Annotated in this window: 61 protein-coding genes (1 of these 61 cut by a window edge); 30 read left to right on the forward strand and 31 right to left on the reverse strand. The window is 40.0% G+C overall.

All coding sequences use genetic code 11. The features are described 5' to 3' along the window. Positions 1–3 precede the first annotated feature (3 nt). The 4 genes from L1068_RS06890 (at position 4) to L1068_RS06905 (ending at position 2,980) form a co-directional block, all read left to right on the forward strand. Complete coding sequence (locus tag L1068_RS06890) at positions 4–1,233, forward strand: TMEM143 family protein (RefSeq protein ID WP_237129805.1); 1,230 nt, start codon at positions 4–6, stop codon at positions 1,231–1,233. A 70-nt stretch (positions 1,234–1,303) separates the two neighbouring features. Beyond that, positions 1,304–1,657 carry a TerB family tellurite resistance protein gene (locus L1068_RS06895; protein ID WP_343221881.1) on the forward strand — a complete coding sequence of 118 codons (354 nt, stop codon included), beginning with the start codon at positions 1,304–1,306 and terminating at the stop codon, positions 1,655–1,657. 199 nt (positions 1,658–1,856) lie between these two features. Beyond that, a complete protein-coding gene (locus tag L1068_RS06900) occupies positions 1,857–2,651 on the forward strand; it encodes a hypothetical protein (RefSeq protein WP_237129624.1) in 795 nt (264 codons plus the stop codon). A gap of 83 nt (positions 2,652–2,734) precedes the next feature. Then, entirely contained in the window at positions 2,735–2,980 is a 246-nt protein-coding gene (locus L1068_RS06905) for a hypothetical protein (RefSeq protein WP_237129625.1), read from the forward strand. Here the strand turns inward: L1068_RS06905 and L1068_RS06910 are convergent, their stop codons facing one another. Together L1068_RS06910 and L1068_RS06915 are read right to left on the reverse strand one after the other, a co-directional pair. Next, a complete protein-coding gene (locus tag L1068_RS06910) occupies positions 2,981–4,693 on the reverse strand; it encodes an alkaline phosphatase D family protein (protein WP_237129626.1) in 1,713 nt (570 codons plus the stop codon). Positions 4,694–4,900: 207 nt separating this feature from the next. After that, a complete protein-coding gene (locus tag L1068_RS06915; protein ID WP_237129627.1) occupies positions 4,901–5,557 on the reverse strand; it encodes a nitroreductase family protein in 657 nt (218 codons plus the stop codon). A gap of 111 nt (positions 5,558–5,668) precedes the next feature. Between L1068_RS06915 and L1068_RS06920 the strand changes: the two genes are divergently transcribed. Together L1068_RS06920 and L1068_RS06925 are read left to right on the forward strand one after the other, a co-directional pair. Further along, positions 5,669–6,604, forward strand: a complete 936-nt coding sequence (locus L1068_RS06920) for a LysR family transcriptional regulator (RefSeq protein ID WP_237129806.1) — start codon at positions 5,669–5,671, stop codon at positions 6,602–6,604. Between the two features lie 81 nt (positions 6,605–6,685). Further along, positions 6,686–7,285, forward strand: a complete 600-nt coding sequence (locus tag L1068_RS06925; protein WP_237129628.1) for a M23 family metallopeptidase — start codon at positions 6,686–6,688, stop codon at positions 7,283–7,285. Positions 7,286–7,351: 66 nt separating this feature from the next. Here the strand turns inward: L1068_RS06925 and L1068_RS06930 are convergent, their stop codons facing one another. Continuing rightward, a complete protein-coding gene (locus L1068_RS06930) occupies positions 7,352–7,705 on the reverse strand; it encodes a RidA family protein (protein ID WP_010559088.1) in 354 nt (117 codons plus the stop codon). 154 nt (positions 7,706–7,859) lie between these two features. Here L1068_RS06930 and L1068_RS06935 point away from each other — a divergent pair, with 154 nt between their 5' ends. Continuing rightward, complete coding sequence (locus L1068_RS06935; protein ID WP_237129629.1) at positions 7,860–8,753, forward strand: tetratricopeptide repeat protein; 894 nt, start codon at positions 7,860–7,862, stop codon at positions 8,751–8,753. Between the two features lie 122 nt (positions 8,754–8,875). Here L1068_RS06935 and L1068_RS06940 read toward each other — a convergent pair whose 3' ends face one another. The 3 genes from L1068_RS06940 to L1068_RS06950 all read right to left on the reverse strand — a co-directional run bounded on the left by L1068_RS06940 (position 8,876) and on the right by L1068_RS06950 (position 10,277). Continuing rightward, on the reverse strand, positions 8,876–9,268 hold the full coding sequence (locus L1068_RS06940; protein ID WP_237129630.1) for an MAPEG family protein: 393 nt from the start codon (positions 9,266–9,268) through the stop codon (positions 8,876–8,878). Between the two features lie 2 nt (positions 9,269–9,270). Next, positions 9,271–9,510, reverse strand: coding sequence for a DUF2960 family protein (locus L1068_RS06945; protein WP_237129631.1), 240 nt, complete (start codon positions 9,508–9,510; stop codon positions 9,271–9,273). Between the two features lie 80 nt (positions 9,511–9,590). Further along, positions 9,591–10,277 carry a tRNA (adenine(22)-N(1))-methyltransferase TrmK gene (locus L1068_RS06950; RefSeq protein ID WP_237129632.1) on the reverse strand — a complete coding sequence of 229 codons (687 nt, stop codon included), beginning with the start codon at positions 10,275–10,277 and terminating at the stop codon, positions 9,591–9,593. Positions 10,278–10,388: 111 nt separating this feature from the next. Here L1068_RS06950 and L1068_RS06955 point away from each other — a divergent pair, with 111 nt between their 5' ends. Further along, entirely contained in the window at positions 10,389–10,892 is a 504-nt protein-coding gene (locus L1068_RS06955; protein WP_237129633.1) for an NAD(P)H-dependent oxidoreductase, read from the forward strand. A gap of 12 nt (positions 10,893–10,904) precedes the next feature. Here L1068_RS06955 and L1068_RS06960 read toward each other — a convergent pair whose 3' ends face one another. From L1068_RS06960 to L1068_RS06970, 3 genes are all read right to left on the reverse strand, one after another. Continuing rightward, positions 10,905–11,789 carry an SDR family oxidoreductase gene (locus tag L1068_RS06960; protein WP_237129634.1) on the reverse strand — a complete coding sequence of 295 codons (885 nt, stop codon included), beginning with the start codon at positions 11,787–11,789 and terminating at the stop codon, positions 10,905–10,907. Between the two features lie 100 nt (positions 11,790–11,889). Further along, positions 11,890–12,987, reverse strand: coding sequence for a DUF481 domain-containing protein (locus L1068_RS06965; RefSeq protein WP_237129635.1), 1,098 nt, complete (start codon positions 12,985–12,987; stop codon positions 11,890–11,892). Positions 12,988–13,061: 74 nt separating this feature from the next. Next, the gene (locus L1068_RS06970) at positions 13,062–13,529 is read right to left on the reverse strand and encodes a GNAT family N-acetyltransferase (RefSeq protein WP_237129636.1); all 468 of its coding nucleotides are present in this window, start codon (positions 13,527–13,529) and stop codon (positions 13,062–13,064) included. A gap of 161 nt (positions 13,530–13,690) precedes the next feature. Between L1068_RS06970 and yeiP the strand changes: the two genes are divergently transcribed. The 3 genes from yeiP to L1068_RS06985 all read left to right on the forward strand — a co-directional run bounded on the left by yeiP (position 13,691) and on the right by L1068_RS06985 (position 16,327). After that, a complete protein-coding gene (gene yeiP, locus L1068_RS06975) occupies positions 13,691–14,260 on the forward strand; it encodes an elongation factor P-like protein YeiP (protein WP_010559097.1) in 570 nt (189 codons plus the stop codon). A gap of 201 nt (positions 14,261–14,461) precedes the next feature. Beyond that, positions 14,462–15,628: a nucleotide sugar dehydrogenase gene (locus L1068_RS06980; RefSeq protein ID WP_237129637.1), complete on the forward strand. Its 1,167-nt coding sequence runs from the start codon at positions 14,462–14,464 to the stop codon at positions 15,626–15,628. Between the two features lie 102 nt (positions 15,629–15,730). Beyond that, a complete protein-coding gene (locus L1068_RS06985; protein ID WP_237129638.1) occupies positions 15,731–16,327 on the forward strand; it encodes a thymidine kinase in 597 nt (198 codons plus the stop codon). A 76-nt stretch (positions 16,328–16,403) separates the two neighbouring features. Here the strand turns inward: L1068_RS06985 and rlmF are convergent, their stop codons facing one another. Beyond that, positions 16,404–17,291 (reverse strand): 23S rRNA (adenine(1618)-N(6))-methyltransferase RlmF, encoded by an 888-nt coding sequence (rlmF, locus tag L1068_RS06990; RefSeq protein ID WP_237129639.1) that lies wholly within the window; start codon positions 17,289–17,291, stop codon positions 16,404–16,406. Positions 17,292–17,415: 124 nt separating this feature from the next. Between rlmF and L1068_RS06995 the strand changes: the two genes are divergently transcribed. The 3 genes from L1068_RS06995 (at position 17,416) to L1068_RS07005 (ending at position 20,320) form a co-directional block, all read left to right on the forward strand. Further along, positions 17,416–18,312 carry an alpha/beta fold hydrolase gene (locus tag L1068_RS06995; protein WP_237129640.1) on the forward strand — a complete coding sequence of 299 codons (897 nt, stop codon included), beginning with the start codon at positions 17,416–17,418 and terminating at the stop codon, positions 18,310–18,312. A 160-nt stretch (positions 18,313–18,472) separates the two neighbouring features. Then, entirely contained in the window at positions 18,473–18,829 is a 357-nt protein-coding gene (locus L1068_RS07000; protein ID WP_237129641.1) for a hypothetical protein, read from the forward strand. A 129-nt stretch (positions 18,830–18,958) separates the two neighbouring features. After that, on the forward strand, positions 18,959–20,320 hold the full coding sequence (locus L1068_RS07005; protein ID WP_237129642.1) for a leucyl aminopeptidase family protein: 1,362 nt from the start codon (positions 18,959–18,961) through the stop codon (positions 20,318–20,320). A gap of 7 nt (positions 20,321–20,327) precedes the next feature. On the opposite strand, the gene L1068_RS07010 is transcribed toward L1068_RS07005, so the two are convergent. From L1068_RS07010 to L1068_RS07025, 4 genes are all read right to left on the reverse strand, one after another. Further along, positions 20,328–20,645 carry a replication protein RepA gene (locus tag L1068_RS07010; RefSeq protein WP_237129643.1) on the reverse strand — a complete coding sequence of 106 codons (318 nt, stop codon included), beginning with the start codon at positions 20,643–20,645 and terminating at the stop codon, positions 20,328–20,330. Beyond that, positions 20,632–21,297, reverse strand: coding sequence for an AAA family ATPase (locus L1068_RS07015; RefSeq protein WP_237129644.1), 666 nt, complete (start codon positions 21,295–21,297; stop codon positions 20,632–20,634). The genes L1068_RS07010 and L1068_RS07015 overlap by 14 nt, the downstream gene beginning before the upstream one ends. Continuing rightward, on the reverse strand, positions 21,294–21,665 hold the full coding sequence (locus L1068_RS07020) for a PilZ domain-containing protein (protein ID WP_237129645.1): 372 nt from the start codon (positions 21,663–21,665) through the stop codon (positions 21,294–21,296). The genes L1068_RS07015 and L1068_RS07020 overlap by 4 nt, the downstream gene beginning before the upstream one ends. A gap of 79 nt (positions 21,666–21,744) precedes the next feature. After that, a complete protein-coding gene (locus L1068_RS07025; RefSeq protein ID WP_237129646.1) occupies positions 21,745–22,812 on the reverse strand; it encodes a ketoacyl-ACP synthase III in 1,068 nt (355 codons plus the stop codon). An 85-nt stretch (positions 22,813–22,897) separates the two neighbouring features. Between L1068_RS07025 and L1068_RS07030 the strand changes: the two genes are divergently transcribed. The 5 genes from L1068_RS07030 (at position 22,898) to L1068_RS07050 (ending at position 26,330) form a co-directional block, all read left to right on the forward strand. Continuing rightward, complete coding sequence (locus tag L1068_RS07030) at positions 22,898–24,148, forward strand: HAMP domain-containing sensor histidine kinase (protein WP_237129647.1); 1,251 nt, start codon at positions 22,898–22,900, stop codon at positions 24,146–24,148. After that, entirely contained in the window at positions 24,145–24,681 is a 537-nt protein-coding gene (locus L1068_RS07035; protein WP_237129648.1) for a response regulator, read from the forward strand. The genes L1068_RS07030 and L1068_RS07035 overlap by 4 nt, the downstream gene beginning before the upstream one ends. Next, positions 24,674–24,925: a hypothetical protein gene (locus tag L1068_RS07040; protein WP_237129649.1), complete on the forward strand. Its 252-nt coding sequence runs from the start codon at positions 24,674–24,676 to the stop codon at positions 24,923–24,925. Before L1068_RS07035 ends, L1068_RS07040 begins: the two co-directional genes overlap by 8 nt. 167 nt (positions 24,926–25,092) lie before the next feature. Then, positions 25,093–25,353, forward strand: coding sequence for a hypothetical protein (locus L1068_RS07045; RefSeq protein WP_054978850.1), 261 nt, complete (start codon positions 25,093–25,095; stop codon positions 25,351–25,353). A 20-nt stretch (positions 25,354–25,373) separates the two neighbouring features. Continuing rightward, positions 25,374–26,330 carry a hypothetical protein gene (locus L1068_RS07050; protein ID WP_237129650.1) on the forward strand — a complete coding sequence of 319 codons (957 nt, stop codon included), beginning with the start codon at positions 25,374–25,376 and terminating at the stop codon, positions 26,328–26,330. A 29-nt stretch (positions 26,331–26,359) separates the two neighbouring features. On the opposite strand, the gene L1068_RS07055 is transcribed toward L1068_RS07050, so the two are convergent. The 3 genes from L1068_RS07055 to L1068_RS07065 are packed head-to-tail and all read right to left on the reverse strand — an operon-like array spanning position 26,360 to position 29,564. Then, positions 26,360–26,833 carry an FKBP-type peptidyl-prolyl cis-trans isomerase gene (locus L1068_RS07055; protein ID WP_237129651.1) on the reverse strand — a complete coding sequence of 158 codons (474 nt, stop codon included), beginning with the start codon at positions 26,831–26,833 and terminating at the stop codon, positions 26,360–26,362. A gap of 49 nt (positions 26,834–26,882) precedes the next feature. Continuing rightward, on the reverse strand, positions 26,883–27,602 hold the full coding sequence (locus L1068_RS07060) for a tetratricopeptide repeat protein (RefSeq protein ID WP_237129652.1): 720 nt from the start codon (positions 27,600–27,602) through the stop codon (positions 26,883–26,885). A 12-nt stretch (positions 27,603–27,614) separates the two neighbouring features. Continuing rightward, positions 27,615–29,564: an EAL domain-containing protein gene (locus tag L1068_RS07065; protein ID WP_237129653.1), complete on the reverse strand. Its 1,950-nt coding sequence runs from the start codon at positions 29,562–29,564 to the stop codon at positions 27,615–27,617. Positions 29,565–29,898: 334 nt separating this feature from the next. On the opposite strand from L1068_RS07065, the gene cdd reads away from it, so the two are divergent. After that, positions 29,899–30,726, forward strand: a complete 828-nt coding sequence (gene cdd, locus L1068_RS07070; protein ID WP_237129654.1) for a cytidine deaminase — start codon at positions 29,899–29,901, stop codon at positions 30,724–30,726. A 35-nt stretch (positions 30,727–30,761) separates the two neighbouring features. On the opposite strand, the gene udp is transcribed toward cdd, so the two are convergent. Continuing rightward, on the reverse strand, positions 30,762–31,514 hold the full coding sequence (udp, locus tag L1068_RS07075) for a uridine phosphorylase (protein ID WP_237129655.1): 753 nt from the start codon (positions 31,512–31,514) through the stop codon (positions 30,762–30,764). Positions 31,515–31,629: 115 nt separating this feature from the next. Here udp and L1068_RS07080 point away from each other — a divergent pair, with 115 nt between their 5' ends. After that, the gene (locus L1068_RS07080) at positions 31,630–33,093 is read left to right on the forward strand and encodes a cobyric acid synthase (RefSeq protein ID WP_237129656.1); all 1,464 of its coding nucleotides are present in this window, start codon (positions 31,630–31,632) and stop codon (positions 33,091–33,093) included. 32 nt (positions 33,094–33,125) lie between these two features. On the opposite strand, the gene L1068_RS07085 is transcribed toward L1068_RS07080, so the two are convergent. After that, on the reverse strand, positions 33,126–33,431 hold the full coding sequence (locus L1068_RS07085; RefSeq protein ID WP_237129657.1) for a DUF962 domain-containing protein: 306 nt from the start codon (positions 33,429–33,431) through the stop codon (positions 33,126–33,128). Positions 33,432–33,508: 77 nt separating this feature from the next. Between L1068_RS07085 and L1068_RS07090 the strand changes: the two genes are divergently transcribed. Further along, the gene (locus L1068_RS07090; RefSeq protein ID WP_237129658.1) at positions 33,509–33,955 is read left to right on the forward strand and encodes a hypothetical protein; all 447 of its coding nucleotides are present in this window, start codon (positions 33,509–33,511) and stop codon (positions 33,953–33,955) included. 321 nt (positions 33,956–34,276) lie between these two features. On the opposite strand, the gene L1068_RS07095 is transcribed toward L1068_RS07090, so the two are convergent. Together L1068_RS07095 and L1068_RS07100 are read right to left on the reverse strand one after the other, a co-directional pair. Continuing rightward, on the reverse strand, positions 34,277–35,293 hold the full coding sequence (locus tag L1068_RS07095; protein WP_237129659.1) for a M48 family metallopeptidase: 1,017 nt from the start codon (positions 35,291–35,293) through the stop codon (positions 34,277–34,279). Continuing rightward, positions 35,293–36,372, reverse strand: coding sequence for a YjgN family protein (locus L1068_RS07100; RefSeq protein ID WP_237129660.1), 1,080 nt, complete (start codon positions 36,370–36,372; stop codon positions 35,293–35,295). Before L1068_RS07100 ends, L1068_RS07095 begins: the two co-directional genes overlap by 1 nt. Before the next feature lie 373 nt (positions 36,373–36,745). On the opposite strand from L1068_RS07100, the gene L1068_RS07105 reads away from it, so the two are divergent. Then, positions 36,746–37,858 carry an arginase family protein gene (locus L1068_RS07105; RefSeq protein ID WP_237129661.1) on the forward strand — a complete coding sequence of 371 codons (1,113 nt, stop codon included), beginning with the start codon at positions 36,746–36,748 and terminating at the stop codon, positions 37,856–37,858. Between the two features lie 108 nt (positions 37,859–37,966). Then, positions 37,967–38,668: an amino acid ABC transporter substrate-binding protein gene (locus tag L1068_RS07110; RefSeq protein WP_237129662.1), complete on the forward strand. Its 702-nt coding sequence runs from the start codon at positions 37,967–37,969 to the stop codon at positions 38,666–38,668. Positions 38,669–38,794: 126 nt separating this feature from the next. On the opposite strand, the gene L1068_RS07115 is transcribed toward L1068_RS07110, so the two are convergent. Next, a complete protein-coding gene (locus L1068_RS07115; RefSeq protein ID WP_237129663.1) occupies positions 38,795–39,583 on the reverse strand; it encodes a thioesterase family protein in 789 nt (262 codons plus the stop codon). Between the two features lie 218 nt (positions 39,584–39,801). Between L1068_RS07115 and dnaK the strand changes: the two genes are divergently transcribed. Both dnaK and dnaJ read left to right on the forward strand, forming a co-directional pair. Further along, the gene (dnaK, locus tag L1068_RS07120; protein ID WP_237129664.1) at positions 39,802–41,724 is read left to right on the forward strand and encodes a molecular chaperone DnaK; all 1,923 of its coding nucleotides are present in this window, start codon (positions 39,802–39,804) and stop codon (positions 41,722–41,724) included. Positions 41,725–41,861: 137 nt separating this feature from the next. Further along, complete coding sequence (gene dnaJ / locus L1068_RS07125) at positions 41,862–43,001, forward strand: molecular chaperone DnaJ (protein WP_237129665.1); 1,140 nt, start codon at positions 41,862–41,864, stop codon at positions 42,999–43,001. Positions 43,002–43,115: 114 nt separating this feature from the next. On the opposite strand, the gene L1068_RS07130 is transcribed toward dnaJ, so the two are convergent. Next, on the reverse strand, positions 43,116–43,628 hold the full coding sequence (locus tag L1068_RS07130; RefSeq protein WP_237129666.1) for a hypothetical protein: 513 nt from the start codon (positions 43,626–43,628) through the stop codon (positions 43,116–43,118). Between the two features lie 264 nt (positions 43,629–43,892). Here L1068_RS07130 and L1068_RS07135 point away from each other — a divergent pair, with 264 nt between their 5' ends. Continuing rightward, positions 43,893–45,371, forward strand: coding sequence for a methyl-accepting chemotaxis protein (locus tag L1068_RS07135; RefSeq protein WP_237129667.1), 1,479 nt, complete (start codon positions 43,893–43,895; stop codon positions 45,369–45,371). Next, complete coding sequence (locus L1068_RS07140) at positions 45,361–45,885, forward strand: DUF6436 domain-containing protein (protein ID WP_237129668.1); 525 nt, start codon at positions 45,361–45,363, stop codon at positions 45,883–45,885. The genes L1068_RS07135 and L1068_RS07140 overlap by 11 nt, the downstream gene beginning before the upstream one ends. 10 nt (positions 45,886–45,895) lie before the next feature. Here the strand turns inward: L1068_RS07140 and hisIE are convergent, their stop codons facing one another. The 8 genes from hisIE to hisG are packed head-to-tail and all read right to left on the reverse strand — an operon-like array spanning position 45,896 to position 52,897. Next, on the reverse strand, positions 45,896–46,507 hold the full coding sequence (gene hisIE, locus L1068_RS07145; protein ID WP_237129669.1) for a bifunctional phosphoribosyl-AMP cyclohydrolase/phosphoribosyl-ATP diphosphatase HisIE: 612 nt from the start codon (positions 46,505–46,507) through the stop codon (positions 45,896–45,898). After that, positions 46,504–47,277 (reverse strand): imidazole glycerol phosphate synthase subunit HisF, encoded by a 774-nt coding sequence (hisF, locus tag L1068_RS07150; protein ID WP_237129670.1) that lies wholly within the window; start codon positions 47,275–47,277, stop codon positions 46,504–46,506. Before hisF ends, hisIE begins: the two co-directional genes overlap by 4 nt. Beyond that, entirely contained in the window at positions 47,259–47,993 is a 735-nt protein-coding gene (gene hisA / locus L1068_RS07155) for a 1-(5-phosphoribosyl)-5-[(5-phosphoribosylamino)methylideneamino]imidazole-4-carboxamide isomerase (RefSeq protein WP_237129671.1), read from the reverse strand. Before hisA ends, hisF begins: the two co-directional genes overlap by 19 nt. A gap of 8 nt (positions 47,994–48,001) precedes the next feature. Then, positions 48,002–48,586: an imidazole glycerol phosphate synthase subunit HisH gene (gene hisH, locus L1068_RS07160; RefSeq protein ID WP_237129672.1), complete on the reverse strand. Its 585-nt coding sequence runs from the start codon at positions 48,584–48,586 to the stop codon at positions 48,002–48,004. Next, on the reverse strand, positions 48,583–49,644 hold the full coding sequence (hisB, locus tag L1068_RS07165) for a bifunctional histidinol-phosphatase/imidazoleglycerol-phosphate dehydratase HisB (RefSeq protein ID WP_237129673.1): 1,062 nt from the start codon (positions 49,642–49,644) through the stop codon (positions 48,583–48,585). The genes hisH and hisB overlap by 4 nt, the downstream gene beginning before the upstream one ends. Positions 49,645–49,649: 5 nt before the next feature. Continuing rightward, positions 49,650–50,702, reverse strand: a complete 1,053-nt coding sequence (gene hisC, locus L1068_RS07170; RefSeq protein WP_237129674.1) for a histidinol-phosphate transaminase — start codon at positions 50,700–50,702, stop codon at positions 49,650–49,652. Beyond that, on the reverse strand, positions 50,699–51,994 hold the full coding sequence (hisD, locus tag L1068_RS07175; RefSeq protein WP_237129675.1) for a histidinol dehydrogenase: 1,296 nt from the start codon (positions 51,992–51,994) through the stop codon (positions 50,699–50,701). The genes hisC and hisD overlap by 4 nt, the downstream gene beginning before the upstream one ends. A gap of 3 nt (positions 51,995–51,997) precedes the next feature. Then, on the reverse strand, positions 51,998–52,897 hold the full coding sequence (gene hisG, locus L1068_RS07180; RefSeq protein ID WP_237129676.1) for an ATP phosphoribosyltransferase: 900 nt from the start codon (positions 52,895–52,897) through the stop codon (positions 51,998–52,000). Positions 52,898–53,963: 1,066 nt separating this feature from the next. On the opposite strand from hisG, the gene ppk1 reads away from it, so the two are divergent. Both ppk1 and L1068_RS07190 read left to right on the forward strand, forming a co-directional pair. Further along, positions 53,964–56,033, forward strand: coding sequence for a polyphosphate kinase 1 (gene ppk1 / locus L1068_RS07185; RefSeq protein WP_237129677.1), 2,070 nt, complete (start codon positions 53,964–53,966; stop codon positions 56,031–56,033). Further along, positions 56,033–57,226 carry the 5' portion of a Ppx/GppA phosphatase family protein gene (locus tag L1068_RS07190; RefSeq protein WP_237129678.1) on the forward strand. The gene runs 306 nt beyond the window's last position, so only the first 1,194 of its 1,500 coding nucleotides appear in the window; it begins with the start codon at positions 56,033–56,035; its stop codon lies off the right edge, out of view. Before ppk1 ends, L1068_RS07190 begins: the two co-directional genes overlap by 1 nt.

The raw sequence follows: 57,226 nt of genomic DNA on the forward strand, positions 1-57,226 counted from the left end.
ACCATGTCATTAGAGCGTTATATACCGTTTCGTAAGTCTGATGTTGTGAGCATGTGTCAAACACTGCTACCAAATGATAAACACGCATCATTTAACGAGTTTACAGAACTCTTTTCTAGCATTATTCATTTTGAATACCATAAATGTTTGGAATTATTGAAAGATAATTATGCGCCGTTTGACCCGAACGCAGATACGCGTTCTTTAGCGCCGTTATCTGAAAACGATAAACACACGTGCCAAAAACGTTTTGCGCAGGCCTTTAGCGATATTCTAAACGCGGCTAATTTTAAGCGGATCACCGACCAAGATTTAAAAGACGCGTTAAGCGAAGAATCACTTTTTAAAGTAAGGCTTGAGGTAGCGTTTGATGATTTTGCTGAAGTGGTGTTTTACCGCCGCGGCGCCTCTCAAAAAGACGAAACATTACGCACTTGGTTTGGGCTTAAGAAACAAGCTATTCGCTTTACCAATTATGAGCGAGTAGCGGTGTTTATCCGTTTTAAAGACGAGGCGTACTTTCAACACGCTAAAAAAACGCCGTTAGGCTTTGAGCCCGGTTCAACCATTATTAAGCTGTTTCAAAACGTGCCAAAGGCTGATTTAGAAATGTTGTTTCCTAATAGCGAAGTACGCATGAGGCCAATAGATAAAGTGATTATAAGCGCATCAGCCGCTGTTGGAGGCGCCGTTGTCTTGGTAACCAAATTGGGCGCATCGATTATTTTGCTGGTTGCGCTGTTATCGTATTGGTTAGGATTACGAAGTGAAGGCGTGGAGTTTAGTCAGCAACATTTAATCAGTCTTGGACTTGGTTTAGGAGTATTTGGCAGCTTTATTTTTAAAGAATGGACTAAATTTAAAAATCGAAAAATTAAGTTTATGAAAGCGTTATCAGATAACCTTTATTTTAAAAACTTAGACAACAATGCAGGTGTGTTTCATACACTAGTCGACGCGGCAGAAGAAGAAGACTGTAAAGAAGCGATTATCGCATATAGCTTTTTACTTAACGCTGGCAAACCGCAAAGCGCAGATGAATTAGACAACGCAATTGAAAGCTGGTTTGAACGCAATTACCAATGTACCTTAGATTTTGAAATTAGCGATGCGTTAGCTAAGTTAGAGCGTTTTAAACTCGTTTCAAAACAAAAAGACGGGTATACCGCATTGTCTCTCAAAAATGCCAAAAAGCAATTAGATAATTTATGGGATAACTTTTTCCAATATTAAGTGTCAAAACACATAATGTCTTTTAGTGTTTGTAATATCGCTTTATAAAACTGGTTTAGGAGTATGTACAGTGATAGCCCATTTAAAATCTTTACTATCTAAATTTAACGACACCTCGGTAGAGCGCGCTGCAATTGACTTTGAAACGGGCTTGGCGGCTTTACTTGTAGAGGTGATGCGTGCAGATGGCAAAGTGCTCACTGAAGAGTTAAAAAATATTCAAAATACATTGATTCACTACTGTGAGTTAGAACTGGATGCTTCAAGCCGCTTATTAACAAAAGCAAAGCAATTGGTTGAACAAGCCATTGATCTATATTCGTTTGTTAACGTAGTGAACGAACATACTAGCGATATTGAACGCATTGAGATTATTGAATTGCTTTGGCAAGTGGCATTTGCTGATGGTCAAGTTGATGGGTAAGAAGATCACGTTATTCGTAAAATCGCCGGTCTAATGTATGTTACCCACGCTGACTTTATTCAGGCCAAGATTAATGTCGATGAGAGCAGAAAACAGTAAATTTGCGCGAACTATAAACTTATACAAAGCGGTTTTATGCATTTTTGCCTTTAGTGCACACAGCGCAGAAACTGTCACGCTCCATAACTCAGATACAGAGGTGACGTATAAAAATTTGTCATCACTCTCTGTGTCTCACCAAGCAAAGGTAAAAACGTGGTTAAACTTTGGCATTAATGCCAATAAGCGTGTGTTGGGTTTACCGAGGCAAGCGCATTACTATTTTGATTTAAATCCCCGTTATTTTGCCACCGAACCCGTACCTTGGGCGCGTATTCATAGAGGCGTTTTTGATACCATTGAGCTTCACTTTTATCGTTATGCGTCGCTTACAAGCTTAAAACGTGATTGGACCTTGTATCATGAACTCTCTCATCTTTATCATCCGCTATTTGATTATAAAGACTTTTGGCTTGCCGAGGGATTGGCGACTTACTTACAAAATCGCGTTATGTTGCACAATCAACTGATCAGTCGTGATGAATTTATCCATCGCATCAGTGCGGGATTACAGCGCGGTAAACTTAATACTAAACAAAATAAAGGCCAATTAAATAGCGTAAGTGAAAACATGTGGCAACGTAATGCGTATCAGCGAGTTTATTGGACCGGTGTTGCGTTTTTTATTGAAGCTGAATCTCAGTTGAAAGCGCAAGATAAACCTGACTTAGTGTCACTAATCAAGCAGTATCAAATGTGCTGTCGTGAAAACGAGCAATATGCAAGTAAGCAGCAAGCCAAACAGTTTTTGCAATCGCTCGATAGATTATCTCGCTCAGGTATTTTTTCGTCGCTTTACCGCCGTTATCAAACACGGGAAGATTTTCCGGTAATTTCAAAATCGCAAATAGCCTCGCTAATTACGCCTTTTACACCTAAATCGCAATTGCAATAAGTAAGTTCATTTAAGGTTAACTTTTAACCTGCTAATTTTTCTTTTGAAAGTGTGTAAATATAAAGCGTTTTAGGAAAACTAAGGTGAATATGCAATTAAGCCGTGAAGAATTAACCATGTTATTAGGTTATAACAATCATGTTGATACTGTGAATGTTGAGCAAAATGACGAACTGTCATCCCTTATCTCACGCTTTGAAGGGTTACAGTTGGAGTTACACAATCTATTGTGTTGCAACGTTGAAAAAGGCGATAAAGCTGCATTGTTACAACAACTTAATCGCCTAACAACATTAAATGATGAGTTTATAAATGAACTTAATCACTAACTATTTAGCGAGTACTTCAGTCATTTGTGAACTCATTTGATAGTCACTTTGATGTACGCTTGATAGTAAATGCCATTCGCTATGCGCTTTTTCAGCGGTAAATGTTACTGTCATAAAACCACGCTGATGGATATTGGCATATTCAAGGTCGTCTACTAACAGTTTAAGCGCTTCCGCAAATTGTAATGCCATTTGCTCAGGTAATTGTAGGTAGTATTCAAGTCCTGGCGAGCTTACAGAGCTTGTTGCAAACTCATAGCCACACACATTACCTTTCCCATCTTTTAGCTGTCCACCCCACGCGTTGTGAGTATCACCTGCAAGCGCAATTAAATTCTTATTAAATTCATTGGCCGTTTGTAAAATTAACTCGCGTTCTACTGGGTAGCCATCCCACGCATCAAGATTGTATGGCGCCAAAGTGGTAACGCGGGCTTTTTCCATTTCTGTTAGGGTAGGATCGCCTGCAAGTAATCGACCTTTAATTTGCGCAAGTTCTGTTAGTGTTTGTGCTGTTTGTGCACTCGGGTTAGCCAGTTCAGCGAGTAACTCTGCTGGAATATGCATACGATTCATTAATACTTGCTGGCCAAGTACTTGCCATGTTGCGTTTGAGTTAATCATGCCATCTTGTAGCCAAATTAATTGGTCAGTTCCAATTAGCTTTTGCGTCGGCTCGATTAAATCTAAGATAAAGCGGTTACTATCAATTTGACCTGTTACTGGATCAATGTAGTTTGCATAATCTAACGGTTTTGCGCGACTTTCATGACGAGTATCTAGCATATAAAGCGATAACAGATCACCATATTCAAATTGGCGATACAAACTTTCAGTTTGTCCCTTTACGTAAGGACGAATTGGCATCCATTCAAAATAGGCTTGTAATGCGGCAAGCTTACGTGCCGTAAAATCACCTTCACCATCGTTGTGGTTTTCCGCACCGCTTTTAAATGAATCGTTGGCAACTTCATGGTCATCCCATACCGCAATAAATGGGCTATTGGCATGAAGCTGTTGTAATGATGTATCACTGCGATAAAGTGCGTAACGTTTACGGTAGTCTTCTAGGGTGATAATTTCGACCGCATTATCGTCAGCTAGTTGACGGCCAAGTTCTTGTGCATTTTCTGTCGCATAGCCGCCCATACCGTATTCGTAAATGTAGTCGCCAAGGTGTAATACTGCGTCAATATCTGTTAACTTGGCCGCTTCTGCGTAAGCGTGAAAATAACCTGCAGGGTAGTTTGCACATGACATTACAGCAAATTTAACTGAATCAACCGAACCTTGTGGTAGGGTTTTGAATTGACCTGTTGGTGATACTTCATTTTCGGTGACAAAACGATAATAGTATTTGCTACCTGCGTTAAGGCCTGCAAAGTCAATTTTTACTGTGTAGTCGTTTGATGCTAATGCAACAACGCTTTGTTGCACTCGGTTAATGTCAAAATTTTCGTCATCAGCGATTTGCAGCGTTAAATTAACCCCTTGTGGTGCGCCACTTGGGGTAACGCGTGTCCAGAGGATTATTGCATCACTAAGTGGGTCGCCACTGGCAACACCATGATTAAAATTAATCGCAAAATCGTTTTCAGCAAGCTTGTTATCGTCGTCGCTATTACAACCAGTAAGTGACATCGCAATTGTCGCGGCGCCAAGACCATACATTGAGGCTTTTAAAAAATTTCGGCGTGAGAAGTTGTGACTCATAAGGTGACCTTTTGTTTTTTTTATTATCATAACTACCATATATGACAAAATTAGGTCTGGTCAAACCTCCAACCACCTCATTGTTAATGGATGTAACAATTTTATTATAAAATTCCTTAGCTTATAAGGATTACGAGCTCAAAACTACAAAAAGCGCACGTATTATACAAGTGCGCTTTTATTGATAACGTTACGACGATTATTCGATTACAAGATCGTAATTACTTGGTCTTTTGCTAAACGTGATTTTGGTAAGGTAGCGTTGTAATCTTCGCTTTCTTCATGGTAACCAATCGCAAGCGCAACTTCACATACGTAACCGTCTAACTCATCAGCAAATAATTCGCTGATCATGTCTTTATCAACGCCTTCCATTGGTGTTGAATCAATACCTAAACGCGCTACTGTGTGCATTGTATTACCCAGTGCAATGTAAGTTTGCGCTTTAGTCCAATGTGCGTTGTTACCATGTTCATCCGTATTTAAATCAACAAATGCGAACGCACCGAACGCTTGTTCTTTATTTTCAGCTAATGTACGGCCATTTTTTATATCAGTATCAATCACCTTTTCATAATCGCTGCGGGCATATTTAGGGTTATAAGCGAATAGTAACGTATGAGATGCTGCCTTGATGTGCGGCTGATTAAACTGGAACTTGTTAACAAATGTTTGATGCATGCGCTGTTTCGCTTGATCAGAACTAATCACAATAATTTTCCAAGGTTGTGAGTTAATTGACGATGGAGATAAGCGAATAGCTTCTAAAATGATATCTAAATCTGATTGTGAAATTTTTTTACTCGCATCGTAACGTTTACTTGTATAACGACGATTTAGGTCAGTAATAATTGGATGTGTCATTGATTGCTCCTAACAAACAAGGTGCTGTTAAACTTGAGCCTATTGTAAAACTTGATTATTTAAATAAAAACACGGTAATGTTTGAATCATTATCAAAAACTATTAGTTAATATGTTAATAGCCGATTTAAAACTCATTTTAAAAATTGCTGAACTTAACAGTATTTCTGCTGCGGCAGTATCCCTTGATATGCAGGCGGCAACAGCCAGTGCCGCGTTAAAACGTGTTGAGGCTGAGCTTGGTGTGGAACTGTTTGTTCGTACTACCCGTCATTTGAGGCTGTCAAACGCCGGTGAGCGCTTTTTACCGCAATGTCAAGAAGCAATAAATTTACTCTCTATCGCCAAACAAAATATTAAAGCTGATAATAAAGACATTGAGGGCGAATTACGCGTTGCTTTATCGTCCGATTTAGGGCGAAACATTGTAATACCCTGGCTAGATGAGCTACTTGATAGTTACCCAAATTTACGTTTGCGCAGTCATATAAGTGACAGCAATATCGACTTTTATCGTGACTCAGTTGATCTGGCGCTTCGTTATGGCAAGCCAAGCGATACAAACTTATATGGTTTTAAAATTTGTAATATTCCAAAGCTACTGTGCGCAACGCCCGAATATTTAAGCCAAAATGGCGAACCAATTAAACCGTCTGATTTACAAACGCATCAAGGGCTTTTTTATCAGCTACAAGATCGCATCAACGACACTTGGGAGTTTTTAGATAACGACAAGGTAATAAAAGTAAAAATGAAAGGTCGACGTGCGGCTAACGACGGAGATTTGGTGAGACGATGGTGTTTAAAAAGCAAAGGCCTTGCCGTTAAATCAGCGATAGATATTGCCGACGATCTGATTGAGGGCAGAGCGGTGACATTAATGCCTAAATTCCCCCATAAAAGTACCGAGTTGTGGCTTATTTGCCCAAGTAGACAATCGATCACCCCTGCGGTGCGATTAGTGCGAGATGAGTGCAGAAAACGCACTAAAGCGCTGCTGCAAAAACTGATAGATAAAGGAATATTGACGAAAAGCGTACTTGATTAGTTATTTGCGTTAAAAAGAACATTACGTTTAAACCTTTTTGATGGTGTGCTGCGACAAATAAAGTCAAAAGGGAGAATTACAATGAACAAATTAGTACACGCAATTTTTTTAACGTTATCTTTGTCGGCATGTGCAGAACAAGCCGTAGACTGTTCGGTATTTGACGAACAAGCAAAATCGAAATACATCTTGCCATTTCAAAAAGGGGAATCCTATAAAGTGGAAGTTGCGACCGGCCATTACCGAGCAAGTAATGGTGGCGTAGGGTTGTATGCAGTTGATTTTAATATGCCTATAGGTACAACAATTGTTGCAGCCAGAGCGGGTGAGGTTGTAGCCGTTCGCGAGCAATTTGAAGATTGGAACGGGAAAGATTTAGCTGAGAATTTTGTCTTTATTAAGCATGCTGATGGCACTGTTGCGCGTTATTTTCACCTAACTCATCTAGGCGCTTTGGTAGAAGAAGGTGAGCAGGTAAAACAAGGTCAGATCATTGCTAAAAGTGGTAACACTGGGCAATCGGGGGGGCCACATTTACATTTTGATGTGCAAACATGCGGGCCAAATTTACCACCACACTATAACCAAAAACCATGTGGACAAACGTTACCCGTCGTTTTTAAAAATACTAAGCCCCATCAATGCGGTATTGAAGCTGGAAACGTATACAAAGCGATATAGTACGTAATAAAAATGAATAACCACGACCCTGAGGCTGTGGTTATTCAAAAGTGGAATTTAGTTTAATTAGTCTTTTTGTGCCGCGATAACAGATACTTCCACTAATAACTCAGGGCGCGCCATTGCAGCTTCAACACACGCTCTTGCGGGTGCATGACCTTCTGGCACCCATGCATCCCATACTTCGTTCATTTCTTTGAAATACTGCATGTCTTTAATGTATACAGTTGCGCTTAACATATGTTCGCGACTGCTACCTGACTCAATAAGTAATTCATCAACTTTATCGAGCATGGTTTGCGTTTGTTCTTTAATGCCTTTAGTGGCATCTGCGCATACCTGACCACATAAATAGACAGTTTTATTGTGAATTACGATGCGGCTCATACGCTGTTTTGTTTGCATGCGTTGAATGGTCATATTGGTTCCTAAACCTTGGTGATATAAATTGGCAAAACTGTAGCAAAACAAACAGCTAATTAGTATTGAAAACGCAATGAAAGTTATAAAACATGGGTGTAGCTTATAACTGAATTGTTGTATATTAGTGGCTCAAATTAATAAGGCCAACTTAATGAAATTAAAATTTATCTTACTGTTTATTTTTACAACTTTGTGCTTTGGGGCTTTTGCAAATGAATCAAAACCAATGACAGAGCAACAGCAAGAAAAGGCAATAAAAGAACTTAACGAACCGCTGTATCGTCCGCTTTTGGAGCGTTACGTATTAGACGAGCTTAAATCGTTACGACAAGACCAGCAAAAGCTGCGTGAAGACACAACCAAACAAATTACCCATACGGAATTAAGTGCAGCAGACAGAGCGCTTGATTACACCAATGACACCATAAACAATGTGATGTTTATTATCACTGCAACCGCGACAATTTTGATTTTGGTTGGTTGGAACTCGCTGCGCGATGTGAAAAACAAAGTTGAAGGCATTGTTAACGAGCGGGTAAAAAGTATTACCGAAGAGTATGAAAGCCGTTTAGGTGTGCTTGAAAGTGAATTAAAAGAACGCTCAGAAGAGATCATAAATAACCATCGGAAAATTACCATTACCAACGAAGTACATTCGTTATGGATGCGTGCAACACTAGAAAGCGATGTTAATTCGAAAATTGAAATCTACGATGAAATTTTAAAACGCAAACCTGATGATGTAGAAGCGATTACCTACAAAGCCGATGCATTATTAGAGCAAGGTAAAACGGTTAAAGCAATAGCGCTTTGTAATCAAGCGATTGAAGAAGAAGAAGATTATGGTTATGCCTATTGGCAGCGTGCATGTGCCTATGCACAAGAAAATCGTTTAAGTGATTCAATGGATGATTTGCATATGGCGCTTAAGCTATCACCAAATTTAAAGAACGAGCTAGTAAACGAAGTCGCGTTTGAAAACCTACAAGTGTTACCTGCATTCTTGAAATTATTGGACGAAGCCGGTGTAAAACTGGGTGAATAATCGCAATTAGCATTCGCTTAGTTACGCGACATTACGCGATATCAGTTTAGCAAATTTTCAATCTGATATCGCGTTAGCCGATAAAACTACTCCAAAATCTGAGCCTAGGTTATCTCACTTTGTTAGCTTGGTTGAATACTCACGACCATCATTGCAATTGGGCAAATTAGGCCAATAAGCCATACGCTTGAACGTAAAACATGCCAATTTACGTAGTAACACACACAATATAAAACCCGAGCAATCAAATAAATAATTGCCAGCGTTTCAGTTTTAGCCGTGATGGTGTTTGAGGCAAAAACAACAACTAATGCAATAGTAAAAATTAGTAATGACTCAAAGCTGTTCTGATGCGCGGCCAATGCGCGAGCACCAAATCCGGTAAGTTTACTTTGTTGTGCGCGCGGATGGCGGTTGTCATAGCCATCGAGCTTGTTCATTGCAATTGCGACAGGGGCCTTTGCTAAATAGGGAAGTAACGCTGCAATAATGGCGCAAACGACGAGTGTATTCATAGTTACTCTTTAATAAATGTGATGTTAGTGACACCCAGCTTTCTAAAGTATTCATCTCTGAAGTTACGAATTGCCGCTTTGTCTTTTGCGTACAACGTTACTTGATGCTCCATTTCGGAATACTCCGCAATATCGAATCCTTCTGCCGCGGCGATTGCCTCAAACATAGAATTATATTTGTCTTGTGCGAAGTTAATTAACTTTTGCTGCTGGTTATACGTGTATTGAATTTTCTTAGCCATGTTAAACCTAAGGAATAAATTTACCTGCATTGTACTTAACAGGTAAACGGGTTGATATACGTACGCGCTAATTTAATCGATTAATCGCATTTAAGTTTATTTGCTAACGCTTGATATGCATGTAACGCGACTAGTGCGTCTTGATTGTTTCGGCTTACGTTTTGATAGTGCGTTATCAAGCGAATGAGGTACTGCGCTTTTTCGCATTGTTCAGCGCGATGCCATAGCTTGTCGCCAATAGGGGATATTGCTACACCTTGGCGCTTATTGCGCGTTACGTGTATAATTTCGTAAAATCGTTTGTTTTCAGAAATAAGCGATTCATCTATCAATGAGTAGTTTAATGCAATTAATTGCTGGCGAAGTGTAAAAGTATGATGCACTGGGCAAATGATAAATTCGAGCGCTACATCACCAAAGCGCGCCGTTAATTGTTGAATAAACTCCGCCGCTAAATCACCGCCCACGCCCGCAATAATTACAAGGTGACGACCTTGGTATTGATCAAGTGGGAGATCGTTAACACTGATTGTATGGCACTGCCAATTTTTATAAGGCAACTGCTGAGAGTCAGCCTGCGTACTTAGCCCATTTTCCACGCCTTTCATAATGTGCGCAGAAATATCAACAAAATGTATGGTGCTAGATGGGCAAGTCGAAAGTAAAGACATGCCCAAGTAACCGTGATCACAACATGTATCCCAAATATGGTGATACGGATTTTTGATTGTGTTGGCGATGGATTGCAGGCGGTACGATAACGGCATAACTAAATTAGGCGAAAATAATAAATTTAAACAGCTGCATTTTAACAAGTTCTCATTTATAAATCTCAACCCTGTATGTATATTGTATTCATTTTGGGTGTTGGAGTTAATATGAAAATAGTGATTGTTAGTGGAAGCGGTCGACCAAATTCAAATAGTTTGGCGTTAGCAACCAAGATAAGCAAACACCTTGTACTATTAGACATTGAATGTGATTTAGTCGATTTAAGTGAAATGACGCGACTACTGCATCATTACGAAACGCATAATGATGCAGTACTTAACAAGCAAAAAGCGCTACTTCTTGAAAAATTATATTCAAGTGATGGCATTGTGATTGTAGCACCGGAGTGGGGCGGTATGTTGCCGCCGGTGCTACATAATTTTCTTCTGCTCAGTGCTTATGGCTTTCCACTCGGTCATAAGCCTGCGTTAGTTATTGGAATATCAACGTCAGGCGGTGGGCACAATCCAGTTAGTTTATTAAAAGGCTATAGTGCTTTGCAGCAGGCAAAAAACCATATTTTCGCGTTTAGAAGTTGGCTTACACGCGCTAGTAATCTATGCAAAACAGCTCGCCCCAATTCGAAACCAGCTCACTCAGCTTTCGATTAAACACCCATTTGGTCAATGAGTTAATAAGGGTTGTATACACGCAATAAATGCTTGTTCAAATGGTCGGCTGTGACAGGTCTTGAGTTGTTTTAGTCGACTATCTTGCAGTGCACAGTTATGTGGCCTGCTTGCAACTTGACTTGGCTCGTTTATTGGCGAAAGTGTCGTTTCATCAATTTCAAGTTGCTTTGCTGCAATACATGCTATCTGATACTTGGTGTATGCTTGATTATCTGAAACGTGGAATATGCCGCCAATGTTTGTGTTGGTTACTTGGCATAAATCAACAAGGGTTAAGGCAATGTCGTCAACATGGGTGGGATAACGAATAGCCCAATTGTCATGTGCATTGTTTGATTGTTGTTTAACTTGGTGTGCGATAACCGTAATTGCCGACTCGCTCAAGGTTTCAACTTGGCCATAAAGCACAGGCACACGAATAACGCTATGTGTTTTAGATGTGTTTAAAACGATTTGTTCCCCTTGTGCTTTAGTTTCACCATAAAAATTAAGCGGGTTTAGCGTATCACTTTCACTGTATGGCGGCGTTTTTCCGTCAAATACGTAGTCAGTACTGACAAAAAAGAATTGTGCGTTTAAACGAGCAGCTTCTCGCGATAGATGTTCGGTTACTGAAAGGTTAAGGGCTTTGGTATGGGCATGGTTATTTTCACATACATCTGGTTTTCGCTCAGCTGCTGCGTGAATAATAATATCGGGTTTAGTTTCATCAAGAAATTGCGTTACCGTTATATGCTGCGTTAAATCTAACTTAACAATTGGGCTTTTTGCGCGACTAAACCCTGTGCCGATTACGTCAAAGCCGTGTTCATTAAATATACGCACCAGTGCTCTACCAAGTAGGCCAGTTGCACCTGTTATCAATACTTTTTTCATGAATTTCCTAACACTCTTTTGGGGCAGCTAGTGTAAAACAAAGCACAGTTTAACCCCATTTATTAAGCAAAACTTAATGTATTATTTTGTTAAAAGGCAGCTAAAATTCGTAACCTAGGCTAACAACAAATCGATAGTCATTTTTATCTGGGGTTGATGTGTCGGTCGGTTTCGGATTTTCGATTCGATCTAAATAGAATGTGAGGTCTAAATCAAAGTCGCCAATCAGATCTACTTCAAAGCCAGCTTTAAGGCGATGAATATATTCACCGGCTTCTTCACTTACAATTTTAACTTGGTAATCTGCGTCAAACTCAATGTCTTTGGTTATATCCCACTGAACGGCGGTACCTAAGTTTAATACACCAGATGTTTCTGTATCGTCTTCACCAGCTTCAACTGTAATGTAATTAGTTGATTGATAGCTGGGGCCTGCACTGATTTCCCAAACAAAATTACCAATATCAAGTACCTCATAACCTAAACCGAAACCTAATGTATGACGATTGTCTATGTTGCCAAGTTCATCAGCGAAATATTCATAATCGGCGACGCGAATGAAGGTTTTGGGAGAGAAGAACCAATCGAAACTACTTGAGAGTCTTTGGTCGTTAGTGGTTTGTTCTTTTTTACCGGTATCTTGACTTACTCTTTCGCTAAAATTACTAACAAACTCGCCAGATAAACGCGTTGTAGCGGTACGTCTTTGGGCTTCACCGCTTAATGTGTAGTCAGATTGTTCAGAATTACCTCGGCGAAAATTAGTGCCAAAGTTAATCTCGCCGTCCCAATAATCAAGCTCATTACCATCTGCAGAAGCGATTGATAAAAGATTATTTACTGCAATTTGTTGCTTTTTCTGACCATTGGTTATCGTTAGCTGTTTGTCTTGAATTACAAGCTTGCCAGTTAACACCGTGCCATCGTTTAAACGAATACTTTGCTTGCCTTTAGTATAAAGCTCAGCAACATCATCGATATCGATTGTTTGTATGCCGAATTCAACAGAATCAAATTCGATTTCTTCATCATATAGGGTAATTAAGTCGCCTTTTATCCACTCGCCTGAGGCGGTTTTAAGCCAATCATACTTTTGCTTAAAGTCGCTGTTAGTAGGTCTCCAAATAGGGGGGTGATTAGCTGACGAGACAATCGGGAATAAAAGCGATGTGGTTAATAAAAGCGAAATAGATTTCATAAAAACATCCTGTTAAATTTCGTCCATATCATGAATACAGTTACATGTTGCTGTGAATAATCATAGACATGTACTTAGCTTTCTGTCGATAACGGTAATTCCATAAAAACACTGAGTGGGTTATCACGATAACGCCCAAAGCATTCGCAACGCTCAAAACCAAGGCTTTCATATAGGTTGATTGATTCTGTTTGCTTACTACCCGTTTCCAAACGAAGTAATGGGATCTGCGCTTGGCCGGCCCAGTACATTAAGTTTTGCATAATGCGACGAGATAAGCCTTTACCACGGTGCGTTGGTTTAACATAAACACGCTTAATTTCGCCATACAGGCTTGATTCAAACTTCTTTACAATCGCACCACAGGCGATAATACCTTCGTCTGTTAACAAACCAATCGCGTGTACATTGGGTTGGTTTAATTCAGATAAATCTAAAGATTGGTCACTTGCAATTGGGTAGAGTGAATTCATAAGGCGGTCTATTTCAGCAAATAGACTAATTACATGTGAGTCGTTGGCATCTAACGAAACTAACTGCATAGTGTCCTCTAACAACTTTATTATTGTGCTTTAGATACTTTGGGGCAAATAATTAAAAATCAAGTTAACAAAAAATACAAGTTTGATTTTCATCATTATGTATTTACTAACAGACCATATTTTTGTAGGGTCTGCATAAATTGACACAATGAGAATTAGAAATGCCTAAAGCAAGTGAAATTAAAAAGCATGCAGCCATTGATTATAACGGTCGAGTGATGATTGTACGTGACATTGAACGCTCAGTACCTCAGGGGCGCGCAGGCGGCAGTTTATACCGTATGCGTATGTACGATGTTGTAAATGGCGGTAAAGTTGATGAAACATTTAAAGCAGATGAAATGTTAAACTTTGCTGATTTAAATCGTCGCCCAGCGGTATTTTCGTACGTTGATGGTGACGAATACGTGTTTATGGATGAAGAAGATTACACGCCATACAACTTAAACAAAGAGTCAATTGCAGAACAACTTTTGTTTATCGATGAAAATACTAAAGGTTTATTAGTTGTAGTGGTTGAAGGCAGCCCAGTATCGATTGATTTACCGTCAAGTGTTGAACTGGTGATTGAAGACACATCCCCTTCTATTAAAGGTGCTTCAGCAAGTGCTCGTACAAAACCTGCAACAATGACAACGGGTTTAATTATTCAAGTGCCAGAGCATATTTCAGCCGGTGATAAAGTAAAAATTAACACCTCTGAGCAAAAATTTATGGGCCGCGCTGAATAATTCGGTTTGTTTATTAAAAAAGGCTTAGCAAGATTGTTAAGCCTTTTTTAATTTCAGTTACTCATCACATTTTAATTTTAGATTTACGGAATATATTTGCGTAGATACGTAACGGCATTTAAAATGTAGCAATCTCTTAAATAACCCGCACGCTCACCAACATAACATCTTTCAAAAGAGCTTTGATTAACAAGGATAACAATGAATATTACGATCGCAGGTACTGGCTACGTTGGACTATCAAACGCGGTTTTATTAGCGCAACATAACTCAGTAATCGCTTATGATATTATCGATACGAAAGTTGACCTGATCAATCAAAAGCAATCTCCCATTGCAGATCCTGAAATAGAGCATTTCCTTGCAAATGAAAAATTAGATTTAGTTGCGACAAGCGACAGTAACAAGGCGTTTGAAAATGCAGATTACGTTATTATCGCAACACCTACGGATTATGATGAGGTTACAAACAAATTTAATACTTCGTCGGTAGAGGCGGTTATTCATGAAGTTAACAAAGTTAATCCTTCAGCAATAATGGTAATAAAGTCAACTGTGCCGGTTGGATTTACTAAACGCATTAAGCAAAAGTTATGTACTAGCAATATTATATTTTCGCCTGAATTCTTACGTGAAGGTAAAGCATTATTTGATAATTTACACCCGTCACGCATTATTGTTGGTGAAAAATCAGAACGGGCACAAAAATTCGCTGAGTTATTGGCGCAGGGCGCGTTTAAAGAGGACATTGATATTCTTTTAACGGGTTCTACAGAAGCAGAGGCAGTTAAGCTGTTCTCTAATACTTACTTAGCAATGCGTGTGTCTTATTTTAATGAACTTGATACTTACGCTGAAAGTCACGGATTAGATACGAGGGAAATTATTGAAGGCGTAAGTTTAGACCCTCGAATAGGCAACCATTATAACAACCCATCGTTTGGTTATGGCGGTTACTGTTTACCAAAGGACACCAAGCAGCTTCGCGCAAATTTTGAAGATGTACCAAATACACTGATTAATTCAATCGTTGAATCTAACACTGTACGAAAAGACCACATCGCATTTTCAATTATTAACAAGCAACCAAAAGTAGTCGGTATTCACCGTCTTATTATGAAAAGCGGTTCCGATAATTTCAGGGCGTCTTCGGTACAAGGCATTATGAAACGCATTAAAGCCAAAGGAATCGAAGTTGTGGTGTATGAACCTGTGATGCAAGAAGACTCCTTTTTTAACTCACGTGTCATTAAAGACCTGGAAGAGTTTAAAAGAATATCGGATGTAATCGTATCAAATAGAATGGAGCCATGTTTGAAGGATGTTGCTGAGAAAGTCTATACACGGGATCTATTCGGTAGCGATTAAGCTTTAAATAGTAACTCTTTAAAAGCAGTCATTTATGATTTTGAACTAGCGAAATAATGCTAGTTCAGATAGCATTAGCGTTTTTGCTCACTTGGATAATTCATGGCTCAGCTGTACTTTTATTACTCTGCAATGAACGCAGGTAAATCAACCACGTTATTACAATCGGCATTTAACTACAAAGAACGTGGAATGGAGCCATTAATTTACACCGCAGCAATTGATACACGCTATGGTGAAGGGAAAGTGAGTTCGCGTATCGGCTTAGCCGCAGATGCATCTTTGTTCTCGCCTGAATCTAATTTATCCGACGAAATTGCTACGCGGCATGCAGTTAAAAAAGTTGATTGTGTACTTATTGATGAGGCGCAGTTTTTAACTAAAAAACAAGTAGAGGAACTGTGTATTGTTGTTGATAGGCTAAATATTCCAGTCTTGTGTTATGGATTACGCACCGACTTTCTCGGCGAATTATTTGTTGGAGCCCAGTATTTACTGGCCTGGGCAGATAAGTTAATTGAATTAAAAACTGTGTGTCATTGTGGGCGAAAAGCCAATATGGTGCTTCGTACCAATGAACAGGGTGTACCGATCACCCAAGGTGAGCAGGTTGAAATTGGTGGTAACGACCGATATGTATCTGTGTGCAGAAAGCACTATTTTGAAGGGCTTGAAAACCAGGTCGCAATCCCGAATTAGCATCAATTATCTTAAGTTAGTAAACCAAAAGGCTTGTGAATGTATCGCAAGCCTTTTTTGTTTTACACCAATACGTTTAGGTAGGTGAGTTATTAAAACGCCAGCACAACACGTGCATTACTTTTTGGCCGTGGGCTAACTGCATTACTTTAACCTCAGAATTAGTAAAGCGTGTTAATTGCGATTTAAGCTTTGGCAAGTTCTCTTTTTTTGATACAAGCGATGTAAACCAACCTACTTGGTCTTGATAGTCAACGCTTTCGTCAATCATTGTCGTAAGAAACGCGATTTCGCCGCCTTCACACCACAATTCAGCTTTTTGACCTGAGAAATTAAACCCTTTGTTCACGTGTGAGAGGTTTTTCCACTTTCGTTGGTTAGCTTTTTCAGCGTTATCTAATGAACTATGAAATGGTGGGTTGCAGCAGGTGATATCAAAAAAGTCGTTTGCGTTAATCACACCGTGGAATATGTTGTCTGACGATTTTTGCTGGCGTAATTTTACGGGCAACTTATTAAACTGTGCTAGGTTCTTAGCTTGTTTAATGGAGTTTAAATCGATATCGGTCGCTACCGCTTTCCAACCATAAATCTTGTTGGCTAAAATCGGGTAGATAAGTGATGCCCCCGTACCAATATCAAGTAACTGCGTGTTTTTTCCAGTTGGTACATCGCCGTTATTTTGTTCGGCGAGTAAATCTGCCAGCGTGTGAATTAAATCAGCACGACCGGGGACGGCAGGACATAAGTTTGTGTCTGGAATATCCCATACAAGTAACTGGTAATCTACAACTAAAAGCGCCTGGTTAAGTGCCTTTACCGCTTTTGAATCGCTAAAATCAATCGTCGTGTTACCAAATTCATTTTTGATTAAGTAAGGTGTAAGTATAGAGCTAAGTTTCGCAATCTTTGCTAAATCATAACCATTGAGGTGAATATTTCGCGGGTGATGTTTTTTTTCCATCGTTATGGGGCAATTCAAAAGTGTTACATAACGCTGATTTTAACATGCTCGCCTTTGAACGCTTGTATTAATTAATATTTGTTTTTGGTATCGTTCTGGTACGACCAGATTAAGCGCAATACTTATGATTACACAAGCTTCACATTTCGTTCCTTTAAAAAATGGTGACAAAGTCCATTTGCGTCAAATTTACAAAGACCAAAACGGGCCTATTGTCTTTTTTATGCATGGCGCTGTGGAAAATGGTCGCATTTTTTATACACGATCAAACAAAGGGTTAGCGCCGTTCTTAGCAGACGCTGGTTTTAATTGTTTTGTTGCTGACTTGCGTGGGCGTGGGTTAAGTGAACCAAAAATCTCGAAACATAGCTGCACAGGGCAAAGGGATTCTATTGTTGAAGAGATCCCAGCGATGTTGGAGTTTATTAAAGACTATTCTAAACAGCCTATTGCTTACTTTTGTGCACATTCATGGGGTGGGGTATTACTTAACTCTGTATTGGCACGTTTCCCAACTTACCTAGATGATTTAAAAGCGTGCGTTTATTTTGCTTCTAAACGGACCATATATAACCGTCACCTTTCAAAATATATTCAAGCGAATTTAGTGTGGTACTTAATTTCCCCTTTGCTAATTAAAAGATATGGCTATCTACCTGCAAAACGCTTTAAGTTTGGCTCGGATGATGAAACTCGTTTGTCACATAAAGAAGGGGTTGAATGGGTTAAGAAAAATCCTTGGGTATGTCCGTTTGATCAGTTCGATTACGGTAAAGCACTTGAATACATATCGCTTCCGCCTGTTTTACATATTGGCGCAGTAAATGACAAAGCGCTCGCACAAAAAATTGATATAGAAGCGTTTATTAAAGAGAGTGGAAACGGTGAACAAGTACTTAAGATGTATGGTAAACGCTACAACCATAAAATTGATTATGACCACATAAATATTCTAACGTCGCCGTTTGCTAAAAAAGAAACTTACTTAGATACATTAAATTGGTTTAATCGATTTAAATAAGCCAAACAAAGGCATCGTAGCTATCTAAAACGGTGAGGCGACTAAAGCAGCCTACTCGCCGTTCTTAAGGTGCATTCCGCTTATTCGTTATTTTTCAATACAAACAACTTTTTACAGATTTCGCTTATACCTTTTCTGATTGTTGTGCGAAAATGTAATTATGCGTACGATGAAATACTTCCATAAAGCCCCTGTTCGGGTGCTTAAAATCAAACAGCAACGAAGTCGCTTAAAAGTGCGCCGTCAGATGTTGCAAGTTAAGCATGCGCTTGCACAAGAAAAGCAAGAAACCATCGATATGCTAATCACCTACCGAAACTACACCCAAGGCAAAGCAAATAAAGCAGAACTAAAGCTAGCAAATCAACAATTTATTGATGTACTTAAAGGCGTTGGTTTAGGCATTTTTGCAATTCTACCCTTTGCGCCTATTACCATTCCATTAATTGTAAAACTCGGAAAACTTGTTGGTGTTGAAGTATTGCCCAGTGCTTTTAACAAAACTGATAATAAATAATTTTTACAATGCCTATATTGCGCCCAATTAACAGGCGCTATCCTATTAAATTCTATCGCGAATGTAAGACAACACGAACCATAGTTTGTTATGCTATAGCCAAAGTGTGTAATTTATAAAGGCCAAAATATGACGCAAGCCCTTGTTAATAAATCTGAAGGGATCCCGCTTAGCATTAAATCAAGTGCAGAATTTGACGCGTGGCAAGAAAAACAATCTGACGTAACTAAAAACTGGCTTAAATCACTAAGCTTTGAAGGCCGTGGTGTGTTGTTAGTGCCAAATTTTGAAAGCGGCACATTACTCGAAGCCGTGTTCTTCTGTAACGATACTAACGAATTTTGGTCATGTGGCGACCTCGCTTCGCAGTTACCAGCGGGTACCTATTTACTCAATAATGATGCAACCACAAATAAGTTAGTAGCAACCAGCTTTGCGTTAGGTGCGTATGACTTCACACCGTACAAAGAATCTAATCCAGTAAGCGTAAAACTCGCTATTGCTGATAAAGCCTTGTTTGATGAAGTTACAACGTACGTAAAAGGTGTTTCAATTGTTCGCGATCTCGTGAACATGCCTGCAGGCGATATGATGCCGCAACACCTTGCAGAAATAATGTCTGATATGGCTGATGAATTTTCCGGCGAGTTTTCTCAAATCGTTGGTGATGAACTATTAGAGCAAAATTACCCAACAATTCACGCAGTAGGCCGAGCAAGTGCAAACAAGCCACGCTTACTTGATTTACGTTGGGGTGATAAAAATGCGCCAAAAGTAACCTTAGTGGGTAAAGGCGTGTGTTTCGATTCAGGCGGGTTAGACTTAAAACCAGCATCTGGCATGCGTTTAATGAAAAAAGACATGGGTGGCGCTGCACACGTACTTGGTTTAGCGCATATGATTATGGCGTTTAACTTACCAATCAATTTACGTGTGATGATCCCTGCGGTTGAAAATGCAGTGTCGGATAATGCATTACGTCCGGGCGATGTTATTAAAACACGTAAAGGCATTACCGTTGAAATTGACAATACCGATGCAGAAGGGCGCTTAGTGTTATGTGATGCACTCGCAGAAGCGGTAACAGAGAAACCAGATACGCTCATTGACTTTGCAACGCTTACCGGTGCGTGCCGCATTGCGCTTGGCACAGAGTTACCGGGCTTTTTCAGTGATGATAAATCACTTGTTGAGGGGCTAGAATTAGCTGCAAATGACGTACAAGATCTGGTATGGCATTTACCATTACATAAAGCCTACAAAGATTTGTTAAACAGCACCGTTGCAGATATGACAAACTGCGCGTCAGGCCCATTTGGTGGTGCGATCACCGCAGCACTTTACTTACAAGAATTTGTTGAACAAGATATCTCATGGGTGCATTTTGATGTAATGGCGTGGAATATCCGTAAGTTACCAGGCCGACCTGTTGGTGGTGAGGCATTTGGTGTACGTGCGGTTCTGAAGTATTTACAAAATAAATATAGCTAATGCGAGATCACTTGGCGTCGATATGATCTAACAGTGAATCAATCGTTAGATCATCACCTTCGGCAAGTTCTGCAATTAATAACCGCAGAATATAAGATTTAGATAACCCTGATTGCTTTGATAGCACATCGAGCTGTTTAATGTGACCAGGAGAAAGGGTGAAAGTAGCATTTTTGTACTTTCGCCCTTTTTTTATATGTCGTGATTTATCAAGGGTTGCGTCTTTACCTTGTGCATACAGGTTTGCTTGCTCAATAAACTCATCAACCGAAATTTTTTTCTTTCGGTTGTTACCATTTCCTTTTTTTAAATCAATTAAACTCATGGCCGTGAACCACTTCCATCGTTAATAACTCATCAACAATGGCTTTAATCTCGAGCGCAGCTTTACCATCAGGTTCAATTTCAATCACAGATTTACCGTTTTCTTCGCTGTCGTCATAGATGTTTCTGCTGTGGGTTATTGAATTAAGCACCGGTATACCATATGACGAACACACTTCTTTCGCTTCTAAAATACGCGAGGCTTGATTAGGCAACGAAGGGCACTGCGTAATAACAAACCCGGCGTTAAGTTTTGGGTTAACCATTTTGCAGGTTGTAAGTATATCTTCCATATGGGGAACTGTTTTTAAATCCCTGCGTTTTGGTCTTAGTGGAATAAGTGTGTGATCAGCAACCGACATCGCAGCGCGTAGCGCTAAGTTATCTTGCCCACCACAATCGACGATAACATAATCATAGTGGTTCTCAAGGCTAAGAAGATCATTGCGGATTTTACCGTACAGTTGCACACAATTAATCAGTGGCAAGTGTGGGTTGGTATTGCGAGCTTGGATCCAATCTGACGAAGTTCGCTGTGGATCACAATCTACAATCAAAACGGTATAATTTTGTAGGGTAAGGTATACAGCAACATTTTGCGCAAGGCAGCTTTTACCGCTACCGCCTTTTTCACCGCCAACAAGAATAATCATTTATCCTCTCCTTGTTCGACAAATACCATAGCGACATCGTACCAATCGTGAACTTCCGCCTCGCGCAATACCCTTGCATAAAATTGGTTTGACGCACCTAACTTGTCGCGAAATGTTACCTTAACTGGTTGATTTGTAATGATAGGTCGGTCGATATTCACTTTTAACCCACCGTTCGAAACATCAATGCACATTGCTTGGCGTTTTATTATTTTGCCATCTTCGCATTGCCACTCTAATCCAATGAGTTCTTTTTCCATGTCGAGCCTTAATGAGCGTCTTTTTTCAAGATTGGAAGTTTGCTCATGCATAGTAATACCCTTTAAACAATCGCTAAATTGCACTCCATTACCCTTGGAATGGCGCATATATCACTCTTTAAAGCGTAGTGTTAAAAGGGAATTTTGCAAATAAGAAAGCCCGTATAAACACGGGCTTAAAGAAAGGCTATTGGCAGTGCTTTACCGCATCGGCGATTAGTTCTAGGCCGCTTTTATCGCACGGGGTTAAAGTATGGCTTGGTGGAATAATCGGCGTTACGCGCTCACCCCATTGAATAAAACTTGCAGCCCATGTTAGGCCCGCACCAAATGCGGCAGAAATTACGCGGCTGTTTTCTTTAATCAGGCCATTTTCAACTGCTTCACAAATCGCAATAGGAATGGTCGCGGCTGAGGTATTGCCGTATTTATCAATGTTCACCATTACTGCGTCATCAGGTAAATTTACTTTAGATTGAATCGCTTGAATGATGCGTAGGTTTGCTTGGTGTGGAATCAGTACATCAATGTCTGAAATCTCGTTGCCGACTTGCGTTAATACATCATCAACTGCAGTCGTCATACCTTTTACCGCACGCTTAAATATCTCGCGACCTTCGAATAATAGGTCAGACGGGCCAACTGGCTGATATTTATCGGTGTTGGTGCCTGAATTTGTAATGTGTAGAATTTCTCTATCTTCGCTGTCACATCCTGTCTTAGTACCAAGAAGGCCAGTTTTTTCATCGCTTGCCTCAAGCACTACAGCACCGGCACCATCACCAAAAAGTACACCGCTATCACGACGTTGCCAATTAACATACCAAGTCATACGTTCAGCGCCAATGACAACCGCTTTTTTAATCATGCCTGATTGAATTTGTGCGGTTGCGTTTTGTAAAGCGTACAAAAAGCCAGAACATGCCGCGTTTACATCACATGCAGCGGCACTCGTTGCATTTAGGTTTTTTTGAATTTCTGATGCAGTGTTTGCAACCATGGTAGACGGAGAGCAGGTTGCTAAAAGTACTAAATCTATTTCGTCTGCGTTTTTGATGCCAGCACAATCTAGCGCGTTTTTTGCTGCGATAGTGGCAAGGTCTGCGGTACTTTGATGAGAGATGCGCCTTTCTTTTATACCTGTACGTGTGGTGATCCATTCATCGTTGGTGTCCATAATTTGGCTTAGATCATCATTTGTCAGTTTTACTGGCGGAATGCATTTTCCCCAACCGGTAATTTTGGCATACTTCATTAGCAACCCTTATTGTGATTTCTTTGTGTGTTGAACTGGTTATACCAGATACAGTGCGTTTTGTCTTTGTTTAAACGAGTTAGTTATGACTTTGCTTGCTAAATTTCTTAGTGCTGAACCGGCGCTTGCTTATCGAAAACCGATCAGCCGATTGTTATTGTTACGAACGGTGTCTATTGCTATTCAGCTTATTAGCGTCATTGTGCTGCATTTTTCGGTTAGCAAAAATGATTACGTTGGTGTACTACTGCTGGTTATTGCGTTTGAAACCCTGTTCCACTTAGCAAGTATTGTTTATTTTTCGCGTCTTAATGCGACTAATTTTGCGTTGGCACTGCAAATATTGGCGGATATTTCGTTCTTGAGTTTGCTATTACTTTATAGTGGCGGGGCAACCAACGCGTTTGTTTCGTTATTGTTACTGCCGCTTATCATCGCTGCTGTATGTTTGCCACTTGGCTGGCTTGCTGTGTGCTCGCTTACCGCTGTTAGCTTTTATACATTATTGGTGTTTAATATGCCAAAACACGCGATGCATCATATGGATATGCAAGAGCATTTTTTAGGAATGTGGATTAATTTTGTATTGTCCGCGCTGGTTGTTACCACCACAATTAGTGCCTTGGTTAAAGCCAATGCCAATAAAGAGCGTCAGATGGCAATACAGCGGGAAGAAACGTTACGCAGTGAACAATTAATGGCTTTGGGTACAGCTGCTGCACAAGTGACGCATCATTTGGCTACACCGATTGCCAACCTACAAATGATCTATGAAGATTTACTCGATGAAATCGGTGAAAACAATTCACTTATAAATGAAATGGCGCAGCCACTTTCTCAATGTACTGAACAATTAGCTTATTTTCGTGATTACGCAAGCCAAATTAAAGAAAATAAAATCAAGGAAAAATGTGTAAATACGGTGATTAACGAGTTTTATGATGCGTGTTTATTGCACTTTCCAGAGCAGCAAATTGTGTTAACGAATTCAGCCTCCACATCAAGTAAAATCAGCTCTGATAGTTTATTACTTTCAGCGCTGATTAACTTAGTACAAAACGCTGTCGATGCGAATAGACAAAATCAAAGTAATCAAATCAAAATCAATGTTGGTGAAAGTGACGGTCAATTGAATATAGACATTGAAGACACTGGCGTTGGCTTTGATTTAGATCTACTTGATTCACTAGGACACGAAACAATTAAAAGTCAAAAAGGCATGGGCATAGCGCTCTTTTTATCAAATACCACGGTCAACAAATTAGGCGGTAAATTGATTATTGCAAATAATCAGAATGTAGGCGCTAAAGTAAGTGTAAGGTTGCCATTACTATGAAATTACTAATTATTGAAGACGATAATGCATACGGTCAAACACTTGCTAGGCGTATGACTAAACACGGATTTAGTGTAGAGCACGTTACTCATGCAGACGAGGTGTTGATTAAGGCTAGACAGTACTTGCCAGAATACATCCTGCTTGATATGAAACTGGGCGCTCAAATTAGTCTGCCATTAATTAAACCGCTGAGGGCGTTGTTACCTAACTGTAAAATTGTATTGCTAACTGGCTTTGCCAGCATTGCAACTGCGGTAGAAGCGATACGACTAGGCGCTAATGATTATTTAGCAAAACCTGCTGATACTAAATCCGTTGTTGCTGCTTTAACAGGTGAAAAAGCCGAAATAGCCTTTGATGAAACACCCATTTCGAGCGAGCAATTAGAATGGGAACACATTAATCAGGTCTTAAAAACCAATAATGGAAACGTATCTGAAACAGCACGACAACTCGGTATGCACCGCAGAACCTTACAGCGTAAACTGCAAAAAAAACCACAACTGACTAAAACAGAACATTATGGCTAAACCGAACAAAAAGTTACCTGAGCGCGTAGTTAAAATAGTGTGTTCTGGTTGTGGCGCTAAGCTATTTAAATATCACAAAAATGGTAAAGGCGCGTTAGTTAAGTGTTTTAAAGAGCGAGTAGCAGTAGATTACTGTGAAAATGCATGCCACTGCCCAAGCTGTCATCAAATGTTTGCCCGTGAGCAAATAATCCGCGGGGCAGCTGCGTATAAAATCATTGGTGGTAAGGCCAGAATAGATTGATGTAGATAAGCATTAATAGGGGACATATGTCATGGTAACGGCTCACCGGTAAGATAAAATTATTCGGTTTGAGGATTTGCCTCAACTACAAGCTGTTTCATGGATGAAAATCGCCCTCCCCACGGAAAGGGCCAGCAAATTTGGGTGCTAAAGCTTGGAGTTTTCAATTGATCTCAATAATTTTTGATATTATCGGTATGACCGGTACGTTTCTTGTCGTCGGTGCGTTCTTTTTATTACAGTTAGAGAAAGTAAAACCAACGGGTATCGGTTACAACATGATGAATCTATCTGGTGCAATTTTATTACTTATAAGCCTCTGTTATAATTTTAATTTAGCAAGTTTTGTAATTGAATTGTTTTGGATAGCAGCGTCACTAATTGGTCTTTATAAGTACTTTAAGGCACCAAAAGAGGCGATAAGCTAACGTCCCAATAAGGAGAGGGAGTGTTATTAAATTCTTGTAGTCGATTATCTATTCTGACGTTATTAGTAGTCCCTTTCCTGTCTCAAGCGAGTAACTCCGCCTCCAGAGAAAAGTCCGCCAAACCACCATTAACATTGGAAGTTAAAAAAACGGTTACGGATAGCGCAACGTTTTTACAAAGCCAGCTTAATACCCATATGCAAAATTCGGCGCAGTGGCTTGATCAATTATTGGTAAGTGAAGGAAGCGAAAAAACACGTGCCACAGCTAAGGGCTATGTTTCACTAGGTTTTGCGCCAAGAGCAAGAGACTTATCGGACTCTGATAATCAATTTAAAGTGTCACTCGATTTACCTAATTTAGAAAACAAGCTAAGCGTTATTATCGATAATGACGAAGCAGAAGAAGACCGACTGCCTTTTCAAAGTACCTCAGGTCAAGATCAAGATAACCATGTCAACGCAGCATTAAACTGGTATATGTTGCAAAAAAAGCGGTTAAACATTGAGCATAGAATCGGTGTTAGCCGCTCAAATCTTTATGCACAAAGCCGCCTTAAATATCAGCAAAAAATTGAAAAATGGCGCTTTACCGTTTCGCCAAGCATTGAATACTACCTTGAAGATGGGTGGGGAGCGCGTGTTAATACACGACTTGATAGGCAAATAGAAAGCGATCAGACTTTAAACGTCGCATTTAACACTCGTTATGTTGAAAGTGAACCGACTAATCGTGTGTCGCTAGGTATATTCCACAGTCATACTTATAGCAACGACAAAGCGGGTGTAACGGGTGTGTGGCTAAAAGATAGTTTCAGCGGTGAGCGAAGCTATTATGCATCTTATCGCTGGCGAACGCGTTTTTTCGAGCATTGGTTATTTTTTGAAGCGGAACCATTTGTTGAATTTAGAGAGCGCTACGATTTTGACGATGAACCTGGGATTGCACTTCGATTAATCGCCTATTACGGCGTGTAGCGCTTTAAGTCTCAGTGTAAATACGTCTATTAGTCTATCGCGATAAGCTCAATTTCAAATACTAATAATGACGCTGGCGGAATTTTTCCAACAGCGCGTTTACCATACGCTAAGTTATAAGGAATAAAGGCTTTTACCTTTTCGCCACACTTCATTTGTTGTAGCACTTCCGTCCAACCTGGGATCACTTGGTTTAGTTTAAATGAGAGAGGCGTGTTACGTTCAACCGATGAATCGAATACCGTACCATCAAGTAATGTACCGTGATAATGGCAAGTCACCTTTGATTGCACTGTGGGCTGTTCACCAGAATCACGCGGTGTTATCACTTCATATTGCAGGCCAGACTCGGTTACAATGACTTCGCTACGTTTTTTGTTTTCTGATAAAAACGTTTGTTGAGACTCAATATTTATCTTAGCGCGTTTAGCATTTTGAACAGAAGATTTAATAATAAGTGCAATTAACGCACAAATAACGAGGAAAAGTATTAAGTTAAGCACAGGCGGTCCTTAAATTAAGAACCATGCCTGTAATTGTGATAAATTGCAATTAGATACGACGGTCGTCGCCATAGTACTTACCCGCTAGGATTTTTTGATATAGCTCGTTCGCTTTTTCAGATGCTTCTTTTACTTGCGATGGAGACATCTTTCGCTCATCGAGCTTACGACTGTGGCTGGCATCTTTATGGCCATTAAATTCAGCGACTGTATTCCAAATAAACGACATTTCAATGCTTTTATCCACACCTTGACCTTCAAAATAAAGTAGCGCGAGATTAAATTGAGCCGCCGCGTAGTTTTGCGCGGCTGCTTTTGTGTACCAATCTTTTGCTGAATAAAAGTCTTGGATAACACCGGTGCCGTTGGCATACAGCACACCTAAATTAAATTGCGCTGCAGCCAGTCCTTTTTTTGCTGAACTCTCGTAAAGCGAAACGGCTTTTTGCAGGTCTTTTTTAACGCCTTTGCCGTCCTGGTATAAGGTTGCAAGTGCAAACATCGCATCGGCTTCACCTAGTTTTACGCCCTTAGCATACAATTCTGCTGCTTTTTTGGGATTACGTGGTAAACCATATCCAAACTCATGCATTTGGCCTAAGTGATACATTGCAGGGCCATAATTATTTTCGACTAAATAATTAAAATGAAATAGTGCCGTTTCAAAATCTCCTTCATTCGCAGCATCAATAGCCTGTTGTAAATCGGCTTTTACTAAACAGCTTGTAAATGCGAGGCAGATCGTGATTATTTTTAATATGTGTTTCATTTTTTGATTTCCCTACTTTACGGAATGAAGTTGATGTCGCGGCATTGGTTCGTTTTCCGGTAGCCATATATTGGTACCTGTTGCAGCGATATGATTTAAATTAGTACGCAATACCTTGGTGCCCACGTTATTTGAAGTTTCTGGTTTTGATACTAAATAGCCTTGCACACATTGGATACCCATTTTTCTTACGAGTTCAAATTGTTCGGCACATTCAACGCCTTCTGCAACCACTTTAAGATTGAGATCTTTACCCAGCTCACTAATGGAATTAAGTATTTTATTATATTTCGGATTATCATTCGCCTGATCAATGAATAATTTATCAATTTTAATAACATCGACGGGTAATTCAGCGAGCGTACACAGTGAACTAAAGCCTGTACCAAAGTCATCTATTGCAATGGTAATGCCTTTTTCTCTAAGTTTTTGCAGGCTTTCAGTGGTTTCACGCGATGCTTCAATAAAACACGACTCAGTGATCTCCAACATCAGGGCTTTTGGCGGTAACCCAGCTTTTTCGATGGTTTCGATTACCCAATCATAGAGTTTACGGTGTTTTAACTGCACGCCTGATATATTGACAGAAATACGTACCTTCGTCATACCTGCGTTATACCACGCTGACATTTGGCGGCACGCTTCAAATAAAATCCAGTCACCAAGTTCGAGAATTAAATTAGACTCTTCAGCAATTGGAATAAACTCATTGGGTGTTATGGTCCCTTCAACGGGGTGGTGCCATCTGACTAAACATTCGAAATAGTCGATGCTGCAATCATCAACATGTACAATTGGTTGAAATGATAACGAAAAGTTATTACTACCTAACGCGAGACGCATTTCTTCAAGCAAGTAATGATAGCGTCGCATTTTACTGCCCATTTCAGGTGAGTAAACGCGGAATATACCGCGCCCGTCAGTTTTGGCGCGATACATAGCGACGTCGGCCATTTGCAAAAGGGCAAAAGGACTTGAAGCGCTATCTGGGTAGATTGCAATACCAATGCTCGCGCCAATTTTTACCACTTTATTGCCCAATACAAAATCACGTTCAATCTCATGTAATACATTTTGGGCAACGTTAACTGCCAGTGAAGGCTCAAGCAAGCTACTGATAAATATAGAAAATTCATCACCACCTAAGCGAGATAAGTTTTGTTCTATACCATTTATTGGGTGTTGAGATGACAGGTTGTGATTTCTCACTATCGTTCGCAAACGCTCTGCAACTTGAATGAGCACTTCATCGCCAAAACTATGACCAAATGAATCGTTAACTTGTTTAAATCCATCGAGGTCAATAAACAGTAATGCTTGCTTTTTTGCTGTTTGCTCAGCATGGTTTAGCTGCTCTTTTAAATGCCCTAAATAGGCGTGACGATCAGCAAGTCCTGTCAGCTTATCTTGAAATATACTGGTTTCGGTGTCTTTTTTATAACGTTCAACGGCATCGGTGAGTGAGCTAATAGAATGGTTTAAGCGTGCTAGGTTATTCTCTGTTTCGTACTTTGGTAAATCCAGATTAAATGCGCTAAGCAGGTTATCGGTTTTGTTATTAAGAATTGAAATCGCTTTATTTAATGACTTTTGCTTTTTGGAGGTGATCGCGAACGGCGTTAAGATTGCAAAGCCTAATAAAATGAGTAGCGGTAGATTGGAAAATAACAACATGTCACTGAACATTTTACTAAGCGGTACGGCAACTACATGCTTTTCTGTACTTTCGAGCTGCACATATAACTCACCATCACTGCTAATAATGTCAATATAACTAAATAAAGAGGAGAAAATATTGGGCTGATTTGCATCTAGGTCGTTAGGGTTAAGCTCGACCGTATTTACCGGGGAATCCTCATGGTGTGATAATGCAACACCTTGTGTGAGCGACAAGGCTAATACTAAATATATAGCGACAATAAACCCAGTTGTGAATAACGCAACGCGGGAGAGTGTTTTCATCATTTGCACTTTTTAATCCTGCACGGCTTTCGCAAATTCCATACGTTAACATTAAGCAAGTATAGTGTATGAATGCGCCGTTACCAGTTTTTATTTTACCCGCGAACTCTAGCATATCTTGCAAAATAAATCTTTAAAATCATTGAGTTCGGTCAAAGTTTGGCAACTTATTTATCACCTATGCAATTTCCCCTAACGGCGCATACATGATTTAAATTTTTACTTGATATCAACGTAAATATATCGATTTATTTTTAAAAGCGGACAAATGACCTTAGTATTCTATTTACAATACAAGTAGTGTGAACCGCCATTTTTTGAGTTTTCATTAAATATGCAAGCGAATAATAATTTTGAAACGGTGTTATCGGATTACACCAACAACAAGTCTTACTTAACTCATCAAGAACTCATTTCACTTAAGTCTCAGTTCGATAGCGAGCAATCATTCTTTGACGCGTTATTAAAATGGGTGTCTGAATACGCAATTGCACCGGTTTCACAGTTTAAAGTGGCAGCCTTGGCGATTGAGAGCGGCGGTGAAGGGCGCTTATTTTTCGGCGCTAATTTAGAATTTTCCCATCAAGCCTTGAGCTTGGTCGTTCATGCTGAACAAAGTGCTATTCACAACGCATTGTTACACGGGGTTGAAGCAATTGAAAAGCTCGTGATCAACGCTTCACCTTGTGGCTATTGTCGCCAGTTTATTAATGAAATTCAGTCTGACAAACAACCGTTAATAAATGTGCACGGTGTTGAGAAAACCATACAGCAATACCTGCCAGACGCATTTGGCCCAAGTGATTTAGATAACCATACGCCTTTGTTTAGTCAATCTTTAACACAATGTCGCGACCTAAATGAGTATGTTGAACAAAGCTATGCGCCATATTCTGGTAATTTTTCTGCGTGTCAAATTAAAGATGTAGATGGACACAAGTACTTTGGTGTTTACCTTGAAAATGCGGCGTACAGTCCGAGTTTATCGCCTTTGCAAGCAGCGCTCAATCAAGTGCAACTACATAATCGAGAAACAGGATTACAAGGAATAAGTGATATATTGATTCAGCAAACAAAAGGTAAAGCAAATCAACTAGGTGTTGCTAATGCGGTTGCGATGAGTCTTGGTAGTAATATTAAGGTAACAATTGAGGAAGTTTAACCACTTCCTCAACTTTATGGTGTAGTAATTTTAAACTAAACCAATAATTCAGCGGCTTTAATTACGGCGCTAACCGCTTTCTTTTCAACAACTTGATGGTCAACATCAGGAATTTCACTTTTCGTTCTATTAACTAGTACACCGGCAACACAGGCAGCTTTTAGACCAAGAGCTGAGCACATAGTAAATAATGTAGCTGATTCCATTTCGTAGTTCATAACGCCAAGATTTTGCCACTCATCAAAGCTACCTTGAAACGCTTTTGTCACATAGCCTGAGTAAGTATCGTAGCGCTCTTGTCCCGGGTAGAAGGTATCTGATGAAGCCGTTATACCCAAGTGATAGGTTGCGCCTAATTCGTCACATGCGCTTACCATCGCATTAGTGGCAAAGAAATCGGCAACGGCTGGGTATTGAATTGGTGCAAAATGTTGGCTTGCACCATCTAAACGAACAGATGCATGACTAATTAATAGGTCACCTTCGTTAATGTTTGGCTGAATTGCGCCCGTTGTACCAACGCGTAAAAACGTTTTAATTCCTAGCTGTGCGAGTTCTTCAACTGCGATTGATGTACTTGGGCCACCAATACCAGTAGAACATACGATTACTGGCTGCTGTTTGATATAGGCCAAAAAGACATGATATTCACGTGTTTTTGCAAGTGCGATAGGGTTATCAAGCTCGTTCGCAATGCGTTCTGCGCGTGCTGGATCACCGGGTACGATAGCGACTTTAGCACCTTCTACTTGTACTTTATCTAATCCTAAGTGGAATACTTTTTTCATCCTGTATGCTCTAACTTGGCAAATATTAATAACAGTTTGAATTAGCGTGCAAAATTGTAAAGGACAATGGTCCGTTAATTTGTTAGTGTGCAGCAAAAAATATATAGAGAATTGTATGAAAGCCAAGCACACATTGATGGTTCAAGGCACAACCTCAGACGCTGGGAAAAGTGTGCTGGTTGCGGCGCTTTGTCGTATTTTAGCCAATCATAATATCAAAGTAGCACCGTTTAAGCCGCAAAACATGGCGCTTAATAGTGCGGTTACCGCAGAGGATGGCGAAATTGGTCGTGCGCAGGCTGTACAGGCTGATGCGGCTAGAATAGAACCGCATGTGGATATGAATCCGGTGTTGTTAAAACCAAATTCTGATATCGGTGCGCAAGTTATTGTGCATGGTAAAGCAATTGGTAATTCAGATGCGGTTGATTATCATCAAATGAAGCCGCAATTACTTGGTGCCGTGCTCGATTCACATCAACGATTATCGCAGCAGTTTGATGCAGTGATTGTTGAAGGGGCAGGATCGCCTGCAGAGATTAATCTACGCGACCGTGATATTGCTAATATGGGCTTTGCAGAAGCGGCAGATTGTCCGGTAATTATCGTTGCCGATATAGATAAAGGCGGTGTGTTCGCGCACCTTGTAGGCACATATGAACTGTTAACTGATACAGAAAAAGCCAGAGTCGTTGGATTTGTAATTAATAAATTCAGAGGGGATATTAAGTTACTGTTGCCGGGTAACCAATGGCTTGAAAACAAGTTAGGTATTCCGGTACTCGCAACAATTCCTTATATACCTGATTTATATATAGAGCCAGAAGATGCACTCGATCTCAATCAAATATTAAGCACAAATAATTCAATTAATATTACGGTTGTGGTTTACCCTCGCATATCAAATCATACGGATTTTGATGTGTTAAGATTGCATCCAAACGTTAATCTAAGATATGCCCGTACGTCAAACGCAGTAGATAAGTGTGACTTACTTATCTTACCCGGATCAAAAAGTGTGATGGGTGATCTGTCGTTTCTTGTTGATAACCATTGGCAGGAATTTATCGCGCGTCATTTACGCTATGGCGGCAAAGTATTTGCGATTTGTGGTGGTATGCAAATGTTAGGGCAGCGACTTTATGATCCTCAACATATTGAGTCTAATATCGATGAAATGGATGGCCTAAATTACTTGCCAATCGAAACCACTTTACAAGGCGCTAAAACCTTAAGTCAAACAAAGGCAAATTGTTTAACGAGTGGAAGTGCTATTTCAGGCTATAAAATTCATGCAGGTAAAACAATTGAAACCGCATCGGTAAAACGATTGTTTAAACTCGCAAACGGTGAATTCGATGGCTATGAATCACAAGATGGGCAAATAAAAGCGACGTATTTACACGGTGTACTAGACAACCCACGCTTTTTATCACAATTACTCGAGTGGGCAGGATTAATCGGAGCAACTGGATTTGACTATGAAAGTGAAAAAGACAATCAGATAGAGAAACTTGCGACAGAAGTTGAAAAAGTAATGCCTATTAACGTGATAAAACAGTTATTAAGTTTAAATTAAAACGGAAACGTCAACACACTCAAGTAATTTATTTACCAGGGAATTCGTCGCAACAGTATGTCGCGAAACATAAGCCAGTCGCAAACAAAACTATAGAGTGGATATTGAAATGTGGCTGGCCTGTTTTTTTCAAATACAAAGTGTCCAATCCAAGCGAACAGATAGCCAACGCCAATAGCGGCTAAGATCAACCAATAGTTTTGGTTTAGCACAGCAAAAAGCAAACAAAATAGGCCAATTAACGAACCGCAAAAATGCAGTCTTCTACACAGAACGTTAGAGTGTTGCGACAAATAAAATGGGTAAAATGCTGCAAGTGAATGATATTCTTTCGCCATCGCAAAACCTTTGACTTAACGTTTAAGTTGTTTATTGTAGAATTTTTAACAGTAAATCAATTTGGGAATGTAATCAATTGCGAAACTGGTACGTAATCGTCTTGTTATTATTTTCAGCGCAATTCTGTTATGCGTCAGCTGAACCACTTTCTCATAAGGACATGCGCGCCAAAGTAACACAGTTTATTACGCTCAATGATTCAATTGATAAGCAAAGTACAATCGTTAGCTTATCTCAGTTAACAGCAACGCAATTCGAATATTATCAACCAAGTTTCCAAATTCATTTAAACAAAGAGCAGTGGGTGAGTGCACTTAACGAACGTATGAAGCAAACGCGCACGCGTTATGTGAAAACTGAGATAACACATATCGATTTTGCGTTAAATGCAGCATTTGTTAAGCAAAAAAGTACCTGGCAACAACGTGTTAATGGTAAGTGGTATGCGCGTTCAAGTGATAATATTGTGAGTTTATTTGAATTCTCTAACGGTAAAATAATTGCCGTTAGGGAATATTGGTAATTAGAGCGTGTTGACCTTTGTAGTCGATTTATACAGCTGTTTGTTTGGCATTTAGAAGATGTAGAGCGATTGCAGTGTGATTATGTTACATAAATGAGCGATAAAGACTTTGTGTTATTACCCTGCATCCATAGTATAAACGCCAAGCTAGTGGTGCTTACAGGTTCACCCAAAGCGTTTTGTTCTTTATTGTCGCTTCTTGACGTAGCTCGCAAGGCTGCAAAGTAACGCCACGATCAAAAAGCTTTGGATTTGAACGAAATTTAGACCACAAAGACCAACACGCTCTAGGTATACCTCTTCACTTTTATGCAGCTGGTATTATTTAAAGCGTTTGGCCTTTTCAATTCGCTCTTTTATAGCAGGGTGCGAACTTAGGTACTTGAGAAAATCACCTGAGCCGTTTTCACCAAAGCTATCCATGGCATCGGCAAAGGCACTGGGTGAGTAACCTAATTCAGCTAAATGTTGAAGTGCAAAATCATCCGCTTCACTTTCCATATCCCGTGAAAAGCTAGCTTGCACTAAGGTTGAGCTGGCACCAACAAATAGCTCGCCTACGGTTTCGAGATCACCAAATAACAGCGCAAACACAATGGCATTTGATAAAGACTGCGCTACTAAACGCATACCGTGTTTACCTTCTACATGACCAATTTCATGTAAAAGAATAGCCATTAACATGCTATCTAACTTGTTTTCATCATATTCGCGTAATTGCGTAATAAGATCGTCGGTTACGATTACGGTACCATCAGGCAGCGCAAGTGCGTTAGCACCAAAGTACGCACTTTGGTAAGCAAATATTTGATAGCGCTCTTTGTTTAAGTTCAAAGCCGTTGTGGCATTTGAAAACAGCTGTTCGATATGTTGTTGTGTGGGTTCATCAAGTTCAGATGGCTCAAGAAAAGCCTTTTCTAAAATCGTGAAACTTTGCTCACCCATGTAGTTCGGCACACTTGGTGGTAACCAATCAACACTTTTGCTGGCAAGCGCAGGCATAGCAACCATAATAAGCCAATAAATGAGCAGCGGCGCTAAAATAATACTGGCAAACACACTGATTTTATGACTTTCTAACGTGCTAAGAAGAGAACCTGTTTGGCGTTGAACGCGCCAAGATTTGTCATCGGGAATAAACATGTCGCCATTTTCAAAGCGAACTTCGGTTGCGACGCCGGGAATTGCATCACTCAACGAAATAGAGCTTAAATTATGGGCGCCATATTCAACACCTTCATGAATGATACTGATATGAGATTCTGTTACTACCAGCTTAACAGCACACGAGCGTGTGCTGCCAGCTTGATAGAGTTTACCATCGACTAGTTGACTCATCAGGTGATGGCGATATCTAAGTCGAATACTTCTGCGATTTCTTCGCCAATAGCGGATTGATCACTGGTCATATCATCAATTACGTTATCTGCGTTTTCATGGATTTCTACAAACGTACCGTTTGCCAAATAACGTGCTGCACGAATTTTTGCCCACGGGTAAGCTAAGCCAAGTGACAAACCAATCGCGATTAAGTTAAAGAATACTAAACGTGTAAATTGCATCTCAGTAATCGTTGACTCAAATTTAGCAACGTCTTTGATTTCGCTGTTAGCAAAGTTGTGTGCGCGAATACGTGCTTGATAAATACCGGTAATAAGCGCAAACATACCGATATACAACAGCGCAGTAATTGGCGCAATTACAAATGCGGCAGCACTCATGCCTGCTGAATTTAAATTAGCCATATCAACAGTTGCACCAAAAATCGCGGCGCCGATACCGATAACAATTGCAAAACCAAACATAGCACCAATTGACACTGCAACAACTAACAGTGCGGCAACATAGTAGTCGGTTGTAGACAGCGTTGCTTCAACCTTGCGATCACCATACGTAATGTTGTTTAAAATATACGAATTAATTTTTTTCATCACCCAAGGCACTAACAGGTATAAGGTAAATACCGATAAAATTGGGAAAATAATGAAAACAAGAAACGCTTCGCCATAGCTGCCGTTAAAACCAAAACGTACATTTCGATAGCTTGTCATGCGGTGTTGGAATCGCATGCTGCGGTTAATAACCCAAGGCATTAAAAATAGTGCGATTAGCATAATAAATAAGCCAAGAATTGGAACAAATTGAACGCTACCAACGTATATAGCAAATAATACGACGGCAATAATACGGCCAATTAAAATTTGGATTGGATTAGCAAGATAGGTAAATTGGTGCCCATCGACACTGGTATTACTGTAAAAGTAGCGATGTGTTCTGACTTTAGCCCAAGCAGAATAAATGCCGAGGGTGAGTACAGTAAGCACTATATTAACTATCCAGATTGAAAAAAATTGGCCAGTTTGACCTGCGAATTGAACTTGCGAACGGCGAGTTTGCGGCGCTGTGTTTAGTTCCATTAAACGTTTCCTGATTGTATGTAATTGTTAAGCGAACGCATTATAAATCATTTAGTTACAAATTAAAACTTGATAATTATATGAAAAGCTATGCAGTTAGCTTGAATAAATCTTCAGGTGATTACGTGTTGTTTCTAGTAGTTGATTTGACATTCAAAGGCAAAGCCTCTAAGAAAGAGGCATGTAGATTATTGTTGGGTTTATCGACTAAACCAATTTTTAACAAATACAACGAGTTAAAAATTAAAGACCATTAAATGATACCTTGCTTCGTTTTGTAACGAGCGGATTTAGTAACAAATGGTATTTCCAGCAATAAATTTTTAATCTATGCATAATTATATGACTGATTATGCTTTGTTCGGAGCTGAATATGAGCGACTCTAAAAACGCATTTATTGAAAAAGTAACAAATTGCTTATGCCCACCGGGTAACGGTGTTTTCACTGTTAACACGGCAAAAGAGCGAAAAGAAGCGCTGCACCAGTCAATCTATGGTCAGACCGAAAACATCGACGCGCTTTGGCGCGATAGCCTTGAAACTATTGAGCAAAGTGAATATCGCGCAGTAACGTTAGGCATTAGCTCTGATTGCGGCGGCGGCATTTTACGCGGTGCAAACTGGGGGCCGCTATTTTTACGCAGCACCCTAATGGAACAACAACCAAATGCGAAAACATTCGATTTAGGTGATGTGCGCGTAATTCCACACCTGCTACATGATAAATACTTAAACGACGGTACGATTTCAAACTGTCAAAAAGCACTTTATCAAGATGAAAGCAGCGATTATCACGTAAGCCCATTATCAATTACCGAAGATGTCTGTGATGACTTTTACGCCAATTTCCCAGATAAAGGGATTTTTGGTATTGGTGGCGACCACTCAATTAGTTACCCATTAACTAAGTCGTACTTAAAGGCAAAACGTGCGCAGGGTAAACGCACTGCAATTATTCACTTTGATGCACACACCGACCTACTTGTTGAGCGTTTAGGTATTGATTTATGTTTTGGCTCTTGGTGTACACATATTCTGGAGTTTTTACCGGCGCCACATCATTTAATTCAGTTTGGTATTCGCTCAAGTGGTAAAGATAAAACTCATTGGGAATCAACATTTGGTGTTAAACAGCATTGGGCGCATGAGATTCGAGAAAAGGGCGCACAAGCGATTGTTGACCAAGTAATTGCACAGCTAAAAGCAGATAATGTCGACGAGCTTTACGTTAGTTTTGATATCGATGCCCTTGATGCAACATTTGCAGCGGCAACGGGAACACCTGAATACGATGGTATGACGCCAGATGAAGCAATGCTAATTTTAAATGCACTTGCGAAAGAGTTCCCAATTACGGGCGCAGATATGATGGAAATTGCGCCGTTTACCGATGCGTCACACAGTGGTAAACAAGCATCTGAAAGTACATTGCGAGAGGGAGCAAAAATTTCTGCCTTGTTAATTGATGCGATGAACAGTAAGTAAATAAAAAAGGTGCCAAATGGCACCTTTTTTGCGTTTATAGTTTCTAAAGTCAATAACAGGGTTTACACTTAACAGTATGAAACCCCGTGATTTATCAAAAAGGTAAAGATGGTAAACCGATTAGCCGCACTATATGTTTTATTATGCTTAATGCCTATTAGTGCGTTCGGTAAACTGACGGTATTCACTGAAAATTTAAGTGGCTTTCAATATTACAATGAGCACGGGAAATTTGTTGGGCCCAACTTTGATAAAGTACATCGTGCGTTAAGCGCTGCAAATATTGATTATGAGCTAAATGTACTTGGCTGGTCACTCGCTTATAACGGGGTGTTACGCGACCCAAATGCGTGTATCTTTTCACTTGCCCGTTTACCTATGCGTGAGCCCAATTTTAAGTGGGTTGCTAAACTAAGCCACTTTACGGCATATTTTTATGCCTTACCCGAAAAACAAATTAAATTAGAGTCAATCCTGGCCGCAAAAGAATACAAAACCGCGGTAATAGAAAACAATTTTAGCCACCATTATTTAACACAGCATGGGTTTAAATTAGGTGCGCAATTATTAGTGATTGAGAATGTCGATAGATTGTTTCACATTATGAAGCAGCGTAAGCACGTACTTGATCTCCTTGTGTTGAACGAAATGCAATACAAAACACAGCGTGAAATTGATAAAACAACTCCTGAATTAGCCAAGGTATTCAAATTTAAACAAGAAGCAACGAGTTTATATTTCGCATGTAATACTAAAATTAGCGACGATATGTTAATTAAACTAAAAGCTGGATTTGAAGCTGTAAATTAATTTTATACATGTTTTTTGCGAGGTTGTTTTTGTCGTAATGCAAATAAGATTAATCGCGTTACATTAGGTGAGCATTGATGACATTTAAGCGCTCATAGAATGGGCGCTTAAATAATCGCTTTTAGCTTAATCAAATAGCGCAACAGTTTGGCGACTCATAGCTAATAATTCACCCGCTTGATTATAAATATTCGCTTCTTCACAGGCATATCCATCTCGACTATGATGTGTAAACGCATCAAAACCAAGCCAAGCGTCAGCTGCTAATGGCTGGTGAGGTAAAAACTCAATATACCAAGACATTGAACTGGCAGGGGCAATGTTTGCATACATTTGTAATTGTGCAGGCGGCCACGCATCTGTCAGCGCCAAGATATGCGCAACAGTTAAGTCCTTTGGTGTTTCTTTTAAACGCATCCATCCTGCAAGTTCGCCATTTGATGCATTTGAAAACGGCATAGCCCCTTTTTGAATATTAAAACTCATGTGTTGGAAAAATCGGGGAGTTACACCTTCCATATAAGGAATAAGGTTTTCTTCATTAACCGGTGCTAATGGACATATCGCTTTATTTTCAACAATCACATTTGAATCACGTTTTATTGCAAAGCATGCAAGGGCAATCACCGAAACTTTTTCGTCTTGGATAATTCTTGCTTCAATCTGCGATGCACTTTTACCTTCACGCAAAAGAGAAAGTTCTATATTAAATGGCGCATCGGCCTTCAGTGGGCCAACAAAATTAGTACTGAGTGATAGTAAAGTACGTTCGTCATTAACTACTGTGCGCATTGCGGTGTAAAGCATAGCAGCTGAAATACCACCGAAGGCTGTGCGGCCTTGGCACCAGTTTGCAGGAAACGTTAACTGGGTAAGGCGTGAATTAACTTGGTCTAATAATTGATCAAAATGCATAAGAATTTCATTTGTTACTGTAACTAGCGTGTTTATAACAAAAATACAGTGGTATGACCACTTGCTGTATCAAAATTAATCATTGCAAAAAAAAATTCAAAATTTTAAAAAAAATTTACGTTTTACAGTTGAATTGTCATTACCCCACCCCTATTAAGTAACCATCTAAACGAATTAATCATTTTTTGATACAGAATTAAAGAAGTAGGAGAGGTTCCATGGGTAAGATTATTGGTATCGACTTAGGCACAACAAACTCATGTGTTGCAGTATTAGACGGCGATAAGCCACGCGTAATTGAAAATGCAGAGGGTGATCGTACAACCCCATCAATTATCGCATACACTGACGAAGGTGAAACGCTTGTAGGTCAACCTGCAAAGCGTCAAGCGGTAACAAACCCAACAAATACATTATACGCAATCAAGCGTTTAATCGGTCGTCGTTTTGAAGACAAAGAAGTACAACGTGATATCGACATCATGCCATTCAAAATTGTTAAAGCAGACAATGGCGATGCATGGGTAGAAGCAAAAGGCGAAAAACGCGCTGCACCACAAATTTCAGCTGAAGTTCTTAAGAAAATGAAGAAAACAGCTGAAGATTTCTTAGGTGAAGAAGTAACAGGTGCTGTAATTACTGTTCCAGCTTACTTTAACGATTCGCAGCGTCAAGCAACTAAAGACGCGGGTCGTATCGCTGGCCTTGATGTTAAACGTATTATCAACGAACCAACTGCTGCTGCACTTGCATACGGCATGGATAAAAAGCAAGGCGATAATGTAGTTGCTGTTTACGACTTAGGTGGTGGTACATTCGATATCTCTATCATCGAAATTGATGAAGTAGAAGGCGAGCACACGTTTGAAGTACTAGCGACGAATGGTGACACGCACTTAGGTGGTGAAGATTTCGATAACCGTGTTATCAACTACCTAGTTGAGGAATTTAATAAAGATCAAGGCATCAACTTAAAGACAGATCCACTTGCGATGCAGCGTGTTAAAGAAGCAGCAGAAAAAGCGAAGATCGAACTTTCAAGTGCACAACAAACAGAAGTTAACCTTCCGTATGTAACTGCTGATGCGTCAGGTCCTAAGCACATGAACGTTAAACTAACGCGTGCTAAGTTAGAATCACTTGTTGAAGATCTCGTAACGCAATCACTAGAGCCACTTAAAAAGGCACTAGCTGACGCAGATCTTTCTGTTAGCGATGTTAACGATGTAATTCTAGTGGGTGGTCAAACACGTATGCCACTAGTACAAAAAGCAGTTACTGATTTCTTCGGTAAAGAACCACGTAAAGACGTAAACCCTGATGAAGCAGTAGCTATGGGGGCTGCGGTTCAAGGTGGTGTTTTAGCGGGTGACGTAAAAGATGTACTACTGCTAGACGTTATTCCTCTTTCACTCGGTATCGAGACAATGGGTCAGGTTATGACTGCATTAATCGAGAAGAATACAACGATTCCAACGAAGAAGTCACAAGTATTCTCAACTGCTGAAGACAACCAAAGTGCGGTAACAATACACGTACTTCAAGGTGAGCGTAAGCAATCAAGTGCGAACAAATCACTAGGTCAATTCAACCTAGAAGGTATTCGTCCTGCACAACGTGGCGCACCACAAATTGAAGTAACGTTTGACGTTGACGCTGATGGTATCTTACACGTATCTGCGAAAGATAAAGACACGGGTAAAGAGCAGAAGATCACAATCCAAGCGTCTTCAGGTCTAAGCGATGATGAAATCGATGCAATGGTACGTGATGCGGAAGCAAACGCAGAAGAAGATAAGAAGTTTGAAGAACTAGTACAAGCGCGTAACCAAGGTGACGCAATGGTTCACGGTACACGCAAGCAAATCGAAGAAGCAGGTGACGCACTACCAGCTGACGATAAAGCAGCGATTGAAGCAGCACTTTCAGAGCTAGAAACAGCAGTGAAAGGCGATGACAAAGCTGAAATCGAAGCGAAAACGCAAGCACTTATCGAAAAGTCGCAAAAACTAATGGAAATTGCGCAAGCAAATGCACAAGCGCAACAAGCTGGCGGCGATGCAGGCCAACAGCAACAAGCACAGCAAGATGACGACGTTGTTGACGCTGAGTTTGAAGAAGTAAAAGACGATAAAAAGTAATTTACTTAGAAGAGGGCGCGCGGGTTTCGACTCAGACGCGCCCTTAGTGTATCTAAAGGTTTTATGAATTTTGAGGCTAAAGACCCCGCTGGGGCAATGCAAATGCAGTTAGCCAACTAACGGGGAAAGCAGTAATTATGTCAAAACGCGATTATTATGAAGTACTAGGCGTTGCAAAAGACGCTAGCGATCGTGATATTAAAAAGGCATACAAACGCCTTGCTATGAAGTATCACCCAGATCGTACCGCAGGCGACAAAGACTTAGAAACTAAGTTTAAAGAAGTAAAAGAAGCATACGAAATACTTGGCGACAGTCAAAAACGTCAAACATACGACCAATTTGGTCATGCAGCCTTTGAACAAGGTGGTGGCGGTGGTCACGGTGGCTTTGGCGGCGGTGCAGATTTTGGCGATATCTTTGGTGATGTATTCGGTGATATTTTTGGTGGCGGCGGCGGTGGTAGACGTCAATCTCGCCAACAACGTGGTGCTGATTTACGCTACAACCTAGATTTAAGTCTAGAAGAAGCAGTTCGCGGTAAAGACGTTGAAATTAAAGTGCCAACTTGGGTGTCATGTGAACCGTGTGAAGGTTCAGGCGCGAAGAAAGGCTCTAAGCCACAAACATGTGGTACCTGTCATGGTCATGGCCAAGTACAAATGCGCCAAGGCTTCTTTGCTGTTCAGCAAACATGTCCTACGTGTAATGGCAGTGGTCAAATTATCTCAGATCCATGTAATAAGTGTCATGGTCAGGGCCGCGTAGAAAAAACCAAGACCTTGTCTGTGAAAATTCCGGCAGGTGTTGATACTGGCGACCGTATTCGTCTAGCTGGCGAAGGTGAAGCTGGGCAACACGGTGCACCAGCAGGTGATTTATACGTGCAGGTTTCTGTTCGTGAACACCCAATTTTTGTTCGTGACGGCAGCAATCTATATTGTGAAGTACCACTTAGCTTTACTACAGCAGCACTTGGTGGCGAAATTGAAGTACCGACGCTAGACGGTCGAGCAAAACTGAAAATTCCTTCAGAATGTCAGACGGATAAAATGTTCCGTATGCGCGGTAAAGGCGTTAAGTCTGTTCGCGGCGGTGTGGTTGGTGATTTAATCTGTAAAGTAATTATTGAGACACCGGTTAACTTAAACGAACGTCAAAAAGAATTATTACGTGAATTAGATGAGAGCATGGGCGGTGATAGCTCGCGCCATCGTCCAAAAGAGCAAGGATTCTTTGATGGTGTTAAGAAGTTTTTTGATGACTTAACTAAGTAATCTAGCTTAGTAACTTAGCCTATTAGTTTAGCTAAGTAAGAATACTAAAAAGGGCTCACAACTGTGAGCCCTTTTTGTTAGTTGCATATAAGCATGTTCACTGAATATATGAACTTACTCTTTAACTAACCCACCAACTTCAAAGGATGTTTGCCACGTTTTATTATACTTGGCGTTTGTTTGCCCGCTTTGAATGCTAATTACGGCATCGTGCTTTGCGTTTTTGAATGTAGTTCGTTGGCTTTGATTTTGTGCTGTGTTAATTGCTTGCCATTGACTCCCCAAACATTGCGCTACTTGGTTTACGGCTAAGTCAAACGCGTCACGGCTCTGTGATTCGTTATCGTATTGCTTTGCGCACTTGTAAGACACTCTTTCGTTATTCATACCGAGAATTTGACAACCATTGCCGAGCAAATGGTACTTTGGTGTCCACACATCGCCAAACTTAGTTTGAACACGTGTCGCTTTTAGCAGCTCGAATTGATTTTCAAAACCATCAACTAAACCTTGAATTTTTTCACATGGCGTTAAGTTATCAACGTAGGCTGTTTGTGTTGGTGTGAGTGTTGAACCACAGCCTACTAAAAACAAAAACAGTGATGCAGCAGAAATTTTACGAAACATAATGCTATCCCTAATAATTTGCCATCAGCATAGCGAGACTTAAAAAGAAAATCTATGCTTAACGTAAGCAATATTGTGATTTATCAAGTATCAACACGCGTATTGCGTAGCATTTAATCAAGCATCAAATTAATTAAATAAATAAAAACTAATTTTTAACTTAGATTTAAAATTGTGGCATAGGAAATTGAGCCATTCGGCAGTAAAAACCGTACAACTTATGTTGTATTACCGTTTATTTATGAGAACTATTTGGAAGTTTAAATGAATTACCCTTGGATTGAAAAAGCAAACCGGATCTTCTCTGCGGTATTAATTGGCCAGTTTATTGTTACGTTAATTATCGCATTCTTTACCGATACCTGGTTTGAAGGTATCGCAATTGGCCTGCTTATTGTGGCATTGCCCTTATTTTTAATTAACGCTGCACCGTTTGCATCAGTTACCCGCCATGCTGTCGGTATAGCGGTTCAGTTATTTGCAGCACTTCATATTCAACAAGCCATGGGGTTAACAGAATTACACTTCGAAATATTTGTAATGTTGGCATTTTTAAGCTTCTACCGCGATTGGCAGGTGATTTTGTCGAGCGTATTATTTATAGCCGTTCATCATATTCTGTTTTTTATTGTACAGTCGCAAGGCGGCTCAATTTACATATTTGAACAAGGCCATTTAGCGTTTTACATTTTGACTATCCATGCGTTGTTTGCGATAACCGAAGGCGGCGTACTAATGTATGTTGCCAAATTAACGCAGAGAGAGGCGGTAAGTGCGTATAAATTATCAAAATCAATACATGATGTGTTGAGTAAAGAGGGTAAGTTCGACTTAACTGCGTTTACCAAAGAGCAATCAGATGACTCTGATTATCATAAGTTAATGACTTCATTAAGTGGATTTATAAAACAAACCAAAACGGTCAGTGAAGGTGTGTTACTACGCTCTGAGGCTGTGTTAGATTTAACTAACGATGTAGAGCGTGCGACCGACGAAAATGTCAGTCAAATCAACTTAATTGCAACCGCAACGGAAGAAATGACAGTGGCAAATGCTAACGTAGCAAGCCAAGCAAGTGAAGCAAACGAAAGTGCAAGCGATGCGTTTACCCGTACCGATAAAACAAAGCAAATTATTGATAGTTCGGCACACAATATCGAAGGGCTTAAGGGCGATTTGTCGGCAACATCTCAAACAATTGGTGAACTTGCGTTAAAGTGTAGTCAAATTGAAGAAGTGATGAACGCCATTAAATCGATTTCAGACCAAACAAACTTATTAGCGTTAAATGCGGCAATTGAATCAGCACGCGCTGGAGAGCATGGCCGTGGGTTTGCCGTTGTTGCAGATGAAGTAAGACAACTTGCTATGAAAACGCGTCAAAACGCAGAGCAGATCAGTGAAATTACCGCGGCGTTAATTAATGAGGCATCGTCTTCGGTTGAACAAATGGACAAGTGCTTAGTTCAAGCAGAAGACACGGTTGTACAGGCAAAAGACGCTTCTAACATGATGATGGGCGTGGTTGACAATATTGAAAGCATGGTTAACAACATGGCTTCTGTTGCAAGTGCTGCAAACGAACAAGCAACGGTGTCGGCGAGTATTTCTGAGTCGACACAGCGCTTATCGCATAATTCTGAGCAACTAAAACATAATACTAATGAGTCGGGCCAGCGCTTTAAAGAAATGAAGAACGATATTGAAAACTTAAACCGCGAGTTATCACGCTTTGAGCTCTAAATTACATTGGGTTTTGTTAGCGGTATGGTCAATTATTTTAACCAGCAGTGTGTTGTACTTATCGACCTTAAAAGCAAAGCAATTTGATGTGAACGGTTTGCTTTTGAGTAACGCGATGGACACCGAATTTGACCATCGCTTTACATCGCTTATTGAAGAAACCCTACATACAAGGAATGGGGTAGTAGTGCACTTTACAATGGATAATTGCTTTTGTGAGTATGTTGCCGAAAGCCACGTAACTTCGGTGAAAAAATTAGCGTCGGAACACGGCTTTAAAAATCATGTTATTACGCTTAATAGTACCAGTCGTTTTAATATACCTTCGGTACCTGCGGTCGCAGTAATCAACCAAAAAGGTAAGCTAACCTATCTTGGTCCTTATTCAACAGGAATGTTTTGTAGCGAAGGCGAAGGCTTTGTCGAGCAGTACATCAACCACAATACCGAGCACAACGCATTAGGCGCGACTATTTTTACTGATGCCCAAGGTTGCTATTGCAACCTTGGTTAATGAGTATAACTTATTTATGTCTATTTTTTAGTACATTAATAACTTGGCTAATATCTAGGTTTTGTCGTTGTAACAGAACTAATAAGTGATACAGTAAATCAGCTGATTCATTGAGTAACTCTTCGTTGTCATTTTTCATTGCTGCTAAGGCAACTTCAACACCTTCTTCGCCAACCTTTTGACAACTTCGACTCAACTCTTTGGCAAATAAACTTGCAGTATAACTCTCGCTTGGGTGGTCATTTTTTCGCTTTGCAATAACACTGTTAAGGGTACCTAAAAAACTTAAATCGGTGCTCGCATCACCAAAGCAACTCTGTGTACCTAAGTGACACGTTGGACCTTGCGGTTTTGCGAGTATTAATAACGAATCTTGGTCACAATCAGTATGCATTGATACCAATTCCAGATAGTTTTCAGAGCTTTCGCCTTTTGTCCATAAACGTTGTTTTGAACGGCTATAAAAGGTTACTTTACCAATTTCTAAAGTCGTTTGAACTGCAGCTAGATTACAAAAGCCCTGCATTAAAATTTGCCCTGATTGCACATCCTGCACAATCGCGGGCATAAGCTCACTTTTATCAAAATCAAGAGCAGAAATATTGCTTAAATCTAATTTCATAATCGCACCGGAATTGTCTGTTGATTCAGGGTTTGTTTTAGCTCGGTTATATCAATTAAGCCTTTGTGAAAAACCGATGCGGCAAGTGCGCCATCTACATTACTTTGTAAAAACACGTCGGCAAAGTCTTGAATTTTACCCGCGCCGCCAGAGGCAATTAAAGGAACGTCACAAATCGCGCGTATTTCACTTAATTGTCGGTTGTCATAACCCTTTCTTACGCCGTCTTGGTTCATGCAATTGAGTACAATTTCGCCGGCACCTAAGTCTTGAACTTGCTTAACCCATTCATGGGTTTTATAACGTGTTTGGCTTGATGCATTAGGGTCGCCCGTTAGCTGATATACGAGGTATTCGCCTTTGGTTTTGTCGTAAAAACTGTCGATACCAACCACAACACACTGTTTACCAAATTCATCATGTAACTCTTTAATAAGCTCAGGCCTTGCTATTGCAGGACTATTAATGCTGATCTTATCCGCGCCCATTTCGAGTACTTTTGCAGCGTCGGCGACCGATTTAATGCCGCCCGCAACGCAAAATGGGATATTGATATAACGGGCAATTTGCTCCACCCAAGTAACATCAAGTAAACGCTTTTCGACACTCGCTGTAATTTCATAGAACACTAGCTCATCGGCACCTGCTTGCGAGTACGTCTCGGCAAGTTGCAAAATATCGCCCACGATTTCGTGCTCTTTGAACTTAACGCCTTTTACAACTTGATTATTTTTAACGTCTAAACAAGGAATTATGCGTTTTGATAACACGTTACAGCCTCCTTAGCACTAAACGCATTATCGAGTAATGATTTACCTAAAATTACACCACCGACACCAAGCGCTTTTAACTGCTTAATATCCTCAAGGGAACTAACACCGCCTGATGCTTGCACGCGAATATCATCAAACTTTGAAAGAATGTCTTGGTATAGCTTAAATGAAGGGCCGGTCATTGTGCCGTCTTTACTAATGTCAGTGCACAAAAAGTCTTTTACGCCCAGTTCTTTATAGAATTCTATAAATTCAAATAGATCGTAAGGTGATTTTTCGAGCCAACCGTGGGTAGCAGGGCGCCAAGTCTCGCCGTCTTTGTTAACATCAAGTGCGATTACAAATTTAGCGGCGCCGAATGTGTTTATCCAATTCTTTACTTGGCTCTTGTCCGTCACTGCTTTCGAGCCAATTACCACTTGATGTACGCCTGCGTTCAGCCAAGTGGATATGTCTGACTCGCTTCGAATGCCGCCGCCGATTTGAAAGGGTAGTTTGAGCTCGTTTGATGCTTCTTGAATGAACTGCCATTGCTTTTTGTCCGGATCACGTGCGCCTTCAAGATCAACAATGTGAATTCGTTCAGCGCCTGAATTTGCGTACTCTGTTAACCGTTGTTTAAAGTCAAAATCATAAAATTGTGCCGTGTCGTACTTGCCTTGGTATAGTCTAACAATTCGATTTTGTAAAATATCTAATGCGGGAATAATCATTATTGTTCCTATAACGCTAAAAAGTTTTTCAGCAAACGTTCACCAACGCGAGCTGATTTTTCAGGGTGAAATTGCATGCCAATAAAATTATCTTTGGCAATAATAGCCGAAAATTCAGTACTATAATTGCTTGATGCCAATGTGTATTGATTAGGCACATGAGCAAAACTATGCACGTAATACACTTGGTCGTTGCCATTGATGCCCTCTAAAATAGGGTGTTCTGACTTTAAATCTAAATTATTCCAGCCCATATGTGGTAATGTTAGGCACTCGCTTTTAAGCGCATTTAGTTTTCCAGGAATGAGGCCAAGGGTCTTCACTCCACCTTCTTCAGTTTCATCGCACATTAACTGCATACCCAAACAAATGCCTAGTAAAGGCTTTTTGTAATTGCGTATAGCATTTTGCCAGTTGTTATGAATAAGGCGTTTCATTGCTACAGAAGCATGACCTACACCAGGCAGCACAGCACGAGGAAAATCGTTAAGTTTTTCTGGCTCTGTGATAATTTCAACCTGAGCGCCTAAACGCTCAAATGCAAATCGAACTGAATTAATGTTTGCACAACCGGTGTTAATTATGGCTATCATAAACATCCTTTAGAACTGGCAGTGGTTTGGGTAACATCTTTTGCAATTGCCATGCGAAGTGCACGTGAAAACGCTTTAAATAGCCCTTCAACTTGATGATGGCAATTACCGTCTGACACACTTAAAATTAGGCTGATTGCTGCATTATCAGTAAGGCTTTTGAAGAAGTGCTCAACCATTTGTACATCCATGTCGCCCACTTTTTCGCGTGAGAAATTAGCATTTAGTACGAACGAAGCACGACCCGATAAATCAATTTGTGCGTCTGCTTTACACTCATCCATTGGCAACGAAAAACCATAGCGGCCAATTTGTGTTTTGGTACTCAGTGCTTGTTTAAGTGCTTGACCAAGTGCAATACCAACGTCTTCAACAAGGTGATGTTCATCAATGTGTAAATCACCCGATGCCTTAATATCAAGGCCGATATTACTGTGCGTACGAATTTGGTCGAGCATGTGGTCAAAAAAGCCAAGTCCTGTTTGTACTTCCCCTTGTTTGCCCGAATCAAGGTTTACGCTAACTGAGATTTGGGTTTCGCTGGTGTTGCGACTAACCTCGCCGGTACGATTACGCGTCGTGAGTTTAGTTACGATCTCAGGCCAGTTGCCTGTATAAAAAATACCTTCACAGCAAAGGTTTTCAGCAAGTTGAATATCGGTTTGGCGGTCGCCAATCACATAGGAATTGGCTAAATCGACATTGCCAGATTGCATCAGATTTTTAAGTAACCCTGTTTTTGGCTTTCTGCAGACGCAATTTTCATCGTCAAAGTGTGGGCAAATTAATACCTCGTCAAAAGTGATGTTGGAAGCGCTAAAAACCTGCATCATTTTATTGTGCGGTGCGTCAAAGTCGGCCTGTGGGAAACTATCTGTGCCTAAGCCATCTTGGTTAGATACCATAACCAGTTTATAACCTGCAGCTTGCAGTTGTAACAGCGCAGGTATAACGCCTGGCTCAAAAACTAACTTTTCGAGTGTATCAAGTTGTTTATCGATAGCTGGCTCTTCTACTAAAGTACCGTCTCTATCTATAAATAAGTAAGGAACTGCCATAATTATTATCCGTTTATTTCTAGTAGCCAGTTGAATACAACGTTAAGCTCTTGTTCTGATCCAATACTAATGCGTAGCCAATTATCTTCGCCATAAAGTGTAAAAGGGCGCATAATTAAGCCACTTTGCATAGCTGCCGAAATGTGCTTTTTATCGCTCAGCTGGATAGTGACAAAGTTTGCAAAACTCGGTAGTACCTTACGCACGTGTTTACACACGGATAACTGATTAATAAGTGTTGCACGATTGTTGTTTATAATTGACACTTGGCGTTTTACGCTACTAATGTTGCAGCTTGTAAGCGCTTGTTCGGCTATTGCGGCAACCACACTTGAGACAGGGTAAGGCGCTAGTACTTTGCGCATGGTATTAATTAGCTTTGGATTGCTTAACACAAATCCGGTGCGTAAACCAGCTAATGCAAATGCCTTTGATAAGGTTCTTAAAACCACCAAGTTTTGATACTTTTCGATTAACCCTGCAGCTGTAAATTCTTCACAAAATTCAATATAAGCTTCGTCAACGACGACAATGGCTTTATCTTCAAACGCTTTTACAATCTCTTCGATTCGAGACAGTGGAAGCACGTTACCTGTTGGGTTATTTGGATTACAGACAAATACCAACTTGGCGTTACCAACACTATCTAAAAGCTGTGACTGTGGAGCGTTTATTAAAAGCGATTGGCTTAAATCTACTAACGTAACATTGGCACTTTCTGCGGTTACCTTATACATGCCGTAAGTCGGTAAAAATTGTGCGATGCTGTCTTTACCATTTTGACAAAAGGTGCGTACCAATAACTCAATACCTTCATCTGCGCCACGTGTCATCAAAATGTTTTCGCCTGCAAGATTGCTATAGCGCGCGTATGCGTTGATGACGTTTTCAGGTTGCGGGTCTGGGTAACGGTTTAAGTTATCTAAATTTAGTGCATACTCTTTTGCATACGGGCTTTCATTGGCGTTTAACCACGTTGAACCAGTCAGCTTTTCGCTTTTTGCAGAGCTATACGCTTTAAGTGAACGGATATATTCGGGGGCAAATTCACGGCTCATAATTTTGCCTCCTGTAACCTGATTGACACCGCGTTTGCGTGTGCATCTAACCCTTCAGCTTCTGCTAGTGGCAAGATACTGTTTGCAAGTAGCGCTAGGCCTGACTGTGAAATACTTTGCACTGTATAGGTTCGAAAGAAATCCATTAAGTTTAGCGCCGAATAAACTTGGCTATAGCCATACGTCGGTAACACATGATTTGTACCAGAGGCATAGTCGCCAGCTGATTCAGGCGTATAATCGCCTACAAACAACGAACCAACGTTATAGAATTTGTCTACAATATCGGCAGCATTACGTGTTTGTACAATTAAGTGCTCTGGCCCATATTGGTTTGACACCTTAATTGCACTCTCAATGCTATCAACCAAGATGAACGGCGAGTTTAACAATGCTTTTTGAGCAATATCCTTACGCGAAAGCGTACTTAGTTGTGCGTCAATTTCACGTTTGGTTTCGTTGATTAACGTTTCGCAGTTTGATACTAAAACCACTTGAGAATCTTCACCGTGTTCGGCCTGTGATAGTAAATCTGCGGCAACAAAAGCGGGGTTTGCGCCTTCATCGGCAATTACAAGCACTTCCGATGGGCCTGCCGGCATATCAATTGCAACACCAGTAGCTTGCTGAGCAACTAGCTGTTTTGCCATCGTCACATAGCTGTTACCTGGGCCAAATATTTTATTTACTTTGGGTACGGATCTTGTTCCGAAAGCCATTGCTGCAATAACACCTGCACCACCTGATTTAATAAGTGTGGTGACACCACACAATTTTGCGGCATACAAAATAGCAGGATTAATCGCCATATTGCCTTTAACCGGTGTTGCTAACACAATGGTTTTAGCGCCACTGAGTTTTGCAAGGGCTCCTTGCATTAATACCGACGAAGGCAGGGGAGCTGTACCACCAGGTACGTAAATTCCAACTGCTTGAATTGGTTGATAACGCAGCTCGCAGGACACGCCAGGTTGGGTTTCAATGGTTTTCGTAACGGGTAATTGTGCTTGGTGAAATTTAGTAATGTTATTAAACGCAATATCAATAGCGGTTTTTAACTCAGTACTTAATAGCGCTGGTGAATTATCAATTTCGCTTTGTGGCACAATAAGCTGTTCACTTTGGTTATTATCGAACTGCTGATTAAAATCAAGTAGCGCTTTATCGCCATTTTCTCTCACGGTATCGATAATAGTTTGAACACGTGCTTGCAGTGCGCTCTGATCTTGTTGAGCAGGGCGCGCCAGTAAAGCCACTTGTTGTGCAGCGGAAAGTTGCGACCAAACGTTCACTGTTTACTCCATCATCTTTTCGATTGGCATAACAAGAATCGAGCTTGCACCTTTTTCTTTTAATGCTTCCATGGTTTCCCAGAAAAGCGTTTCGCTAGAAACCATGTGCAATGCAACTAAATCGTCAGTGCCAGCAAGTGATAATACGGTTGGTTTGCCCGTACCTGGTAACAGTTCGCAAATTTCGTCTAATCCCGCTTTCGGCGCGTGAAGCATAATATATTTACTTTCTTTAGCTTGGCGCACCGCTTTTAGGCGAGGTAGCAAAGTATCAAGCAATGCTTGCTTTTGCTGGTTATCCATTGAAGGGTTTTGGATTAAACAAGCGTTAGACTCTAAGATGGTTTCGCCTTGCAAAAGACCATTTGCTTCGAGTGTCGCTCCCGTTGAAACCAAATCACAAATCGCATCGGCAAGGCCTGCACGCGGCGCGACTTCAACCGATCCTGAAAGTAGCACAGTAGAAGCGTTGATCCCCTGATTTTTAAGATATTGCTTTAAAATCTCAGGATAGGTAGTCGCAATCTTTTTGCCTTCAAACCAACTCAACGGCAACTGACCTAATTCTTGAGGCCAAGCAAGTGCTAGGCGGCAGTAACCAAAATCGAGTTTTGCAAGTTTAGTAACCTTGGCATTTAGGTTTTGTGCAGCACGTTCAGCTTGGCTTTCAACGAGAACATTTTCGCCAACGATACCTAAGTCACATACGCCGTCCATTACCAACCCAGGAATATCGTCATCACGTACACGTAGTACGTCAATTGGCATGTTTGTAGCGTGTGCAATTAAGCGTTGTTCACGTAAGTTAAGTTTTACACCCAGTTGTTTAAGTAGGTCTTGGCAGTCTTTTGATAAACGTCCTGATTTTTGAATCGCAATGCGTAGACGGTTGTTATCACTCATTTTCTCATTCCCAATATTTAATTCTAATAATGCGTTAAATTTAATTTGGGCTACAAAAAAGCCCGAGATTGTCCTCGGGCTCATTTTTGTTGATTACCAGAGGACATATTTTCGGAATAGCCCTCCAGCGAAATACCTGAAAGCTACTCCGTTGTATGATGGTGATGAATAGTGTTCAGTGTATTTAGCATGATATAAACCTTTTAAATAGTAAGCGCGTTTGGCTTTTGTGTTTATAGGAAAACATTAATTTTAATGCTTTGCAATAAAAAAAAGCATCTAAATTGTGAATACTATATTTCAAAAAACAACATAACAATAAAAACAATCGCTTAACCTTGCTCGATGATGTTTTAAAATTAGCTTGTATAGGCCTGTATATACAAGTTAAACTGTCATTTTCAGGGTGTTTTGATGATTAAATTGGTCAAGTGGGTGTTTTGTCTTGTTTGGTGGCTTGTGTTTAATCTGGCAACAAAAGTAGTCGAATAATTAGTATCAGATTTGATTAAGAAAGCAGCTTATCAAGGTGGAAAATTTTCAGCACTGCAATTTTAATGTACTCAATAGCTCATACATTAAAGTTGCAAGATGATTAAGGTTATATGAACATTTTAAATGTAACAGAAAATCCCTAATTAAAATAAAAGTATTAGGTCAAATTACGCTTATTTAATAAAATAGCGTTTAATTTATTACTAGGGCTTAGCGTAAAGCGCAATTTGGACTTAGTTTGTTTGATCTGGTAGTAAATAGCCGTTTAAACAACAGCGTTATATTGGTTAATTGAGGTTAGATGTGAGTAAAATTTTGTGTGAATGGAAGCGCAAAGAAATTGAGCAAAAGCTAGAAAAGCTAGCGGCGTTAGTTAATACCCCTCGCTTTGTCTGTAAAAAGTGCGCGCGCTGTGCAAATGACAAAAAGAGTTTATGTAAACCCATGCCATTATAAATGGATTTTATTGGACTCATTTGGCGCGTTTTTTAAGTTACTGTTAACACGTAATAATTGTGCAATAAAAAATACATAAACTAATCTGTAAGTTAATTGCATAAATTAGTTTTACATGGAAATGGAATCTAATATCTCGGCAACGCCGTTATATTTTGAAAAAGAATTAAGTTGGTTGTCTTTCAACGAACGCGTGTTACAAGAAGCAAAAGATCAAACTAACCCGATTATTGAGCGAATTCGCTTTTTAGGCATATTTTCTAATAATCTTGATGAGTTTTTTAAAGTGCGTGTTGCCGATGTTAAACGCAGAATTTTACTCGATGAAGTTAAAAAGCTTCCTTCCACGCACATTCAGTTACTTGCCGAAATTCAACATAAAGTACTCAAGCTCAACGAGAAGTTTGACGATATTTACCAACAAATTTTAGTTGATTTAGCGCGTTATAATATTTACATCTCAAAGCCAGAACAGCTAGATGAAGCAGCGCGTGCATGGTTAAGCGAGTATTTTATAAATAATGTGCTCGATCACATGACGCCGATTAAAGTGAGTGACGCCCCGGAGAAGAAAATTCACCTAAATGATTCGTGTGTTTATATATTGGTTTCGCTTAACGGTGAACGAGAGCAATATGCAGCACTTGAAGTGCCACAAACTATTAATCGCTTTGTCATTTTACCTAGCAAACGTAACAAAAAAGATAAGCACATTGTTGTAATAGATGACCTAATAAAGTACTTTTTGCGCGATATTTTTACCGGGCTTTATAAGTTTGATGAAATCTCAGGTCACGCGTTCAAGCTAACACGCGATGCCGAGTATAACCTTGATGATGAAGTAGACGAAGGTTTACTGGATAAAATGTCTAAAGGGTTAAAACAGCGCTTAAACTCTGAGCCTACGCGCTTGGTCTATGACGATGATATGCCCGAAGCAATGCTACGAATTTTGTGTAAAAAATTGGGGGTTAAACAGTATGACTCGACTATTGGTTCGGCACGATATCGTAATTTTAAGGACTTTATCGGTTTTCCTAATGTTGGGCGTAAATACCTTGAAAACCGTCCATTACCGGCATTAAAAAATAAAGAATTTAGCCAGCAAGATAATGTTTTTAAGGCGATTAGTCTTGGTGATATTTTACTTTATTATCCGTATCATACTTTTAATCACCTCACGGAATTTTTAAGGCAAGCAAGTTACGACCCAAAAGTGACGCAAATTAAGATTAACATTTACCGAGTTGCAAAGCACTCACGAGTGATCAGTGCGTTACTTAATGCTGCGAGGAATGGTAAAAAAGTCACTGTGATGGTGGAGCTAAAAGCGCGCTTCGACGAAGAAAATAATATTGAATGGTCCCGCTTGTTAAAAGAAGCCGGCGTAAAAGTAATATTTGGTATTCCAAGTTTAAAAGTACATTCAAAATTATGTTTGGTGTACCGTAAAGAAAAAGGTGTGATTGAAAAGTATGCACACATAGGTACCGGTAATTTTCATGAAAAAACCGCAAATATTTATACTGACTTTAGCTTGTTTACTAAACATCCTGACCTAACTCGCGAAGCAACCGATGTTTTCCGTTTTATTGAATACAGTTACAAGTCGTTTAACTTTGAACATTTAATGGTTTCACCGGTAAATGCGCGTGAAAAAATCTATCAATTGATTGATAGCGAAATTAGTCAAGCAAAGTTAAAGCAACCAGCTGCAATTACGCTTAAGGTCAATAACTTAGTTGATACAGGCTTGGTTGATAAGCTTTACGAGGCGTCGACCTTTGGGGTGCAAATTCGTATTATTGTTCGCGGCATGTGTAGTTTAATTCCCAATATTAAGGGGATTTCAGAAAATATTCGTATTATCAGTATCATCGACCGATTTTTAGAGCATCCTCGAGTTATGGTTTTTCATAATTCGGGTGACGAAAAGGTTTATATTTCGTCGGCAGATTGGATGACGCGAAACCTCGATCATCGAGTTGAAGTGGCGACACCAATTTACGATAATGCGTTAAAACAAATAATAATTGATATTCTTGAATTGCAATTGAAAGACCGTGCTAAAGCGCGGTTAATCGACTCAAGCCAACGCAACCATTACGTTCGTAGAGGCAATAAAATGAAGCTTCGCTCACAAATTGCAATTTATGATTACCTGAAAAAGCGAGAAAACTCTTAATGAAAAGCACTGCAACAATTGCTGCGTTAGATATTGGTTCAAATAGTTTCCAGTTGATTGTTGCAAGGCAAATAAGCGGCCGTTTAGAAATCTTACACAAAGAAAAACTAAAAGTTCATTTAGCCGAAGGGTTAGACACAACCGGCAATTTAAGCGATGACGCGATAGTCAGAGCGGAAACAGCACTAAAAGAGTTTGCAACAACGCTGCAAGGGTTTAACGCAAATCACGTAAAAATCGTAGCCACATACACGGTACGAAAAGCAAAAAATAAATATCACTTTATCCAACGTGCGAAAAAAATCATTCCATTTAATATTGATGTAATTTCTGGATTGGAAGAAGCACGGTTAATTTACCAAGGCGTTGCTAATTATCGTTTTGATAACGATACTAGACTGGTGATAGATATTGGCGGTGGCAGTACCGAGTTTATTGTTGGCAAAGGGGAAAATACGCATCAGCTTGCTAGCCGAAGTATGGGGTGTGTCACATTCCAACAAATGTTTTTTGCAGATAATACCATTTCACATGATAGTTTTAATCGTGCCATTGTTGCTGCAAGCCAAGAAATAGAGCCTATTCTTAATGCCTATCAAAATACCAATTGGCAGTGTGCTATTGGTACATCAGGTAGCTTTAAAGCAATTTTGAGTATTGTGCAGCACACTCTCATTAATGACTCAGAGCATAATCAAATCACTTGGTTTGACTTAAACGTAATCAAACACAAATTGATTTCGTTTGGTGATACTGAACATATCGAGTTGCCAGGATTGAGTGATGAGCGTAAGGGGATCATTAGTTCGGCTGTCGCGATTGCGATTGCGTGCTTCGAGTTACTCAATATAAAGTCGTTATCGTATTGTGATTTTTCGCTACGCGAGGGCGTGCTACATGAGTTAATTGATAGCCGCGATAATCATAACTTAAAGCAGCAAAGTATAGACAATTTCGCACAGCGTTTTGATTGTGATAAAAATCAATCAACTCGTGTTAAAACCATGCTTACTTGGTTGTTTGAACATGCAAACAAAGGCTGGAATGTAAGCACACAACTTCAGCAAATTGTTTTTTTTGCGGCAGATGTATATGAAGTAGGGTTAAGCATAAGTTCTTCAAATATTCGTAAGCATTCTGCTTACATAATCGCGAATAGTTTACTGCCTGGTTTTAGCCAAGAAGAACAGCAT

Origin of the sequence: Pseudoalteromonas sp. MMG024 (assembly GCF_021654175.1) — a bacterium.
Lineage (GTDB): Bacteria > Pseudomonadota > Gammaproteobacteria > Enterobacterales > Alteromonadaceae > Pseudoalteromonas.

Coding starts and splice junctions, on each gene's coding strand:
- L1068_RS06890 (WP_237129805.1), top strand. CDS start 4: ATGTCATTAGAGCGTTATATACCGTTTCGTAAGTCTGATGTTGTGAGC.
- L1068_RS06970 (WP_237129636.1), bottom strand. CDS start 13,529: ATGCAGTTAGTTTCGTTAGATGCCAACGACTCACATGTAATTAGTCTA.
- hisG (WP_237129676.1), bottom strand. CDS start 52,897: ATGAGTGATAACAACCGTCTACGCATTGCGATTCAAAAATCAGGACGT.
- L1068_RS06965 (WP_237129635.1), bottom strand. CDS start 12,987: ATGAAATCTATTTCGCTTTTATTAACCACATCGCTTTTATTCCCGATT.
- L1068_RS07020 (WP_237129645.1), bottom strand. CDS start 21,665: ATGCGCCATTCCAAGGGTAATGGAGTGCAATTTAGCGATTGTTTAAAG.
- L1068_RS06935 (WP_237129629.1), top strand. CDS start 7,860: ATGAAATTAAAATTTATCTTACTGTTTATTTTTACAACTTTGTGCTTT.
- L1068_RS07105 (WP_237129661.1), top strand. CDS start 36,746: ATGAGCGACTCTAAAAACGCATTTATTGAAAAAGTAACAAATTGCTTA.
- L1068_RS06980 (WP_237129637.1), top strand. CDS start 14,462: ATGAATATTACGATCGCAGGTACTGGCTACGTTGGACTATCAAACGCG.
- L1068_RS06930 (WP_010559088.1), bottom strand. CDS start 7,705: ATGACCATTCAACGCATGCAAACAAAACAGCGTATGAGCCGCATCGTA.
- hisB (WP_237129673.1), bottom strand. CDS start 49,644: ATGGCAGTTCCTTACTTATTTATAGATAGAGACGGTACTTTAGTAGAA.
- L1068_RS06925 (WP_237129628.1), top strand. CDS start 6,686: ATGAACAAATTAGTACACGCAATTTTTTTAACGTTATCTTTGTCGGCA.
- L1068_RS06960 (WP_237129634.1), bottom strand. CDS start 11,789: ATGAAAAAAGTATTGATAACAGGTGCAACTGGCCTACTTGGTAGAGCA.
- L1068_RS07095 (WP_237129659.1), bottom strand. CDS start 35,293: ATGAGTCAACTAGTCGATGGTAAACTCTATCAAGCTGGCAGCACACGC.
- cdd (WP_237129654.1), top strand. CDS start 29,899: ATGCAAGCGAATAATAATTTTGAAACGGTGTTATCGGATTACACCAAC.
- L1068_RS07080 (WP_237129656.1), top strand. CDS start 31,630: ATGAAAGCCAAGCACACATTGATGGTTCAAGGCACAACCTCAGACGCT.
- L1068_RS07060 (WP_237129652.1), bottom strand. CDS start 27,602: ATGAAACACATATTAAAAATAATCACGATCTGCCTCGCATTTACAAGC.
- L1068_RS07135 (WP_237129667.1), top strand. CDS start 43,893: ATGAATTACCCTTGGATTGAAAAAGCAAACCGGATCTTCTCTGCGGTA.
- hisH (WP_237129672.1), bottom strand. CDS start 48,586: ATGATAGCCATAATTAACACCGGTTGTGCAAACATTAATTCAGTTCGA.
- dnaJ (WP_237129665.1), top strand. CDS start 41,862: ATGTCAAAACGCGATTATTATGAAGTACTAGGCGTTGCAAAAGACGCT.
- L1068_RS07115 (WP_237129663.1), bottom strand. CDS start 39,583: ATGCATTTTGATCAATTATTAGACCAAGTTAATTCACGCCTTACCCAG.
- L1068_RS07035 (WP_237129648.1), top strand. CDS start 24,145: ATGAAATTACTAATTATTGAAGACGATAATGCATACGGTCAAACACTT.
- hisC (WP_237129674.1), bottom strand. CDS start 50,702: ATGAGCCGTGAATTTGCCCCCGAATATATCCGTTCACTTAAAGCGTAT.
- L1068_RS06940 (WP_237129630.1), bottom strand. CDS start 9,268: ATGAATACACTCGTCGTTTGCGCCATTATTGCAGCGTTACTTCCCTAT.
- L1068_RS06955 (WP_237129633.1), top strand. CDS start 10,389: ATGAAAATAGTGATTGTTAGTGGAAGCGGTCGACCAAATTCAAATAGT.
- L1068_RS07040 (WP_237129649.1), top strand. CDS start 24,674: ATGGCTAAACCGAACAAAAAGTTACCTGAGCGCGTAGTTAAAATAGTG.
- hisA (WP_237129671.1), bottom strand. CDS start 47,993: ATGATTATTCCCGCATTAGATATTTTACAAAATCGAATTGTTAGACTA.
- L1068_RS07130 (WP_237129666.1), bottom strand. CDS start 43,628: ATGTTTCGTAAAATTTCTGCTGCATCACTGTTTTTGTTTTTAGTAGGC.
- L1068_RS06945 (WP_237129631.1), bottom strand. CDS start 9,510: ATGGCTAAGAAAATTCAATACACGTATAACCAGCAGCAAAAGTTAATT.
- dnaK (WP_237129664.1), top strand. CDS start 39,802: ATGGGTAAGATTATTGGTATCGACTTAGGCACAACAAACTCATGTGTT.
- L1068_RS06915 (WP_237129627.1), bottom strand. CDS start 5,557: ATGACACATCCAATTATTACTGACCTAAATCGTCGTTATACAAGTAAA.
- L1068_RS07025 (WP_237129646.1), bottom strand. CDS start 22,812: ATGAAGTATGCCAAAATTACCGGTTGGGGAAAATGCATTCCGCCAGTA.
- L1068_RS07085 (WP_237129657.1), bottom strand. CDS start 33,431: ATGGCGAAAGAATATCATTCACTTGCAGCATTTTACCCATTTTATTTG.
- L1068_RS07030 (WP_237129647.1), top strand. CDS start 22,898: ATGACTTTGCTTGCTAAATTTCTTAGTGCTGAACCGGCGCTTGCTTAT.
- L1068_RS07000 (WP_237129641.1), top strand. CDS start 18,473: ATGCGTACGATGAAATACTTCCATAAAGCCCCTGTTCGGGTGCTTAAA.
- L1068_RS06995 (WP_237129640.1), top strand. CDS start 17,416: ATGATTACACAAGCTTCACATTTCGTTCCTTTAAAAAATGGTGACAAA.
- ppk1 (WP_237129677.1), top strand. CDS start 53,964: ATGGAAATGGAATCTAATATCTCGGCAACGCCGTTATATTTTGAAAAA.
- yeiP (WP_010559097.1), top strand. CDS start 13,691: ATGCCTAAAGCAAGTGAAATTAAAAAGCATGCAGCCATTGATTATAAC.
- L1068_RS06910 (WP_237129626.1), bottom strand. CDS start 4,693: ATGAGTCACAACTTCTCACGCCGAAATTTTTTAAAAGCCTCAATGTAT.
- L1068_RS06920 (WP_237129806.1), top strand. CDS start 5,669: ATGTTAATAGCCGATTTAAAACTCATTTTAAAAATTGCTGAACTTAAC.
- L1068_RS07010 (WP_237129643.1), bottom strand. CDS start 20,645: ATGAGTTTAATTGATTTAAAAAAAGGAAATGGTAACAACCGAAAGAAA.
- L1068_RS07005 (WP_237129642.1), top strand. CDS start 18,959: ATGACGCAAGCCCTTGTTAATAAATCTGAAGGGATCCCGCTTAGCATT.
- hisIE (WP_237129669.1), bottom strand. CDS start 46,507: ATGAAATTAGATTTAAGCAATATTTCTGCTCTTGATTTTGATAAAAGT.
- L1068_RS07110 (WP_237129662.1), top strand. CDS start 37,967: ATGGTAAACCGATTAGCCGCACTATATGTTTTATTATGCTTAATGCCT.
- L1068_RS06985 (WP_237129638.1), top strand. CDS start 15,731: ATGGCTCAGCTGTACTTTTATTACTCTGCAATGAACGCAGGTAAATCA.
- L1068_RS07100 (WP_237129660.1), bottom strand. CDS start 36,372: ATGGAACTAAACACAGCGCCGCAAACTCGCCGTTCGCAAGTTCAATTC.
- L1068_RS07065 (WP_237129653.1), bottom strand. CDS start 29,564: ATGAAAACACTCTCCCGCGTTGCGTTATTCACAACTGGGTTTATTGTC.
- L1068_RS07015 (WP_237129644.1), bottom strand. CDS start 21,297: ATGATTATTCTTGTTGGCGGTGAAAAAGGCGGTAGCGGTAAAAGCTGC.
- udp (WP_237129655.1), bottom strand. CDS start 31,514: ATGAAAAAAGTATTCCACTTAGGATTAGATAAAGTACAAGTAGAAGGT.
- L1068_RS06950 (WP_237129632.1), bottom strand. CDS start 10,277: ATGCCGTTATCGTACCGCCTGCAATCCATCGCCAACACAATCAAAAAT.
- rlmF (WP_237129639.1), bottom strand. CDS start 17,291: ATGGAAAAAAAACATCACCCGCGAAATATTCACCTCAATGGTTATGAT.